Origin of the sequence: Streptomyces sp. SID14515 (assembly GCF_010548505.1) — a bacterium.
GTDB lineage: Bacteria > Actinomycetota > Actinomycetes > Streptomycetales > Streptomycetaceae > Streptomyces > Streptomyces caviscabies.
In genome coordinates, this window is the sequence record NZ_JAAGMH010000145.1 from 1 (window position 1) to 55,988 (window position 55,988).

At 70.3% G+C, this 55,988-nt stretch carries 55 protein-coding genes, 2 tRNA genes, 1 pseudogene and 1 riboswitch (1 of these 59 running past the window's edge); of the genes and pseudogenes, 18 read left to right on the forward strand and 40 right to left on the reverse strand.

The window, feature by feature from the left end; genetic code table 11:
• Nucleotides 1–197: pseudogene (locus tag G3I54_RS36975) on the reverse strand (hypothetical protein); the annotation flags it as partial.
• A 192-nt stretch (nt 198–389) separates the two neighbouring features.
• On the opposite strand from G3I54_RS36975, the gene G3I54_RS36980 reads away from it, so the two are divergent.
• From G3I54_RS36980 to G3I54_RS36990, 3 genes are all read left to right on the forward strand, one after another.
• Nucleotides 390–463 (forward strand) — tRNA-Lys (locus tag G3I54_RS36980).
• A gap of 535 nt (nt 464–998) precedes the next feature.
• Nucleotides 999–2,921, forward strand: a complete 1,923-nt coding sequence (locus G3I54_RS36985; protein WP_164621451.1) for a cellulose synthase catalytic subunit — start codon at nt 999–1,001, stop codon at nt 2,919–2,921.
• Entirely contained in the window at nt 2,918–4,855 is a 1,938-nt protein-coding gene (locus G3I54_RS36990; protein ID WP_164621453.1) for a kelch motif-containing protein, read from the forward strand. Before G3I54_RS36985 ends, G3I54_RS36990 begins: the two co-directional genes overlap by 4 nt.
• A 95-nt stretch (nt 4,856–4,950) precedes the next feature.
• Here G3I54_RS36990 and G3I54_RS36995 read toward each other — a convergent pair whose 3' ends face one another.
• The 14 genes from G3I54_RS36995 to G3I54_RS37060 all read right to left on the reverse strand — a co-directional run bounded on the left by G3I54_RS36995 (nt 4,951) and on the right by G3I54_RS37060 (nt 19,568).
• On the reverse strand, nt 4,951–5,997 hold the full coding sequence (locus tag G3I54_RS36995; RefSeq protein WP_164621455.1) for a glycoside hydrolase family 6 protein: 1,047 nt from the start codon (nt 5,995–5,997) through the stop codon (nt 4,951–4,953).
• Between the two features lie 341 nt (nt 5,998–6,338).
• Nucleotides 6,339–7,055, reverse strand: coding sequence for a class F sortase (locus G3I54_RS37000; RefSeq protein WP_164621457.1), 717 nt, complete (start codon nt 7,053–7,055; stop codon nt 6,339–6,341).
• A 1-nt stretch (nt 7,056) separates the two neighbouring features.
• Nucleotides 7,057–7,623, reverse strand: coding sequence for a hypothetical protein (locus G3I54_RS37005; protein ID WP_164621459.1), 567 nt, complete (start codon nt 7,621–7,623; stop codon nt 7,057–7,059).
• A 133-nt stretch (nt 7,624–7,756) separates the two neighbouring features.
• A complete protein-coding gene (locus G3I54_RS37010; RefSeq protein ID WP_164621462.1) occupies nt 7,757–8,605 on the reverse strand; it encodes an HAD-IIA family hydrolase in 849 nt (282 codons plus the stop codon).
• A 74-nt stretch (nt 8,606–8,679) separates the two neighbouring features.
• Nucleotides 8,680–10,230, reverse strand: a complete 1,551-nt coding sequence (locus G3I54_RS37015) for an alkaline phosphatase family protein (RefSeq protein WP_164621464.1) — start codon at nt 10,228–10,230, stop codon at nt 8,680–8,682.
• A gap of 133 nt (nt 10,231–10,363) precedes the next feature.
• Nucleotides 10,364–11,419, reverse strand: a complete 1,056-nt coding sequence (locus G3I54_RS37020; protein ID WP_164621465.1) for a 2-aminoethylphosphonate ABC transporter substrate-binding protein — start codon at nt 11,417–11,419, stop codon at nt 10,364–10,366.
• 29 nt (nt 11,420–11,448) lie between these two features.
• Nucleotides 11,449–12,246 carry an ABC transporter permease subunit gene (locus G3I54_RS37025; RefSeq protein WP_164621466.1) on the reverse strand — a complete coding sequence of 266 codons (798 nt, stop codon included), beginning with the start codon at nt 12,244–12,246 and terminating at the stop codon, nt 11,449–11,451.
• A complete protein-coding gene (locus tag G3I54_RS37030; RefSeq protein ID WP_164621470.1) occupies nt 12,233–13,138 on the reverse strand; it encodes a 2-aminoethylphosphonate ABC transporter permease subunit in 906 nt (301 codons plus the stop codon). The genes G3I54_RS37025 and G3I54_RS37030 overlap by 14 nt, the downstream gene beginning before the upstream one ends.
• The gene (locus G3I54_RS37035; protein ID WP_164621472.1) at nt 13,135–14,256 is read right to left on the reverse strand and encodes an ABC transporter ATP-binding protein; all 1,122 of its coding nucleotides are present in this window, start codon (nt 14,254–14,256) and stop codon (nt 13,135–13,137) included. Before G3I54_RS37035 ends, G3I54_RS37030 begins: the two co-directional genes overlap by 4 nt.
• Nucleotides 14,253–15,020 carry a phosphonatase-like hydrolase gene (locus G3I54_RS37040; protein ID WP_164621481.1) on the reverse strand — a complete coding sequence of 256 codons (768 nt, stop codon included), beginning with the start codon at nt 15,018–15,020 and terminating at the stop codon, nt 14,253–14,255. The genes G3I54_RS37035 and G3I54_RS37040 overlap by 4 nt, the downstream gene beginning before the upstream one ends.
• A gap of 5 nt (nt 15,021–15,025) precedes the next feature.
• Nucleotides 15,026–16,150, reverse strand: a complete 1,125-nt coding sequence (locus G3I54_RS37045; protein WP_164621483.1) for a TIGR03364 family FAD-dependent oxidoreductase — start codon at nt 16,148–16,150, stop codon at nt 15,026–15,028.
• A gap of 162 nt (nt 16,151–16,312) precedes the next feature.
• Nucleotides 16,313–17,083 (reverse strand): GntR family transcriptional regulator, encoded by a 771-nt coding sequence (locus tag G3I54_RS37050; protein WP_164621485.1) that lies wholly within the window; start codon nt 17,081–17,083, stop codon nt 16,313–16,315.
• 68 nt (nt 17,084–17,151) lie between these two features.
• Nucleotides 17,152–18,282, reverse strand: a complete 1,131-nt coding sequence (locus G3I54_RS37055) for a peptidase (RefSeq protein ID WP_164621487.1) — start codon at nt 18,280–18,282, stop codon at nt 17,152–17,154.
• 170 nt (nt 18,283–18,452) lie between these two features.
• Nucleotides 18,453–19,568, reverse strand: coding sequence for an ROK family transcriptional regulator (locus G3I54_RS37060; RefSeq protein WP_164621489.1), 1,116 nt, complete (start codon nt 19,566–19,568; stop codon nt 18,453–18,455).
• A gap of 73 nt (nt 19,569–19,641) precedes the next feature.
• Here G3I54_RS37060 and G3I54_RS37065 point away from each other — a divergent pair, with 73 nt between their 5' ends.
• Together G3I54_RS37065 and G3I54_RS37070 are read left to right on the forward strand one after the other, a co-directional pair.
• Nucleotides 19,642–20,769, forward strand: coding sequence for a Gfo/Idh/MocA family oxidoreductase (locus G3I54_RS37065; RefSeq protein ID WP_164621491.1), 1,128 nt, complete (start codon nt 19,642–19,644; stop codon nt 20,767–20,769).
• A complete protein-coding gene (locus tag G3I54_RS37070) occupies nt 20,766–21,245 on the forward strand; it encodes a heme-degrading domain-containing protein (RefSeq protein ID WP_164621493.1) in 480 nt (159 codons plus the stop codon). The genes G3I54_RS37065 and G3I54_RS37070 overlap by 4 nt, the downstream gene beginning before the upstream one ends.
• A gap of 155 nt (nt 21,246–21,400) precedes the next feature.
• Here G3I54_RS37070 and G3I54_RS37075 read toward each other — a convergent pair whose 3' ends face one another.
• The 6 genes from G3I54_RS37075 to G3I54_RS37100 form a co-directional block, all read right to left on the reverse strand.
• Complete coding sequence (locus G3I54_RS37075; RefSeq protein ID WP_164621495.1) at nt 21,401–22,261, reverse strand: fumarylacetoacetate hydrolase family protein; 861 nt, start codon at nt 22,259–22,261, stop codon at nt 21,401–21,403.
• Between the two features lie 137 nt (nt 22,262–22,398).
• Nucleotides 22,399–23,169 carry a YidC/Oxa1 family membrane protein insertase gene (locus G3I54_RS37080; RefSeq protein ID WP_164621496.1) on the reverse strand — a complete coding sequence of 257 codons (771 nt, stop codon included), beginning with the start codon at nt 23,167–23,169 and terminating at the stop codon, nt 22,399–22,401.
• A gap of 141 nt (nt 23,170–23,310) precedes the next feature.
• Nucleotides 23,311–23,643, reverse strand: coding sequence for a DUF6412 domain-containing protein (locus G3I54_RS37085; protein WP_030087732.1), 333 nt, complete (start codon nt 23,641–23,643; stop codon nt 23,311–23,313).
• Nucleotides 23,644–23,730: 87 nt separating this feature from the next.
• Nucleotides 23,731–25,227: a sodium:solute symporter family protein gene (locus G3I54_RS37090; RefSeq protein ID WP_164621497.1), complete on the reverse strand. Its 1,497-nt coding sequence runs from the start codon at nt 25,225–25,227 to the stop codon at nt 23,731–23,733.
• Nucleotides 25,224–25,445, reverse strand: coding sequence for a DUF3311 domain-containing protein (locus tag G3I54_RS37095; protein WP_343240514.1), 222 nt, complete (start codon nt 25,443–25,445; stop codon nt 25,224–25,226). Before G3I54_RS37095 ends, G3I54_RS37090 begins: the two co-directional genes overlap by 4 nt.
• Nucleotides 25,446–25,477: 32 nt before the next feature.
• Entirely contained in the window at nt 25,478–26,230 is a 753-nt protein-coding gene (locus G3I54_RS37100) for a class E sortase (RefSeq protein ID WP_343240515.1), read from the reverse strand.
• Between the two features lie 375 nt (nt 26,231–26,605).
• On the opposite strand from G3I54_RS37100, the gene G3I54_RS37105 reads away from it, so the two are divergent.
• Nucleotides 26,606–27,613: an SEC-C domain-containing protein gene (locus G3I54_RS37105; protein WP_164621499.1), complete on the forward strand. Its 1,008-nt coding sequence runs from the start codon at nt 26,606–26,608 to the stop codon at nt 27,611–27,613.
• Between the two features lie 249 nt (nt 27,614–27,862).
• Here the strand turns inward: G3I54_RS37105 and G3I54_RS37110 are convergent, their stop codons facing one another.
• On the reverse strand, nt 27,863–28,564 hold the full coding sequence (locus tag G3I54_RS37110; protein WP_164621500.1) for a HEPN domain-containing protein: 702 nt from the start codon (nt 28,562–28,564) through the stop codon (nt 27,863–27,865).
• Nucleotides 28,565–29,743 carry a DUF262 domain-containing protein gene (locus G3I54_RS37115; protein WP_164621501.1) on the reverse strand — a complete coding sequence of 393 codons (1,179 nt, stop codon included), beginning with the start codon at nt 29,741–29,743 and terminating at the stop codon, nt 28,565–28,567.
• 546 nt (nt 29,744–30,289) lie between these two features.
• Here G3I54_RS37115 and G3I54_RS37120 point away from each other — a divergent pair.
• The gene (locus tag G3I54_RS37120; RefSeq protein WP_164621503.1) at nt 30,290–31,204 is read left to right on the forward strand and encodes an endonuclease/exonuclease/phosphatase family protein; all 915 of its coding nucleotides are present in this window, start codon (nt 30,290–30,292) and stop codon (nt 31,202–31,204) included.
• Between the two features lie 50 nt (nt 31,205–31,254).
• Here G3I54_RS37120 and G3I54_RS37125 read toward each other — a convergent pair whose 3' ends face one another.
• Nucleotides 31,255–31,896: a hypothetical protein gene (locus G3I54_RS37125; protein WP_164621505.1), complete on the reverse strand. Its 642-nt coding sequence runs from the start codon at nt 31,894–31,896 to the stop codon at nt 31,255–31,257.
• A gap of 270 nt (nt 31,897–32,166) precedes the next feature.
• Between G3I54_RS37125 and G3I54_RS37130 the strand changes: the two genes are divergently transcribed.
• Nucleotides 32,167–32,718, forward strand: a complete 552-nt coding sequence (locus G3I54_RS37130) for a hypothetical protein (protein WP_164621507.1) — start codon at nt 32,167–32,169, stop codon at nt 32,716–32,718.
• 145 nt (nt 32,719–32,863) lie between these two features.
• Complete coding sequence (locus G3I54_RS37135; RefSeq protein ID WP_164621509.1) at nt 32,864–33,622, forward strand: excalibur calcium-binding domain-containing protein; 759 nt, start codon at nt 32,864–32,866, stop codon at nt 33,620–33,622.
• A gap of 97 nt (nt 33,623–33,719) precedes the next feature.
• Here G3I54_RS37135 and G3I54_RS37140 read toward each other — a convergent pair whose 3' ends face one another.
• Nucleotides 33,720–34,154, reverse strand: coding sequence for a hypothetical protein (locus G3I54_RS37140; protein ID WP_164621511.1), 435 nt, complete (start codon nt 34,152–34,154; stop codon nt 33,720–33,722).
• Between the two features lie 4 nt (nt 34,155–34,158).
• Nucleotides 34,159–35,052, reverse strand: coding sequence for an alpha/beta hydrolase (locus G3I54_RS37145; RefSeq protein WP_164621588.1), 894 nt, complete (start codon nt 35,050–35,052; stop codon nt 34,159–34,161).
• Nucleotides 35,053–35,243: 191 nt separating this feature from the next.
• On the opposite strand from G3I54_RS37145, the gene G3I54_RS37150 reads away from it, so the two are divergent.
• Nucleotides 35,244–35,552, forward strand: coding sequence for a hypothetical protein (locus tag G3I54_RS37150; protein ID WP_164621513.1), 309 nt, complete (start codon nt 35,244–35,246; stop codon nt 35,550–35,552).
• Nucleotides 35,553–35,761: 209 nt separating this feature from the next.
• Here the strand turns inward: G3I54_RS37150 and G3I54_RS37155 are convergent, their stop codons facing one another.
• Nucleotides 35,762–37,318, reverse strand: a complete 1,557-nt coding sequence (locus G3I54_RS37155; RefSeq protein WP_164621514.1) for a DUF445 domain-containing protein — start codon at nt 37,316–37,318, stop codon at nt 35,762–35,764.
• A 97-nt stretch (nt 37,319–37,415) separates the two neighbouring features.
• On the opposite strand from G3I54_RS37155, the gene G3I54_RS37160 reads away from it, so the two are divergent.
• Nucleotides 37,416–38,663, forward strand: coding sequence for an SGNH/GDSL hydrolase family protein (locus G3I54_RS37160; protein WP_164621516.1), 1,248 nt, complete (start codon nt 37,416–37,418; stop codon nt 38,661–38,663).
• Between the two features lie 81 nt (nt 38,664–38,744).
• Here the strand turns inward: G3I54_RS37160 and G3I54_RS37165 are convergent, their stop codons facing one another.
• The 4 genes from G3I54_RS37165 to G3I54_RS37180 form a co-directional block, all read right to left on the reverse strand.
• On the reverse strand, nt 38,745–39,461 hold the full coding sequence (locus G3I54_RS37165; RefSeq protein ID WP_164621590.1) for a DUF1707 domain-containing protein: 717 nt from the start codon (nt 39,459–39,461) through the stop codon (nt 38,745–38,747).
• A 175-nt stretch (nt 39,462–39,636) separates the two neighbouring features.
• Nucleotides 39,637–40,656, reverse strand: coding sequence for an ATP-binding cassette domain-containing protein (locus G3I54_RS37170; RefSeq protein ID WP_164621525.1), 1,020 nt, complete (start codon nt 40,654–40,656; stop codon nt 39,637–39,639).
• A gap of 17 nt (nt 40,657–40,673) precedes the next feature.
• Nucleotides 40,674–41,561 carry an ABC transporter permease gene (locus G3I54_RS37175; RefSeq protein WP_164621527.1) on the reverse strand — a complete coding sequence of 296 codons (888 nt, stop codon included), beginning with the start codon at nt 41,559–41,561 and terminating at the stop codon, nt 40,674–40,676.
• Nucleotides 41,554–42,354: an ABC-2 family transporter protein gene (locus G3I54_RS37180; RefSeq protein WP_164621529.1), complete on the reverse strand. Its 801-nt coding sequence runs from the start codon at nt 42,352–42,354 to the stop codon at nt 41,554–41,556. The genes G3I54_RS37175 and G3I54_RS37180 overlap by 8 nt, the downstream gene beginning before the upstream one ends.
• 187 nt (nt 42,355–42,541) lie before the next feature.
• On the opposite strand from G3I54_RS37180, the gene G3I54_RS37185 reads away from it, so the two are divergent.
• Complete coding sequence (locus tag G3I54_RS37185; RefSeq protein ID WP_164621531.1) at nt 42,542–44,971, forward strand: transglycosylase domain-containing protein; 2,430 nt, start codon at nt 42,542–42,544, stop codon at nt 44,969–44,971.
• 50 nt (nt 44,972–45,021) lie between these two features.
• Here G3I54_RS37185 and G3I54_RS37190 read toward each other — a convergent pair whose 3' ends face one another.
• The 3 genes from G3I54_RS37190 to G3I54_RS37200 form a co-directional block, all read right to left on the reverse strand.
• Nucleotides 45,022–45,342 (reverse strand): multidrug efflux SMR transporter, encoded by a 321-nt coding sequence (locus G3I54_RS37190; RefSeq protein WP_018488630.1) that lies wholly within the window; start codon nt 45,340–45,342, stop codon nt 45,022–45,024.
• A 36-nt stretch (nt 45,343–45,378) separates the two neighbouring features.
• A riboswitch (guanidine-III (ykkC-III) riboswitch) is annotated at nt 45,379–45,437 on the reverse strand.
• Nucleotides 45,438–45,520: 83 nt separating this feature from the next.
• Nucleotides 45,521–45,895, reverse strand: coding sequence for a co-chaperone GroES (locus tag G3I54_RS37195; RefSeq protein ID WP_343240516.1), 375 nt, complete (start codon nt 45,893–45,895; stop codon nt 45,521–45,523).
• A 67-nt stretch (nt 45,896–45,962) separates the two neighbouring features.
• A complete protein-coding gene (locus G3I54_RS37200) occupies nt 45,963–46,283 on the reverse strand; it encodes a DUF3618 domain-containing protein (protein ID WP_164621533.1) in 321 nt (106 codons plus the stop codon).
• A 142-nt stretch (nt 46,284–46,425) separates the two neighbouring features.
• On the opposite strand from G3I54_RS37200, the gene bcp reads away from it, so the two are divergent.
• The 4 genes from bcp to G3I54_RS37220 all read left to right on the forward strand — a co-directional run bounded on the left by bcp (nt 46,426) and on the right by G3I54_RS37220 (nt 49,857).
• Nucleotides 46,426–46,893 carry a thioredoxin-dependent thiol peroxidase gene (gene bcp, locus G3I54_RS37205; RefSeq protein WP_164621535.1) on the forward strand — a complete coding sequence of 156 codons (468 nt, stop codon included), beginning with the start codon at nt 46,426–46,428 and terminating at the stop codon, nt 46,891–46,893.
• 200 nt (nt 46,894–47,093) lie between these two features.
• On the forward strand, nt 47,094–48,590 hold the full coding sequence (proP, locus tag G3I54_RS37210; protein ID WP_164621537.1) for a glycine betaine/L-proline transporter ProP: 1,497 nt from the start codon (nt 47,094–47,096) through the stop codon (nt 48,588–48,590).
• 125 nt (nt 48,591–48,715) lie between these two features.
• Nucleotides 48,716–49,720, forward strand: a complete 1,005-nt coding sequence (locus tag G3I54_RS37215) for an HNH endonuclease (protein WP_164621539.1) — start codon at nt 48,716–48,718, stop codon at nt 49,718–49,720.
• Nucleotides 49,721–49,773: 53 nt separating this feature from the next.
• Nucleotides 49,774–49,857: transfer RNA gene (locus G3I54_RS37220), tRNA-Leu, on the forward strand.
• A 55-nt stretch (nt 49,858–49,912) separates the two neighbouring features.
• Here G3I54_RS37220 and rdgB read toward each other — a convergent pair.
• The 4 genes from rdgB to G3I54_RS37240 all read right to left on the reverse strand — a co-directional run bounded on the left by rdgB (nt 49,913) and on the right by G3I54_RS37240 (nt 52,234).
• Nucleotides 49,913–50,515, reverse strand: a complete 603-nt coding sequence (gene rdgB, locus G3I54_RS37225; protein ID WP_164621548.1) for an RdgB/HAM1 family non-canonical purine NTP pyrophosphatase — start codon at nt 50,513–50,515, stop codon at nt 49,913–49,915.
• A 72-nt stretch (nt 50,516–50,587) separates the two neighbouring features.
• On the reverse strand, nt 50,588–50,977 hold the full coding sequence (locus G3I54_RS37230) for a hypothetical protein (protein ID WP_164621550.1): 390 nt from the start codon (nt 50,975–50,977) through the stop codon (nt 50,588–50,590).
• Nucleotides 50,978–51,100: 123 nt separating this feature from the next.
• Nucleotides 51,101–51,838, reverse strand: coding sequence for a ribonuclease PH (gene rph / locus G3I54_RS37235; protein WP_003968867.1), 738 nt, complete (start codon nt 51,836–51,838; stop codon nt 51,101–51,103).
• 162 nt (nt 51,839–52,000) lie between these two features.
• Nucleotides 52,001–52,234 carry a PTS glucose/sucrose transporter subunit IIB gene (locus tag G3I54_RS37240; RefSeq protein WP_010062050.1) on the reverse strand — a complete coding sequence of 78 codons (234 nt, stop codon included), beginning with the start codon at nt 52,232–52,234 and terminating at the stop codon, nt 52,001–52,003.
• 219 nt (nt 52,235–52,453) lie between these two features.
• Between G3I54_RS37240 and G3I54_RS37245 the strand changes: the two genes are divergently transcribed.
• Both G3I54_RS37245 and G3I54_RS37250 read left to right on the forward strand, forming a co-directional pair.
• Nucleotides 52,454–53,713, forward strand: a complete 1,260-nt coding sequence (locus tag G3I54_RS37245; RefSeq protein WP_164621552.1) for a PTS transporter subunit EIIC — start codon at nt 52,454–52,456, stop codon at nt 53,711–53,713.
• 262 nt (nt 53,714–53,975) lie between these two features.
• Complete coding sequence (locus G3I54_RS37250; protein ID WP_164621554.1) at nt 53,976–55,241, forward strand: PTS transporter subunit EIIC; 1,266 nt, start codon at nt 53,976–53,978, stop codon at nt 55,239–55,241.
• A 123-nt stretch (nt 55,242–55,364) separates the two neighbouring features.
• Here G3I54_RS37250 and G3I54_RS37255 read toward each other — a convergent pair whose 3' ends face one another.
• Both G3I54_RS37255 and G3I54_RS37260 read right to left on the reverse strand, forming a co-directional pair.
• On the reverse strand, nt 55,365–55,865 hold the full coding sequence (locus G3I54_RS37255) for a GNAT family N-acetyltransferase (protein WP_203687711.1): 501 nt from the start codon (nt 55,863–55,865) through the stop codon (nt 55,365–55,367).
• 43 nt (nt 55,866–55,908) lie between these two features.
• On the reverse strand, nt 55,909–55,988 hold the end of the coding sequence (locus G3I54_RS37260) for an MBL fold metallo-hydrolase (RefSeq protein WP_164621557.1). The gene runs 673 nt beyond the window's last position; only the last 80 of its 753 coding nucleotides appear in the window; the start codon falls outside the window, past its right edge; it ends in the stop codon at nt 55,909–55,911.

The window sequence follows — 55,988 nt, forward strand, 5'->3', positions numbered from 1 at the left end:
GCCGCGCCCGCCGCTCCGCAGGAGAGGACCACCCCGGCGGCCGTCGCCAGCACCAGGGCTCGCCGCGCACCGTGCGCGGCGGGGTGTCCGCCGCGCCGCACAGGCAGCGCCCTCGCGGCGGAGCGCCGCCGCACGGCACACCCCGCGCATCCGCAGTCGATGGCGGGTTCGTACTCCTCGAAGACCGGCACAGTCATGCGATTCCCCTCCGCACTCGTCATTCGTCAAGATCTTTGGGCGCAGCTGCAACGGGCGTCAGTGTTTCAACTCTCCCGACATATCGCATTTTGACGGAACAAAGGAAAAAAACGACTATCTGACGGGGCGTGGCGGCCGGTAAATGGTTCGGAGCACCCCTGGACGTCCGGTAGAGTTCTCCAGGTCAGCAGGCGCCGTTAGCTCAGTTGGTTAGAGCAGCTGACTCTTAATCAGCGGGTCCGGGGTTCGAGTCCCTGACGGCGCACGCACAGTCAAAGCCCTCTCACGTTCAGTGAGGGGGCTTTGATCATTCCCCGTCCGGCATCCGGTGACACCCCACCGGCTCCGCGCGGCCGTGCACGCACAGCTACGGATCGAACCGCACACCGTCACGAGGCAGTGACGGAGGGGATCGCGAGCGCCGGTCTCCACTTCGTCACACCCCCTCCACAAGTGGGGTTCAAATCGTGCGTATGACCGGTAAACAGTCTGTTTCACCCTTGCGATCCCGTTCCGTGTCGGACAATCTGTCTGGGGGCCCGACGGGCGCCAAGGGGGCTGCTGATCCGTACAGTTGGCACAGCAGAGCGTGACGTTCCGGTTGTCCGTGCCGCGGGGTGGGGGTCCCGCTCGGTGGCGGACGCCGAGGGGGCATCATGCAACCGGAAGGCCGCCGATCCATGTCTGTGGGAACGGTGGCTTGCCACCGTGTGCGTGCCCGGTGAAGAACGGGGGCCCACCGCGCACGAAGAGAGAGACCGAGCAGTCACGCACCAGCATGCGTGCGGGGGGATGTACCCATGACGTCGACGCCGCCAGGCGACCGGCAGGAGAACGACGCTTCCCGGACGACACAGCTCCGGATACCGGCGCAGCTGCGGGCCGGCGCGGCGAGGCGGCGTGCCAAGAAGGAGCTGCCGCGCTACGACTACGAGCACTACAGCCGCCTCGCCGGACCGCTGACGCAGCCCCCCGCGGGCAAGCCGTACAAGGTCCAGTACCGCTCGCTCATATCGCAGGAGCCGCACCGGGTGCGCGCGGCGCTCCTGCTCGGCGCGGCTCCCCTCGTCTCGCTCGGTCTCTTCGCCTGGCTGATGCAGCCCAGCCACTGGACGGACCGCGACCCGAACCTGGACAACGACCTCCTGCTGGTCCTCGACATCGTCATGCTGGTCTCGATCGGTCTGATCGAGCTGTTCCGCACGATGAACGTCCTGTCGAACGCGCACGCCACCCTGGTCGCCCGCGACCCGGTCCCGGTGATCCCGGAGTCCGGCACCCGGGTCGCCTTCCTCACCTCCTTCGTTCCCGGCAAGGAACCGCTGGAAATGGTGACGAAGACGCTGGAAGCGGCCGTGAAGATCCGCCACCGCGGTCTGATGCACGTCTGGCTGCTGGACGAGGGCGACGACCCGGCGGTCAAGGAGGTCTGCGCCCGGCTCGGAGTGCACCACTTCTCCCGCAAGGGCGTGGCGCACTGGAACCAGGCCAAGGGCCCGCACCGCGCCAAGACCAAGCACGGCAACTACAACGCCTGGCTGGACGCGCACGGCGGCGACTACGACTTCTTCGCCTCGGTCGACACCGACCACATCCCGATGGCGAACTACCTGGAGCGGATGCTCGGCTACTTCCGCGACCCGGACGTCGGCTTCGTCATCGGCCCGCAGGTCTACGGCAACTACGACACCTTCGTCACCAAGGCCGCCGAGTCGCAGCAGTTCCTCTTCCACGCCCTGATCCAGCGCGCGGGCAACCGCTACGGCTCGCCCATGTTCGTCGGCACCAGCAACGCGGTCCGGATCTCGGCGCTGAAGCAGATCGGCGGTCTGTACGACTCGATCACCGAGGACATGGCCACCGGCTTCGAGATCCACCGCCACCGCAACCCGGCCACCGGCAAGAAGTGGCGCTCGGTGTACACCCCGGACGTGCTGGCCGTCGGCGAGGGCCCGACCGCGTGGACGGACTTCTTCACCCAGCAGCTGCGCTGGTCCCGGGGGACCTACGAGACGATCATCGGGCAGTTCTGGAAGGGCTTCGGGACCATGCCGCCCGGCAAGCTCTTCAACTACACGATGATGATCATCTTCTATCCGATGTCGGCCCTGAACTGGATCCTCGCGGCTCTCAGTTGCGCGCTGTTCCTCGGCATGGGCGCCTCCGGTGTCCAGATCGACCCGACGATCTGGATGATGCTGTACGGCAACGCCTCCGCGCTCCAGATCGGCCTGTACATCTGGAACCGCCGCCACAACGTCTCGCCGCACGAGCCCGAGGGCTCCGGCGGTCTGGCCGGCATGGTGATGTCCGCGCTCTCCGCGCCGATCTACGCCCGCTCGCTGATGGACGCGGTGCTGCGCCGCAAGAGCTCGTTCGTGGTGACCCCGAAGGGCGACTCGTCCAGCCCGGACACCCTGTTCGGCACGTTCCGCATCCATCTGTTCTTCATCGTCGTCTTCGGCGCGTCGATGATCTCCTCGTTCTTCCTGGGCCACAGCCACCCCGCGATGGTCACCTGGGCCACGCTGGCGCTGCTGATCACCGCCGCGCCGATCATCGGCTGGCGGTACACGATCCGCGCCGAGAAGAAGAAACGCCGGTCGGGCGGAGGATCGCACCGCAGCGGCGGACCGGCCCCGGAGCCGAGGCCCCAGCCGCTGCCCGGAGCACCCGGAAACGACCAGACCATGCAGATCTCCCTGGGGGGACGTAAGAAATGAAGTACCGTCCGAGCCGCCGTACCCGCCGCCTGGCGATCAGTACGGCGGTGGTTCTCGCGCTCGCGGGGGCGAACGGGCCGTGGCTGTACCGCTTCAGCACCGAGCGCTATCACGAGTACAAGATCAACCAGCCGGACTACAAGGCGGCCAACGGACACTGGGACTTCCTGGACGTCCCCTCCGAGCACCGGATCAACACGATCCACGCGGCGCTGCTGCACACCGGCAAGGTGCTGCTCGTCGCGGGCTCCGGGAACAACCAGAAGAACTTCGACGCGAAGAGCTTCCGCTCGGTGCTGTGGGACCCGAAGACCAATGTCTTCAAGGACATCCCCACCCCCAAGGACATGTTCTGCGCCGGGCACACCCAGCTGCCCGACGGCAAGCTCCTCATAGCCGGCGGCACCAAGCGGTACGAGAAGCTCCAGGGCGATGTCACCAAGGCCGGCGGCCTGATGATCGTCCACAACGAGAACCCGGACAAGCCGATCACCCTGCCCGCGGGCACCCGGTTCACCGGCAAGGAGAACGGCAAAACGTTCGTCTCCAAGGATCCGGTCCTGGTCGAGAAGGCCACCAAGGTCTTCGACAAGCAGACCGGCGCGTTCCTGCGCAACGACCCCGGGCTAGGCCGGATCTACGTCGAGGCGCAGCAGACCGGCAAGAAGTACGAGACCGGCACCGAGGACAACTACCGGGTGGCGGGCCTGTCCGGCTCGGACACCCGCAACGTCTACGGCATCGCGCAGAAGCTGGCCCTGGACAAGAAGGACTTCCAGGGGATCAAGGAGGCCTTCGAGTTCGATCCGGTCGCGGAGAAGTACATACCCGTCGACCCGATGAACGAGGCCCGCTGGTACCCGACCCTGACGACGCTGGAGGACGGCAAGGTCCTCGCGCTGTCGGGCCTGGACGAGATCGGGCAGATCGTCCCCGGCAAGGACGAGATCTACGACCCGGCGACCAAGGAGTGGGAGTACACCGGCATCGAGCGGAAGTTCCCCACCTATCCGGCGGTCTTCCTCCTCAACGACGGCAAGCTCTTCTACTCCGGCTCCAACGCCGGATACGGTCCGGCGGACGTGGGCCGCGACCCGGGCGTCTGGGATCTGTCGACGAACAAGTTCAAGAAGATCCCCGGGCTCAGCGACCCGGACCAGATGGAGACCTCGGCGACGGTGCGGCTGCCCCCGGCCCAGGACGAGAAGTTCATGGTGATCGGCGGCGGCGGGGTCGGCGAGTCGGAGAAGGCCAGCGAGAAGTCCCGGCTGGTCGACCTCCAGAAGAAGAACCCGAAGTTCACCGACGGGGCCGCGCTCTCCGAGGGCACCCGCTACCCGAGCGCCTCGCTGCTGCCCGACGACTCGCTGCTGGTCACCGGCGGCTCCAGCGACTACCGCGGGCGCGGCGGCTCGGACGTGCTCCAGGCCCGGCTGTACGACGCGAAGAGCGACACGTACAAGAAGGTCGCGGACCCGGCGGTCGGCCGGAACTACCACTCGGGTTCGGTGCTGCTGCCGGACGGCCGGGTGATGATCTTCGGTTCGGACTCGCTCTTCTCCGACAAGGCCAACACCCGGCCCGGCGTCTTCGAGCAGCGCATCGAGATCTACACCCCGCCCTACCTCTACCGGGACTCCCGGCCGGAGCTGACGGCCGGGCCCAAGAAGATCGAGCGCGGCTCCACGGGCCTGTTCACCACGCAGCACGCCTCGAAGATCACCTCGGCGAAGCTGATGCGGCCCTCGGCGGTCACCCATGTCACCGACACCGACCAGCGGACCGTCGCGCTGGAGATGAAGAAGTCGAAGGACGGGATCACCGTCACCGTGCCGGAGAACCGGGCGCTGGTGCCGGCCGGCTGGTACATGCTGTTCGTCACCGACGACCAGGGCACCCCGTCCGAGGGCATGTGGGTGGAGGTGCCCGAGTAGGAGCGCGAGCGTGGGCGCGCGCACCGCGTCCGTACGCGGCGGAGGCCGCACACCGGGAGATCGGGCTCCCGGTGTGCGGCCTCCGGCCGTTGCCGCTACTTCGTGGCGCCGGCCAGGCCCAGGGCGTACTCCGGCCACCAGTCGCCGGCCTTCGGGCCGCCCTTGCAGTCGCCGTCGGACTCGCCGGGGCGCTTGATCCACAGATAGGCGTCGACCAGCTCGTCGCCGGTCCGGGTGGTCGGGGCCTCGCCCAGCGCGCGGCCGGGCGGATTGCACCAGCTCTCGGCGGGGTCGCCGCCGGTGTAGGGGCCGTTGCCGTTGCGGCTGGTGTCGATGACGAAGGGCTTGTCGCCGATCTTCTCCGACAGCTTCTTGCCGAACTCCGTGGAGACGGCCGTCGTCTGGAAGTTGGAGACGTTGAGCGAGAAGCCGTCCGCCTCGGCGATCCCGGCCCGCTGGAGCGGCTGGAACAGCGCGTCGGGCGACTGCCAGCCGGCGTTGCCCGCGTCCAGGTAGACCTTGGTGGCGGGCTGCTGCTTCAGCCGCTGGATCGCGCCCTTGAGGAGGTCGTAGCGCTCCTCGTGGAACTCCTGCGGCGTGCAGCCGTCGACCAGGTGCAGCAGGGCGTCCGGCTCCAGGATCACGGTGGCGCTGCGGTCCCCGATGCCCTTGGCCACGCCGTCCAGCCAGCTGCGGTAGGCGTTGCCGTCGGAGGCGCCGCCCTTGGAGAACTGGCCGCAGTCGCGGTGCGGGATGTTGTAGAGGACCAGCAGGGCGTCCCGGTCGGCCGCGGCGGCGGCCTCGGTGATGCCCCGCACCTGGTTCTCCGGGTTGTCCGGGGTGATCCACTCGCCGACCGGCTGCTGCGCTATCTTCCGGATCAGCGCGGCGTTCTTCTCGTCGCCGTCCTCGGTGTACGCGGAGACCTGACGGGCCGCGTTGCCGTCGGGGTTGACCCAATACGGATCCTTGTCCTTGGGCTGCTGCTCGACGGTCGGCGCGCTCTTCTTCCCGCCGCCGTCCCCGTCGCCGGAGCATCCCGCCAGCAGCAGGGCCGCCCCGAGCGCCGCCGCCGTACCGGTCGTCCGCAGGCCCGCCGCGCGCCTGCGCGTCCGGGACCGGCCGGTGTAACTGCCGTACATCCACTCCCCCTTGGGTGCACTGCCTGCACTGTTTCTCACTGGTTGCACCGATGTGCTGCCGGTCCGATCCATCCTGGCACAGCGGCCGGGCGCCCACGCTCCCACCCGTACAACGGTCACACAGGGGCACCGGTTCCGGACATCCCGTTCGAAAGCCGGTCAACCGTCCGGCGGGGCCCCTACAGTGGCGAGGGATCGGGCCTTCCCGTCGCACCGACCTCCCGTACCGCGCCGGGCGACTCCCGCGGCCGGGCGCACGCGGTCGAGGACCGGCCCGGCCGGCACGCCCCGTGAGAGGCGGCCGGCCGGGCCGGGTTGAACGTGGTGCGGGACGCGGCGGGTCAGCCGGGGCTCCCGTGGGCCACGGCCTGTACGCGCTCCCCGGCGTCCTTCGCGTCCTTCGCGCCGGTGAGGTACGCGGAGACGACCACGTTCGCCGTGTAGGAGCGGGTCTTGTGGTCGTACGTCCCGCCGCAGGTGATCAGCCGCAGCTCGGCCCGGCCGTCCTCTCGGGGCCCGTACGCCTTCTGCGCGTCGAAGCGTTCGCGGGTGACGAGCTGGACGTCGTCCACGGTGAACTCCGCGACGCTGCCGTCGGTGCGGGTGACCTCGATCCGGGCGCCCGGTTTCACCGCGCTGAGCCCGTAGAAGACCGCCGGTTTGGTGTCGGTGTCGACATGGCCGACGAACAGGGCCGCGCCCTTCGCCCCGGGCTGGATGCCGTCGCCGTACCAGCCTGCGGTCTTCGGCATGCCGTACGGGGGCGGGTCGATGGCCCCGTCCCGGTCGAGGCCGCGTGCGATGACGGGGGCCGTGATCCCCACGGAGGGGACCTCGACGCGTTCGGGGGCGGCGCCGGCGAGCGGGTCGTGGGCCGGGGGCAGCTCGGCCCCGAAGGGGCGGCCGACCGCGGCCACGTCGCCGGTGGTGGGCCCCGACAGGCTGCCGAGCCCGCCGCCCGCGTCCTTGCCCCAGAGCCACAGGCCGAGCAGCAGCACGGCCCAGGTCACTCCGGTGAGCAGTCGCCCGTTGCCTGCCGGGCGGTCCTGGGCGCTCATGTCAGCTGCCGGCCGGGTCGCGGCGCCGGCGCGAGCTGCGCAGGGCGACGGCGACGGCCGCGACGGCGGCGAGCACCAGGCCGATCACCGCGTGCCGGGTGCCGGGCCCCTCGGCCTCGGTGGACCGTTCGGCGAGGGTGGCGGTGCCTCCGCCGCCCGCCTTGACGGGGGCGGCGGGCGAGGGGCGGTTGTGGTGGACGACGGTGAGGGTGCCGGTCGCCTTGCCGTCGCTGTCCTCGCACGTCACCCAGACGTCATAGGAGCGGGGTTCGGCGTCGGACCGGATCCGGGCCTCCGCGAAGAGGCCTTTGTCGTCGGCCGGGCGGAAGTGGGCGACCGAGGTGAAGGCGTCGGAGTTGCCCTTGGCCCGGCGGCCCTTGCCGCAGACGTCGACCCACAGTTCCACCTGCCCGCCGGGGGCGGTCGTGGACGGGGTGACCGAGACGGTGCCGGTGCGCCGGTCGTCGTCACCGGCCGGGGCGGCCGGGGATGCCAGCGCGGCGGGCGCGGGCACGGCTATGAGTGCGGCCGCCGCTGCGGCACAGAACGTGATGGGCATGGAACGCATCGTGAACCTCCTACGGGAAGGTTCACGCCTGCGACGGCGGCCCGCATCCGCAGTCCTCCATTCGGGCGACTGCGGATGCGGCTCTCGCAGGTCAGCGCAGGTCAGCGGGTCAGCAGGCCAGCGGGTCAGCAGGTCAGCGGGGGTCCGCCGGGACGGCCTTGGCCGCCTTGTCCTTGTCCGCCTGGTCGGCCTGGTCCGGCAGGTCGATGAGGTCGACCAGGTCGGCGATGGACTCGACGACGTGCGACGGCCCGTACGGGTAGCGGTCGATGTCGGCGACGGCGGTGAGCCCGGTGAGGACCAGGAAGGTCTGCATGCCCGCTTCCAGGCCCGCCAGGACGTCGGTGTCCATCCGGTCGCCGATCATGGCGCTGGTCTCGGAGTGCGCGCCGATGGCGTTGAGCCCGGTCCGCATCATCAGGGGGTTCGGCTTGCCCGCGAAATACGGGTCCTTGCCGGTGGCCTTGGTGATGAGGGCGGCGACCGAACCGGTGGCGGGCAGCGGGCCCTCGGCGGACGGACCGGTCTCGTCGGGGTTGGTGCAGATGAAGCGGGCGCCCGCGTTGATCAGCCGGATCGCCTTGGTGAGCGCCTCGAAGCTGTACGTCCGGGTCTCGCCGAGCACCACGTAGTCCGGGTCGTGGTCGGTGAGGACGTACCCGATGTCGTGCAGGGCGGTGGTGAGGCCGGCCTCGCCGATGACGTACGCCGTGCCGCCGGGGCGCTGGTCGTCCAGGAACTGGGCGGTGGCGAGCGCGGAGGTCCAGATGTTCTCCACGGGCACGTCCAGGCCCATGCGCTTGAGCCTGGCGTGCAGGTCGCGCGCGGTGTAGATGGAGTTGTTGGTGAGGACGAGGAAGGGCAGCCCGGAATCCCGCAGCCGCTTGATGAAGGCGTCCGCACCGGGGATGGGCGTGCCCTCGTGGATGAGGACGCCGTCCATGTCGGTGAGCCAGGAAGTGATGGGCTTGCGGTCTGCCATGTGTCGGGACTCCTGCCGTACGCACTGCGTGCTGGGGGTGCCCGGACCGCGCCGTCCGTGCACCCCCAGCATAATTAGGCGGCGGCGACTGTGACCCCGTCGATCACCCAGTACCAGTTGTTGCTGCCCGTGTAGCGGAACCGGAAGCTCACGTTGGCGGCCCCGGACGGGACGCTCAGGGACAGCGACTGGTGCTGCGAGATCACGTCGGCGGTGTAGCGCTTCACCTCGACGGGCGTTCCGCCGTTCCAGGACGCGAGGATCTGGGCGCTCTGGCTGCCCTCCTGCCGGTAGAGGGTGGTGAAGCCGAGCGTCACGGTGGACCTGCCGCCGACCGCGTACGCCGGAGTGACGAGCGTGGAGTCGTACGGTCCCGAGGACGCCTTGTCGTCCCACTCGTCGGAGTCGGCGACCGCGAAGATCCCGCGCGAGCGGACGTTCAGCTCACGGGACTGGTCGCGCTGGCTGCGGCTCCAGAACTCGTCGGTGGCGAAGGACCAGCCGCGCCACTCGGTGACGCCTCCGGTGCCCATCGCGGAGTTCACTACGGACCAGCCGCTGGGCGCGGTGTGGGTCCAGCCGAGGACGCCCGCCGGGATGCCGGTCTCGTCGACGCGGGCCTTCAGCTGCGGGTACAGCGTCTCGAAGGGGTCGGTGGAGCGCTCCTGGATCGGCTTGCCGTCCAGGCCCCAGGCGGGGTCCGGTGCGATGCCGAGCTGCTTGAAGACGGTGGCGGCGACGTCCACGAGGCGGGTGTCGGCGGGGCGGGCGCCGGCCGCGATGCCGGGGCCCTGGGCGAGGACGAAGGTGCGGCGTTCCTCGATGGCGCTGCCGCCGTGGCCGCCGGAGTCGGTGTGTCCGTGGTCGGTGGTGACGATGACGGTCCAGCGTTCGGTGGCGTACGAGGGGCGGGCCCTGATCGCGGCGAGGAGGCGGCCGAGGTAGCCGTCCTGGACGTCGATGGCCTCGCGGTACTTGGGGCTGGCGGCGCCGGAGTTGTGGCCGACGATGTCGGTCTGGCCGAAGTAGACGAACAGGACGTCCGGGTTCTGGTTCCGGAGGATCGACTCGGTCTCGGCGGCGATGGTGGCGTCGTGGCCGGTGTAGCCGTCGGCGTCGCCGTCGAGGACGAGCTTGGCGTCGGCGCCCGGGGTGACGGTGCCCTGGGCGTCCAGGGGCTTCCAGTCGACGGCGGCGTAGGTGGAGAGCTGGGGGCGGACCTGGGCGAGGCGGGCGAGGAAACCGGGGTACTTCGCGTAGTTCTTCCCGGCGAAGGAGTTCTCCTTGACGCCGTGCTTGTCGGGCCAGACGCCGGTGGAGATCGTCGACCAGCCGGGTCCGGAGGAGGTGGCGGCCATCGGGTTCGTGTACAGCAGCGAGGTGCCGTACGTGCCGTTGGCCATCATCGACTTGAGGTGCGGGGCGTTCGCGGCGGCGATGACGTCGTGGCGCAGCCCGTCCATGCCGACGACGAGCACCTTGTCCTTGCTGGTGCCGTCGGGGAGGGTGGGCGCGGCCGCGGCGGCACGGGCGGCGGTGGCGGTGGCGAGCGGGCCGACGGCGGCGACCGTGGCCGCGGCGGCGGTGGTGGCGAGCACGGAGCGGCGGGACAGGGACCGGGTCACGTGATCCTCCAGGGAGAGGGCGGGGCGAGCGGGACGGGGCGTGAACTTCCTTCTGGACCAGACCCGTTACCTTGGCGAGATATCCGGGCCGGGTCCAGACCTTCGCAGGAATCCGTGGCCGAGAGGTGGCCGGTCAGCTTCCGGTGGCCGACTTCCAGGCGTCGATGTACGAGTCCAGGTTGGTCCCGATGTCCGTCCAGTCGGGCTCGAAGATCTCCACGCCCTCCATCAGCGCGACCAGTTCGACGGCGTTGGCGTCGGTGGCCTCGATGTCCTTGCGCGCGGCGAAGCCCCCGCCGACCGCGCTGACGTCGCGCTGGGCCTGCTCGGAGAGCATGAAGTCGAGCAGCTTCTTGCCGTTCTCGCTGTGCGGGGCCTTCGCGACGAGCCCGGCCGCGTACGGCAGAGCGAAGCTGGTGGGCTTCCCGTCGCCCTTGGCGGGGAACCAGATGCCGAGGTTGGGCATGTCCTTGGACTGGGCGAAGTTCATCTGGACGTCGCCGTTGGCGGCGAGGAGTTCGCCCTTGTCGACCTTGGGGGCGAGCTTGCCGGTGGAGGCGGACGGGCCGACGTTGTTGGTCTGGAGCTTCTTCAGGTACGCCATGGCCGGCTCCTGCCCGCCGAAGTCGTGCATCGCCTTGATGAGGACGGCGGTGCCGTCGCCCGCGACGCCGGGGGTGGAGTACTGGACCTTCTCCTTGTACGAGGGGTCGAGCAGGTCCTCCCAGGTGCGCGGCGGGCTCTTCAGCTCCTTCGTGTTGTGGATGAACCCGAAGTAGTTGTTGACGACGGAGGTCCACTTGCCGTCGGCCGCCCGGTCGGCGCCGTCGACCTGGTCGACGCCCTTCGGCTCGTACGCGGTCAACAGCCCCTTCTTGTCGGCCTGCTGGATGAAGGGCGGCAGGGTGACGAGCACGTCGGCCTGGGTGTTGGACTTCTCGCGGGCGGCGCGCTGCACCATCTCGCCGGAGCCGCCCTCGACGTATTTCACCTTGATGCCGGTCTTCTTCTCGAAGTCCTTGAAGACCTTGTCGTACCAGCCGTCGCCGTTCTCGCCCTTGAGGCCGTCGGCGCTGTAGACGGTGACGGACTTCTCGTCGGACGCGGCGGAGGAGCCGCCGCAGGCGGTGAGGGTGACGGCGGCGAGTACGGCCAGCGGGAGGGCGAGGGTGCGGGCGGGGGTGCGCATGGGATTTCTCCAGAAGGTCATGGTGGGGATCAGCGGTAGGAAGCGCGGGTCCGGATACGGGAGACGGCGGCCAGGACGAGGAGCGTCGTCGTCATCAGGACCACGGCGAGGGCGGCGCCGGTGAAGAGCGAGCCCCGGTCGGTGGCGGCGAAGATCTGCACCGGCAGCGGGGTCCAGTCCGGCGGGTAGAGCATCATCGTGGCGCTCAACTCCCCCATGGACAGGGCGAAACAGAGCCCGACGGCCGAGGTGAGCGAGGGCAGCAGCAGCGGCAGCCGGATCCGCCACAGCACCCGGGCGGGGCTCGCTCCGAGACCGGCGGCGGCCTGTTCGTACATCGGGTCCAGGCGGCGCACGGCGGCGGCGACGGACTGGTAGGCGAAGGCCGTGACAAGCACGGTGTGCGCGAGGATCACGATCCATCGCGTCCCGTTGAGCAGGACCGGCGGTTGGCTGTAGGCCACCAGCACCGCGAGGCCGACGACCACCGAGGGCACGGCGACCGGCAGGATGAACAGGGCGTCCAGGAGCCGCTTCCCTCGCTTACGGAGAGAGGCGGCGGCGAGAGCGGCCCAGCCGCCGAGGACGAGGGCCAGCACGCTCGCGGCGACGGCGGTGACGAGGCTGGTGGTCAGCGCCTGGAGCGAGTCGCCGCTGGTCGCGGCGGCGTAGCGCTCGGCGGTGGGCCCGGAGGGGAAGGCGCCGGACCAGTTGGTGGCCAGGGACGCGGCGAGGATGACGAGCAGCGGCACCGCGAACAGCGGGACGAAGAGGAGCAGGAAGACGGCCCAGGTGGCCCACTTCCCGGCCCGGCTATGCACCAGCACGACGGCTCACCACCCGGTAGAGGCCGTAAAGACCCACGGAGATCGCGATGTTGACGACGGCGACGACACAGGCGGCCGGGTAGTCCGACTCCAGGATCGCCTTGCTGTAGACGAGCATCGGCAGCGTCGTGACGCCCTTCGCCCCGGTGAACAGGACGATCCCGAACTCGTTGAGGCACATCACCAGCACGAGGCTGCCGCCCGCCGCGAGCGCCGGGAGCGCCTCGGGCAGGATCACCTGCCGGATGATCCGCACGGGTCCGGCGCCGAGCGAGGAGGCGACCTCCAGCTGTCCGGTGTCGAGTTGGGAGAAGGCGGCGAGCAGCGGGCGCATCACGAACGGCGTGAAGTAGGTGATCTCGGCGAGCAGGACGCCCCAGGGGGTGGTCAGGAAGTGGAAGGGCCCGTCGGCCGCGCCGGTGACGTCGGTCCAGAGCCCGTTGGCCATCCCGACCGAGCCGTAGATGAACAGCAGGGCCAGGGTGATGAGGAAGGACGGGAAGGAGAGGAAGACGTCGACGAACCGGGCGACCGCCTTCCCGCCGGGGAACGGGACGAACGCGATGACCAGCGCGAGGACGAACCCGAGGACGAGACAGCCCACGGTCGAGCCGACGGCGAGCCACACGGTGGTGGTGAGCGCGTCGCGGAAGACAGCGGAGGCGAAGACGTCGGCGTACGGGTCGAGCGAGACGCCGCCCTCGTCGGGGGTGAAGGACTGCTGGACGACGAGGGCCAGCGGATAGAGGAACGCGAGCGCGAGGACGGCGACGGGCGGCAGCGCCCAGACCCAGGTGGGGAGCGAGCGGGACCGGGCAGGGGCGGGGTCGGACTCGAACTCGAACTCGGACTCGGTGGTGGCGGAGACGGAGGTGGAGGCGGTGAGGGTCATGGGCCGACTCCGGCGGTTCCGGCCGGCAGCAGCACCGCGTCCTCGGCGGCGAAGTGCAGGGTGACGGGGTCGCCGAGGGCCGGGGGCTCGCGCAGTTCGCGGAGGTCGGCCATGACGCGGTGACCGTCGACGTCGGCGTGGACGCGATGGGTGGAGCCGCGCCACTGGACCTCGGTGACGCTGCCGGTGAGCGCGTTGGGCCCGTCGCCGAGGCCGACCAGGTGCGGCCGGACGCAGAGGGTGGCGGTGGAACCGGGTGCGGCGGCGTCGGTGGGGACGGTGAGCGGGTGGCGGGCGAACGCGACGGCTCCTTCACCGGCGACCGTGACCGGGAGCAGGTTGGCGTTGCCGACGAACGAGGCGGTGAACTCCGTACGGGGGCGGCGGTAGAGCTCCTGCGGGGTGCCGCAGTCCTGGAGCCGGGCGCGGTCCATGACGGCGATCCGGTCGGCGAGGGTGAGGGCCTCGACCTGGTCGTGGGTGACGTACAGGATCGAGACGTCCGGCAACTCGCGGTGCAGCCGGGCCAGTTCGGCGAGCATGCCGGAGCGGAGCCGGGCGTCGAGGGCGGAGAGCGGTTCGTCCAGGAGCAGGACGCCGGGGCGGATGGCCAGCGCGCGGGCGATGGCGACGCGCTGTTGCTGGCCGCCGGAGAGTTCGCGCGGGTGGCGCTCCGCGTACGCGGCCATGCCGACGAGTTCGAGGGCCTCGGTGACCCGGGCGGGGATCTCGGCCTTCGGGGTGCGGTGGGCCTTGAGCCCGAAGGCCACGTTGTCCTTGACCTTGAGGTGCGGGAAGAGGGCGTAGCTCTGGACGACCATGCCGATGCCGCGTCGGTGCGGGGGCAGGGCGGTGACGTCCCGGCCGCCGAGGAACACCCGCCCGGACGCGGGCCGGACGAACCCGGCGACGGCGCGCAGGGCGGTGGTCTTGCCCGAGCCGGAGGGCCCGAGGAGGGCCATCACCTCGCCGGGTTCGACGGTGAGGTCGAGCCGGTCGAGGACGACGTTCCCGCCGTAGGCGACGGTGACGCCGTCGAAGCGGATGCCGCTGGGGGCGGCGGGCGCGGACCGGTCCGGGCCGGGTGCGGCGGACGCGGTGGGGGCCGGGGCGCTCATGCCTCGGCCCGCGCGATGAGGTCGGGGAGCTCGGCGACGGACCCGAGGACGTGGGTCGCGCCGTGCCGGGTCAGCTGGTCCCTCGCGTGGGCGCCGGTGAGGACCCCGGCGACGATCCCGGCGCCGGACCGTACGCCGCCGAGCATGTCGTACGAGGTGTCGCCGGCCACCACGGTCCGGCGGACGTCGGCCACGGCCCCGGTGCGCAGGAAGGCGGCCAGCACCATGTCCGGGAAGGGCCGGCCCCGGCCGCCCGCGTCGGCGGGGCAGAGGGTGAGCGGGACGAGGTCCTGCCAGCCGAGGGCGGCGAGGATGGCGTCCTGGGTGGTGCGGGCGAAGCCGGTGGTCAGGACGACGGTGCGGCCCTCGGCGGTGAGCCGTTCGACGGCCTCGCGGGCGCCGGGGATCGGGGCGATGCGGCCGCCGTCGACGAGGTCTCCGTACGCCTCCTCGAAGGCGGTGTTGGCGCGCTGGGCCTTCTCCTCCTCGCCGAAGAGGTGCCGGAAGACGGAGATCTTCGACTCGCCCATGGTGGCGCGTACGTAGGCGAGTTGGCGGGCGTGCTCGTCGGATCCGGGCCGTACGCCGAGGCGTTGGGCGGCGGCGGAGAAGGCCTGCTCGACGAGGCCGCCGTCGGCGACGGTGGTGCCGGCCATGTCGAGGACGACGAGGTCGTAGGGGTCGCGCGTGACGTCGGTCGGGGAAGTCGCGTCGGTCAGGGAAGTCGTGTCGGCCGGGGAAGTCATGTCGGTCGGGGAAGTCATGTTGTTCACCAGCCCAGTTGGTCGGCGGTCGTTTCGGCGATGGCGGGCGAGCACGTCATGCCGCGCCCGCCGGGCCCGGTGACGAGCCAGACCCCGTCGCGCACCTGCTGCCGGTGGACGACGCGTGAGGTGTCGGTGCACTGGGCGTAGACGCCCGCCCAGCGGTGGCGGACCCGCGGCAGCGGGCGGCCGAGGAAGGCCTCGACGACCCGGGTGAGGTGCTCGTAGGGCTCCTCGACGGTGTCGAAGGCGAAGGGGTGCTCGTACTCGTGGGTGTCGCCGATGGTCAGCCCGCCGTCGCGGCGCTGCACCATGAGGAGTTGCATGCGGTGCTCGGCGGCGACCGGGTCCTGGGGCTGTCCTGCGTCGAGGGCGTCGAGCGCCTCGCCCCGGTAGGCGGGGTAGTAGCGGAAGCTGTCGGCGTCGGCGACGGAGGTGGTGAGCGGCTCGCCGAGCGGGTCGGTCTGCATCATCTGGAGGCGGACGCGGCGCACCGGCAGCTCGGGCCCGGCGAGTTCACGGACGAGGCCGCCGAGCCAGGCGCCGGTCGCGAGGATCACGGCGTCGCCGGTGTGGACGTCGCCGTGGTCGTCGCGCACCGAGGCGGTCCCGACGACCTCCCGCACTTCGCGGCCGCCGAGGTAGGTGTACCGGCCGGAGGCCAGCAGCTCCTCCTTCAGGGCGAGTTGGGCGGTGCGGGGTTCGACCGCCGCGTCCCGCTCGCACCACAGCGCCGCGGTGAACGCCCCGCGCAGGGCCGGGTTGATCGCCCGGGCCTCGTCGGCGGTGAGCAGCTTGTAACCGCGCGCCGCCGCGTCGGGCCGGGCGACGGCCGCCTCGGCGACGGCGACCTCGCGCGCGGTACGCAGCGGGGTCAGCGAGCCGCAGGCCCGGAAGCCGAGCCCGGGCACCCGCTCCCCGATGGACTCCCACAACTCACGTGCGCGCAGGGCGGTTTCGAGCTCCTCGCCACCGGCCCGCCCGCTGATCCATATCTGTCCGAAATTGCGGAGCGATGCCCCTCGCGCCTCGCTCTCGCGCTCGATCTGTACGACCTCGTGGCCGCGGCTGACTGCGTGCCAGGCGTGCATGGTTCCCACCACGCCGGCTCCTACGACGATGACTCTCACGACGGCCACGCTCCTCGGGACGGGTGTCCCGCACACGTCCGGTCGCCGACGGGACGGTGAACGACCCCGCAAGTTTGGCCCAGACCCGTTACGTTTCCGTTACCGAAGGCCTGCCGTCAACGGCGTCGCCCGGTGAGCCGTGGTGCGGACCCTGCCGGCCCCTCAGTCCCGCCCCTCGCCCCGCAGATGGGCGGAGAAGGAGAAGCGGTCGCCCCGGAACAGGGTCCGCACACGCTCCAGCGGACGGCCGCCGGTGTCCCGGGAGAGCCGGTGGATCAGGAGCATCGGCAGGGCGGGCGGAGTCCCGATGAGCAGGGCCTCGCGGGGGGTCGCGAGCACGGTCTCGATCCGCTCGTCGGCGTCGCCGAAGACGATCCCGAGGCCGTCGCGGAGGTAGGCGTAGAAGGAGGAGTCCGGGTCGAACCGCGTGTCCAGGTCCGGGACGCGGGCGACGCCGACGTACGTGCTCTCCAGCCCGACGCGCTCGTCGTCGGCGAGCAGCACCCGCTCCAGGTGCCAGACCGGCTCGCCCCGCTCGACCGCGATCTCGGCGGCGAGCGCCTCGGGGCAGGGGAAACGGTCCAGGCCGATGAGGTGGCGGCCGGGCCGCCTGCCCTGGCGGCGGACGCCTTCGGTGTAACTGGCCAGCGAGAGCGGCTGCTCCAGCTTGGGCCCGGCGACGACGGTGCCGCGCCCCTGCCGGCGCAGCCGCCCTTCGAGGAGGAGTTCGCGCAGGGCCTGGCGGACGGTCTCGCGCGAGACCTCGTGCCGCTGGGCGAGCTCCCGCTCGGTGGGCAGGAGCCCGCCCTCGCCCAACTCGTCCAGCAGCACCGCGATACGGGCCTTGACCGCGTAGTACTTCGGGATGCGGCCGTGCTCGGGGATGCCGGAGCGGATCGGTGCGCCAGGTGCCTGGTCGTTCGGGTAGTCCACGGCCCGATCGTCGCAGACGCGGGTGAACGGGCCGGTACGGGTACGGCCCCGGCCGGTGGTGCGGTCTCTCAGCCGGTGGCGCGGCGGGCCCGGCGGGCGTACCGCAGCAGGGCGGTCCCGCCGAGCAGCAGCGCCCCGGCGGCGGCCCCGGTCCAGGGCAGCGACACCGGTCCGGTGCGGGCGAGTTCGGGCAGCGGTCGCCCCAGGCCGTCGCGGGCCGGGAGCCCGGGGCTCTCCTCGCCACCGTCGCCCTCGGTTCCGGGGCGGGTCGGCGGGCGGGGGCCGGAGTCGCGGTCCGGGGACGGGTCCCGGCCCGTACCGGGGTCCGTACGGGAGCCGTCGGGATCGCCGGGCCGTTCCGTACGGGTGCCGGTCCCCGGGCCGGAGCGCTCCGGGTCGGGACGCTCGGACCTGGAATCCTCCGGCCGGGGGGCTTCCGGCTGCGGGCGCTCGGGGCGGGTGCCTTCCGGTTCGCGGATGCCGCCCGTGGCGCCGTCGACGATCACGAAGGGGTACTCCTCCGACTCCCCTACCCATTCGCCGTCCTCGCGCCCGCCGCCCTTGGCCTTGTCCTGGTGGCGGCGGTGGACGACGGCGGCGTGGGCGGTGACCGGGCCGGGGGCGGTGTCGGAGGTGAAGGCCATCCGGACGCGTACGGAGACGGTCTTTCCGGCGGGCACGGTGAACCCGAGGAACGCCTCGCCGGCGCCGTTCGATGCCCCCTTCTCGCCCTTCTCGCCCTCCTCGCCGCCGAAGACGCCGATCTGCTCGTCGCGGTCGGTGCTCTCCCAGGTGACCCGGTGTTCGGTCCCGGGGCGGCCGGGCTCGGAGAACTCCAGCTGGATCTGGTCCGAGGCCAGCCTGCGGTCGCGGTCGGCGAGGACGAGGACCGGGTGCAGGGCCCGGCAGGAGGTGTCGGTGGTGTTGGTGAGGTCGAGGAACCAGGTGCCGTAACCGCCGCCGGAGGCGTATCGGTCCGGGGCGTCCTGGATGCGGGTCTCGATGGGGAACTCCTTGGCGTCCGGGTCGCCGCAGCCGGGCTGCTCATCGGCGGCTAAGGAGGCGGCGGCGGGCGCGGCCGGCAGGGCGGCGGCCTGCGGGCCGCCCAGGAGCGCGGCGGGGACCGTGATCCCGGCGGCCAGCCCGAGGGCGGCGAGCGCACGGGCATCACGCAGCCGTGCGCTGGAGGTGGGGGGCATGAGGGGTCACCCTTCACTGCTCGCGGACGACCGGGGCGGGGGCCTCCGGTGGTGGCCTCCGACGCCATCACGCGCGCGCGGAATCAGAGTGTCGACATGCCGACTTGATTCATAGGATCACCCGACTGCACCCCGCTTCGGTCAGGCGGGCGGGCCGCAGGCCGGCCCGGTCATCCCCGCTCCCCCACCCGCCCGAACACCGGCGCGAGCACGAGCTGCGCCGCGCCCTCCGCGACCGGCCGGTCACCGCCCCCGGCGACCGTGACGGTGACCCCCGCGCCCGCCCCGCCCCGGGCGGCCCGCTCCTCGATCACGGCCCGGACGCCCCGTACGTACGCGTCCTCGTCGGCGGCCACCGTCCGGCCGCCCAGGACCACCCGGCCGATGTCGAGCAGGCCGACCAGGTTCGCCGCGCCCGCGCCCAGGACCCGGGCCGCCTCCGCCCGGTCGCCGCGCGCCTCGGCGGCCAGGCACAGCGCCTCGATGCAACCGCGTCCGCCGCATCCGCAGAGCGGGCCGTCCAGTTGGAGTGTCTGGTGGCCGAACTCGCCCGCGCCCGTCCTCGCCCCCCGGTGCACCTCGCCGCCGAGGACCAGGCCCGCGCCGAGCCCCGTACCGAGGTGAAGGTAGGCGAAGTCCGCGCGCGGCTCGTCGAACGACAGGGCCAGGGCGAGGGCGGCGGCGTTGGTGTCCTTGTCCAGGACCACCGGCAGCCCGGTCCGTTCGGCCAGGGCGGCGCGCAGCGGGTAGCCGTCCCACTGCGGGAAGCCGGTGACCCGGTGCAGGACTCCGTCCCGGTGGTCCAGCGGGCCGGGTACGGCGACGCCGAGGCCCAGCACCGGCTTGTGCGGTTCGGCCGCGCACAGGTCCCGTACGGCGTCGGCCGCGTCCGCGAGGACCCGGTCCGCCGGAGCGCCGAGGTCCAGGGGCGCGCGGGTGACCGCGACCGGCCGGCCCGCGAGGTCGACCAGGACGGCGGTGAGCCCGTCGCGGTCCAGGTGCAGCCCGACGGCGAACTGCGCGTCGGGGACGAGCCGCAGCACGGTGCGCGGCTTGCCGCCGGTGGAGGGGCGCAGGCCCGCGCCGACGGCCAGACCGTCCTCGCGCAGCCGGGCGGTGATCTTGCTGACGGCCTGCGGGGTGAGGCCGGTGCCCTCGGCGAGCTCCAGCCGGCTGATGCCCTCCGCCCCGGCCGCCCGCAGCAGGTCCAGCACCAGCGCGGCGTTGTGGTGGCGCAGCGCCGGGAGGTTCACCCCCGCCGGGGTCTTCGTCCTGCTCCTGTTCACGGCTCACTCCTGTTCACCGTCCCATTGTGCCGGTCGCTTGCACTTTGGCAACAGCGTTGCTTAAGTGGAATGCATGACCCCCAACGCCTCCAACGCCACCGGCGCCCCGCTCCGCGTCGCCCTCGTCGGCTACGGCCTGGCCGGCTCCGTCTTCCACGCCCCGCTGATCTCCGCGACCGAGGGCCTGGTCCTCGACACGGTCGTCACGTCGAACGAGGAGCGCCGGGCCGAGGCCCGCGCCGCGTTCGGCGACGTCCGCTTCGCCGCCTCGCCGGACGAGCTGTGGGAGCGCGCCGACGAGCTGGACCTCGTCGTGATCGCCACCCCGAACAAGACCCACGTCCCGCTGGCGACGGCCGCGCTGAAGGCCGGGCTGCCGGTGGTCGTGGACAAGCCGGTCGCCGGGACCGCCGCCGAGGCGCGCGAGCTGGCCGCTCTCGCCGAGGAGCGCGGGCTGCTGCTCTCGGTCTTCCAGAACCGCCGCTGGGACAGCGACTTCCGCACCCTGGCCGCGCTGATCGCCGACGGCGAGCTGGGCGAGGTGCAGCGCTTCGAGTCCCGGTTCGAGCGCTGGCGGCCGCAGCCGAAGGGCGGCTGGCGCGAGTCGGGCGACCCGGAGGAGATCGGCGGTCTGCTGTACGACCTGGGCAGCCATGTCGTCGACCAGGCGCTGACGCTGTTCGGCCCGGCGGTCCAGGTGTACGCCGAGTCCGACGTACGCCGTCCCGGCGCGGCGGCGGACGACGACACGTTCATCGCGATCACCCATGCCAACGGGGTCCGCTCGCACCTGTACGTCAGCGCCACCACGGCCCAGCTCGGCCCGCGCTTCCGGGTGCTCGGCTCGACGGCGGGCTATGTGAAGTACGGCCTGGACCCGCAGGAGGCGGCCCTGCGCGAGGGGCTGCGCCCGGTGGCCGGCGTGCCGTGGGGCGAGGAGGCGGAGGAGCTGTGGGGCCGCATCGGTTCCGGCGAGTCCCCGCTGACCGGCGGCGGCGCCCCGGTCCGTACGCTGCCCGGCGACTACCCCGCGTACTACGCCGCCGTCGCCGCCGCCGTGCGCGGCACCGGCGACAACCCGGTCACCGCGCTCCAGGCGGCCGCCGCGCTGGACGTGCTGGAGGCCGCCCGCCGCTCGGCCCGCGAGGGCGTCTCGGTCACCCTTCTCCCGCACCACGACGAAGAGGAGCGGCGCGCATGAGCACCACCTCCCCCACCATCTCCGAGCTGATCGCCCAGGAGCGCCGGCTCACACTCCCGCACTTCGGTTACGACGACGCGTTCGCGCTCGGCAGCCTGCTGGTCACACTGGCCCGGGAGCGGCACGCCCCGGTCGCGATCGACATCCGGCGCGGTGCGCAGCAGCTGTTCCACGCGGCGCTGCCGGGTTCGAGCGCGGACAACGACGCGTGGATCGACCGCAAGCGCAAGGTCGTCGAGCGGTACGGCGAGAGCTCGTATCTGGTCGGCACCCGGTTCCGGGCGAAGGGCACCACGTTCGAGGAGTCCTCGCGCCTGGACCCGGACACGTACGCGGCGCACGGCGGTTCGTTCCCGATCGCGGTGGAGGGCGCGGGCGTGATCGGCACGGTCACGGTGTCCGGGCTGCCGCAGGCGGAGGACCACGCGATGGTGGTCGAGGCGCTGGAGCGGTTCACGGCGACGCGGGGGGCGTGAGGGGCGCGTACGTACGTACGGGGGCGGGGCCGGGGCCGGGGCCGAAGGCGGGACCGGGTGCCGAAGGCGGGGCCGGGTGCCGAAGGCGGGGCCGGGTACCGAAGGCCGGGCCGGGGGTGCGGTCGCAGCGCCGCCCCCGGTCCGCGCGCTCCGGCTTACGCCCCCTTCAGCTCCTGCCGCTGCCGGCCGAGCCCCTCCACCTCCAGCTCCACCACGTCGCCCGCCCTCAGGTACGGCTTAGGCTCGGGCTGCCCCATCGCGACCCCGGCAGGCGTACCGGTGTTGATCACGTCGCCCGGGTAGAGCGTCATGAAGTGGCTGAGGTAGCGGACGACCTCGCCGACCGGAAAGATCTGCTCGGCCGTGGTGCCGTTCTGCTTCAGCTCGCCGTTGACCCAGAGCCGCAGCGGCAGGGCCTGCGGGTCGGGCACCTCGTCGGCGGTGACCAGCCAGGGGCCCAGCGGGTTGAACGTCTCGCAGTTCTTGCCCTTGTCCCAGGTGCCGCCGCGCTCGATCTGGAACTCGCGCTCGGAGACGTCGTGCGCGGTGGCGTACCCGGCGACGTGCGCGAGGCCCTCCTCGGCCGTCTCCAGATAGCGGGCGGTGCGCCCGATGACGACGGCGAGCTCGACCTCCCAGTCGGTCTTCCGGCTGCCGCGCGGCACCAGGACCGTGTCGTCGGGCCCGACGACGGTGTCGGGGGCCTTGAAGAACAGGATGGGTTCCGCCGGGATCTCCGCACCCGTCTCGGCGGCGTGGTCGTGGTAGTTCAGCCCGATGCACACGATCTTGCCGATGCGGCCCAGCGGCGGGCCGATCCGCAGCCCGGTCGCGTCCAGGGCGGGCAGCACACCGGGCGCCTCGGCGGCCGCCCGTACCCGGGCGAGCGCGGAGGCGTCGGCGAGCAGCCCGCCGTCGATGTCGGGGACGATCCCCGACAGATCACGCAGAGTCCCGTCGCGGTCGAGAAGTGCGGGGCGCTCGGCGCCCGCCGTACCGACTCGAAGCAGCTTCAACGGTCCAACTCCTCTTGGTCGAGGTGGGGCCCTCCGGCGGGGTGCGGGCCGACGGAGGACTTGGCCGATCGTCCAAGAGATGCGATCACTCCGCAAGACCTCGTTCACACACTGGACCGGCGCAACGGACGGCCCGACTACGCCGCCGTGGCCATGGCGCCGCCGCCGACCGGCATGTCGCGGTAGAGCCAGGCCCGCTCGACGGCGGTCCAGGTGGTCGTGGTGACGACGTACAGGGCGGCGGCCAGCGGCACGACGGCGACGGTGATCAGGGTGAAGAAGGACATCAGCGGCATCAGCTTCGTCATCGCGCCCATGCCGGGCACCGCCTGTCCGTCGGGGCCCGCGGCGGGGGTCATCGGGTTGGCGGCCATCTGCCGCTTGGTGCGTCCGTAGTTGAAGGTGGCGACGGCGGCGACGATCACGAAGAGGCCCAGGTAGACCAGCCCCTGCCCGCCGAACATCCCGCCGTGCGCGAGCGCGTCGTGCCAGCGCCCGCCGAGCGGTGCGCCGAGCAGATCGTGGCTGAGCAGCGCGTTGGGCTCGCCGCCGATCGAGCTGCTGGAGAACAGGTGGTAGAGCAGGAAGAACGCGGGCATCTGGAGCAGGCTCGGCAGGCAGCCGGAGAGCGGCGACACCTTCTCGGCGGCGTGCAGCTCCATGATCGCCTTCTGCATCCGCTCGGGGTTCTTGCCGTGCTTCTTGCGGAGTTCGGCGATCTGCGGCTGGAGCCGGCCACGGGCCTTCTGCCCGCGTGCGGCGGCCCGCGACAGGGGGTGGACGGCGAGCCGGACGAGCGCGGTGAACAGGATGATCGCGGCGGCGGTGGACGCGGTCTGGAAGAGCGGTTCGAGCAGATCGGCGATGGAGCCGACCAGGTTCGCGAAAGCGGACATGAAGGCGGACATGGGTGAGCCCTCCGGGGGTCTCGTCGTGCCGGGGGTACCTGCGCGGAAGGCGGACAGGTACGGGGTGATCACTCGGCAGGACGACCGGCGCGGGGGCGCACCGCACGTACGACACGTACGAAAGGCGGTGGCGAAGGTGCGCTACGCGGCGGCCGTCAGGAGGGCGTGCCCGGGTGCTCGGGGCCTGGTGCGGCCCCGGGCGTCGGGGTCGCGTTGCGGAAGGAACGCGGTGCGCTGCTCCCGGTCCCTGATGGCCGTACGGACCCGGGTGCGGGGCACCGGGGGCGCGCAGCGGGCGCTGATGACGGAGCAGGCGAGGAGCGCGGAACCGGCGGCCGCGGTGGCGGCGAGCGCGACGGCGGCGGAGAGGCTGCCGCCCTCGGCGAGGAGGACCTCGGTGAGGAAGAGGACGAGGAGTCCGGCGGGCCGGAGCAGCCGGGCGAAGGCGCGGCGCAGGGCGTTGGCGTCCCGCACGATGCGCACCTCCTGACCCTCGTAAGACTCGTTCCCGCCGTACGAGAACGCGTACGGCACTCCATTCGTTATACACGATGATCGGTTTCACACCGGGTCGGCGGCGTACTCGTCCCGGTCGTCGGCCAGCACCTCGGCGTCGGGCCGCGGGTCCACGTCCCGGCCCCCGGCGAAGGTGACGGCGAGCGCGACGGCCAGATTGACGGCGAGGGCGACGAGCCCGGCGTTCACGCCCCACACCGGATCGTTCCCGCTGAAGACGAGGACACAGACCACCGCGACGCCCACGATCAGCCCGCTGAACGCGCCCCGGAAGGTGAGCCGCCGCCAGACCAGGGCGAGCAGCACCATCGGCAGCAGCTGCGCCATCCCCTCGTACGAGATGAGGGAGAGGCGTACGAGGGTGTTGGGCGCGGTGTACGTGAGGAGCAGCGCCAGCGAGCCCGCGACGACCACGACGACCTGGGCGGCGGACTTCTGCCGGTCGGCGTGGGCGAGGCGCGGCAGGAGCGACAGCACGCTGCGCCCCCACATCGTCCCGATGACCAGCATGAAGACGGCCATGGGCACGATGGAGGAGAGCGCCGCTGCGACCCCGATGACACCGACCGCCCAGGCGGGCAGCGCGTCGACGACCAGCTTGAACAGCGCGAGGTTCGACTCCGCGCCGGCCAGCCCCGGCACCACGAACAGGGCGGCGAGACCGAGCAGCATCGGGACGAAGAGCAGGACGTTGTAGGCGGGCAGGTACATGGCGTTGCGGCGCAGCGCGTCGGCGTTCCGGGCGCCGAGGTATCCGGCGACGGTGGTCGGGAAGATGACGACGGTCAGCGAGTTCAGGAACGTGGTGCTGATGAACCACACCTCCCCGAACCCGCTGCCGCCGTGTCCGGGAAAGGTCAGCCAGTCGCTCTTCTCCGTGACGAGCCGGTCGAGGAAGGGCCCGTATCCGTCGAAGTAGTGCAGCGGGACGTACAGCGCGAGGAATCCGAGCGTGGCGATGACCAGGACGTCCTTCAGCACGGACACCCAGGCGCTGCCGCGCAGTCCGCTGACCACGACGAAGCCGGTGGTGACGGCGAAGGCGACGAAGTAGGCCCAGTTCAGGCTGACGGCCCCGTAGGAGATGACGGAGAGCACGACACCCATGCCGGTGATCTGGAGCTGGATGTACGGCAGCAGGAACACGGTGGCCAGCACCGCGACCACAGCGCCGAGCCAGGGCCGGCCGAAGCGGTGGGCGACCATGTCGGTGATCCCGACGAGGCCGTGCCGGCGGGCGTAACTCCAGAGCATGGGCCCGACGACGTACCCGATCGCGTAACCGCAGGACATGTACGCGACGACGTACAGAACGGGCGCCCCGTAGTTGTAGCCCCAGCCCGCGGCCCCCAGATAGCTGAAGCTGGTGTAGCCCTCGCCCGCCATCAGCACCCAGATGAAGACGGGCCCCAGGCTCCGCCCGCCCACGGACCACTCGGAGAGCCCGCCGCCCTTGCCGCGCCCGCGCAGTGCGAGGAGGCCGAGGGCGACGGTGGCGACCATGAAGACGCCGAAGACGGAGGTGGCGACGGCAGCGTTCACGCGCGACCACCTCGCCGCCGGTCCCGAAGGTCCCCTCTTCTGGTGAGCCACACGGCGACGGGCGTCAGAAGGGTCGCCCCGAGGAGCCACACGAAGAGGAAGGGCACGCCGAACACCAGCGGGGTCACGCGGTTCACGAGGTGCAGCGCACCGAGATACAGGACATAGGGGACGAGCAGCCACAACAGATGGGGACGCCGTCTGATCACTCCAAGCACCCAGGGACCCTACGCCCGTCGCCCGCTGTTCCTCACCGCGGGCGCATCGCGGTGAGCTGCCCCCAGACGACGAGCCGGTAGCGGGAGCTGAACTCGGGGGTGCAGGTGGTCAGGGTGAGGTAGTAGCCGGGCTCGCTGTAGCCGACGGAGGTGGTGATGTTGCTGCGCGGCACCGGCGCGATGACCCCGCTGTCGGACGGGGCGGTCCGCGCGAGGCGTTTGCCGACGGTGTACGTGTAGACGGCGTCCCGGGTCTCGACGGTGATCCGGTCGCCGCTCCGCAGCCGGTCGATGCGCCGGAAAGGCTCGCCATGGGTGTTGCGGTGCCCGGCGAGCGCGAAGTTCCCGGCCTGCCCGGCCTGCGCGGTGCGCTCGTAGTGCCCGACGTACCCCCGGTCGAGCACCCCGCCTTTGCTGGTCCCCTCGGCGACGGGCGCGGTGAGCCCGATCCGGGGGATGCGCAGGACGGCGTACGCCTGGTCCCAGCGGGGGGCGGTACGGGAAGGAGCGGCCGGGGCGTCGCCCGCGGCCTCGCCCCCACGGCCGGAACCCGCAGGACGAGACTCCCCGTCCAGCGCGTCCTCACCACCACCCGGATCGGGTTCGGACTCGGACTCGGACTCGGACTCGGCGGCGAATTCGGGGTCGGGCCCGTCCCACTCCCGCTGCAGGCTCTGGACGGTACGCCCGGCGTCGGCGCGCGCCTCGCGGTTGGTCCACCAGAGCTGATGGGCGACGAGGAGGAGCAGCACGACACCGAGGGTCACGACGAGCTCGGCGGACACCCAGAGCCCCCGGGCGAGAACCCGCGGACCACCCCCACGACCGCGCACACCCGACAGCACCCCACGCCCTCCCCCAGCTCCCCGCCTCCGCATCGACGTCACCCTCCCGCACGGTAAGGACACGGAACGCACGGCCGCGCACCGCAAGGCCCGGGGCGCACAGCCGCGCACCGTAAGGCTCGCAAGGCACGCCGCGCACCGTCGAGACTCGGGGCGCACGGCCGCGCACCGTAAAGAACTCGGAACGCACGCCGCGCACCGTCGAGACTCGGGGCGCACGGTAAGGGCAAACCTCACAACTCTCCAGACTTCTCCCGTTTCTCATCTCCCGACCTCTCCTCCCCGCCGTCGCCGTCCGGCAGTACCGTGTGGTCCATGCGCCCCGACACGCCTGCCGACCACACCACCGAAGCCGAGCGTCTGCTCCGCACCGCGGCGCAGTACCCCGAGGACCACGAACCGCTGATCCTCCAGGCCGCGGCCCACCTGGAACTCGCGGGCGACCGCGCCCGCGCGAGCACGCTCTACGACGATCTGCTCGGGGCCCCCGAGTCCAGCGTCGACAACCCGCACCTGATCAAGGCCCTGAAAGCGGCCAACCTCTGGGAGTACGGCCACGAGGCCGAGGCCCGGGCGATCATCGACGGCATCCGTACGGCCGGCCCGCTGGACGCGGCGCCGTGGCAGGTGGCCGCGGAGACGCTGGAGGCACACGACGAGCTGGAGTCGGCGCACGACTTCTTCTCGACCGCGCTGACCCTGCTGCTGGCCCCCGGCGAGGAGGTCCCGTACGCGACGCAGTCCCTGCTGACCGGCCGCCACCGGGTGCGCAGGCTGATGGGCCTGGACCACGACGCCTGGGACGAGCTGGCCGGCGCGCTGCACACGGCCGCGGTCCCGCTGGACGAACTGCACGACCCCAAGCGCCTGTGGTCGCTGGGCTCCTCGGACCCGGTCGAGCTGAAGGCCGAGATCGCCCGCCTCCGCGCGGAGCTGGGCACCTACCGCACGGCCCTCTCCCGCCCGTTCCCGGTCGCCGTCCTGCACTGGCCCGAGAACGAACTACGCGAACTTCTCACGGCATACCCGGAGTTGACCGAGGAGTACGTGGACCGCGCGACCCACCTGTCCCGCCTGGAGGCGTCCCTCCGCGACCTCCACGCGACGGGCACCCCGAACCTGGGCATCGTCACGGGCACGGTCCCGTCGTACGAGGCGTTCGCCGCCTCGGAAGCCGCCTCCCCGTCCGACCCGGGCCTCCTCCCCCAGTACGCCACCACCCTCGCCGCCCGCGGCCGCGCCACCCCCTGGCCCCCGTCCCGCACGGCCGCCTGCTGGTGCGGGTCGGGGGAGGCTTATGGGGGGTGCCACGGGGGCGGATGAGGCCTGCTGCTTCCCCCTGGTAGAGGTCGCCGACCGCAGCTTCGCGGATGGCGGCCTCTACTACTCGTCTAGATAGCTGCCGTTCGACCGCCACCATGCTTGAAACCATTACCTATGGGTTCGACAAGATGGCACATCACCAGCAAACGCAAACCAGAAGCAGCTCGCCTCGCCTATCTCATTTGATGAAACCGCCGCACACCCGGACTCACGCCGAATACCAAAGTCAGGCGCACCAGCATCAGATGATTAAATAGTGGACCGAAGTCTCGATTGCACCAGTCGGTCGAGTTCAGGGAGAAGCTTAAGAACGGCATCGACTGCAGCGACTTCATCCGACGGTGACGGAAGACGCCTGATCTTCGATGCCCCAGCCGGAGAGATCTTGCGCTCATATCTTCGCCAAATCTCACGCCTACTGAGGTGGGCAGCATCGCCTCGCTCATTTCCGAGGCTTTTTAGAGACTCCAGCAAATCGGCATTCAAATCGGAGGAATCAACGCCAATCCACCCCATCAATCTACGAATATCCGTCGGCTTGATTCCATTATTCTTCGTTACAATCGAGGTCTCAATCCACCTTATCGCCTCCTCCAATTTCGAGGCGGCGTAAGTTGCAATCAAGCGAGAATCAGCGAAGCTCGATTCGGCCGCCGACTGCCCCTCAATGAAACACTTAGATCGATAATGCGCCAGCGCAGACCCGGCAGGGAGCGTCAGCTTTCCATTCTTATTCTTGAATATTTCATGACTGCTCAGGAGTGCACTCAGGACGGTGTCCTCGAAGTGTCTCTCTATCTCCGCATGCATAAGAACCCTATAAGCCAACGCCCTATCATATTCCTCATCTGCAGGCGGTGCGCCCCATGAATCAGAAGGCCCCAAGAGATTCTCTCTGAGCACCCTCTCCCTTTCCTTTAGGCGTTTGAGTCGGCGGGTTATGCTGGCCAACTATCCCACCATCTTCGCGAGCACGTCACTCTGTCCCGTTACACTCTCCAGCATCTCTGCCCAAAGCCTGAAACGACCTTGGACGGCATCTTGCGACTTCGTAGTCGAAGTAATGTAATGCGAAAATTCCCTGTCGACCGAAAGCTCCTCAACTGCCTCCTTGAGCTGCGGTTTCCTGCTGAAACACGCCTGCCTTAGACTCTCGTCCTTTAGGGAAGCCGTGACCACGTCAAACAACGGGGAGTTGAATCTCGGCAGGTATTTTTCACCCGTGTAGCGAAAGAACGTAGTAGAACCGAAGATATCAAACGCCGCATCGATCGCAATATTTAGACTTCTTCCCATCTCCTCATAAAGAGGGCGCGCGTGTGCCCAACTTTTTCCAGCCCACTTCGCCTCCTCATCCAAGAACTTTCGAAGGTCACCTTGGTAGCTGGCATAGCTTCGCGAGAAGGCGAAGTGCCGCAAGGCTGTTTCCGCATCACGCATCCTGAAATCTGGCTGCTTAATCCTTCGCGCTCGCCTTAGAGGTTCAGAGGTGGCTGAGAATTCGTCAAGCCACAGCATGAAATCATTCATGTGAAGTGCCCTGCGAAGCTCATGCGAAGAAAGACTCACACTGTTCTGGTTCAGTCGATGAAAGATCGCGTGCAACGCTCTCTCATCCGAGTACCCCTGAACCACAACGGTTCGAATGGGCTGAACCAAAAGACTTTCCCAGTGATCACTCAGCCTGTCATCTTCGAGGACTTTCTTCAAAGTCTTCCCCTGAAGACCGGGGAGAATTTCCAGCTTAGGAAATTTTAGCTTATTCCCCTCCTTCTGAAGATCAGCCGCAAATTTCAGTGCAAGCAGACGCTGCTTCCCATCCAGTACTACGAACTTGCTGCGCGCCTCTTTTTTTGCAGCGAGAACCAGCTGCGGAACAGGGATCCCTACCATCAAGGACTCCAAAAACCTCCACGTCTTCGCCTTATTCCATACAGGATTTCGCTGATACGTAGGTGAAACGTCGATGGCACCACGCTCCATTCGTTCAATCACCGTGGTAACCGACCAGTCCACCGTATAAGTGGTGATGTTCTTGAATACCGTCTCGTCAGAACCAAGATCCTCTTCAGAATCTTCGTCAATCTCGTCCTCGATATCAAGATCTGAGTAGATATCTTCTGAAGTCATTCGCTCTCTTCTCTTCCTTGCATTGGGGGTAATTTCCAGTGAACTCTGTTAGGTAATCGAAATGGTCCTGCTTCTCGCAGTAGGTCGACAGGAGGAAGCCTACGAGGACGAGCGGGATCAAGCCAAGTGGATGTTGCAGAACGTGCATTGCTCAGCGTCAGATACCAGGGCAATCCACTCACGTTTCGAGAAACCCGGTCGCCGCCTTGGTTCGGAAGGAGACGCGGCATACCCCTCTCATGCATCCGTGCGGCCTTGTCGGGACACCGCTGCGCAAACCGTCCCCTCACCTTCGGAGGCTGAGCTTTCAGATCACGTGCGACGAGCCAGTCCTCAGATTGCAGCAGCGGACCCCGGAAGGCCACACCTCCTACCGCATGGAACTTAGCCTGCCTGGCCGATCGTCCTGTGGTGCAGGGCAGATTCGGATGAGCGTTACGGCGGTACGAGCGGATGGCGACGTGGAGGCAGTAGCGAAGTCGGCCACCAGTCAGCAGGGGGGTGAGAGTGCTAGTGCCAGGCCTGAGATTTAGGCGACAGGAACGCGTGCTCGCCGGGATCACGACAACCCTGGCCGGGGTGTTGGCGTTCCATCGGGGCGTGCCCAACCGGCCCGGGCGGATCGGCAGTCTGCTGGAGTCCTTTCTGCCCTGGCTCGGCGTCCTCGTTGTCGTGCTGTTGGTCGTCGCCCTCGTGCGGCGGTCCGGCGTCGCCCTTGTGGCCCTGCTGCTGCCGGTGGGTGTGTGGGTGCATCTCTTCGGGGGACTGTTCCTGCCCGCCGCGGCAGACGACGGGCCGGGGCTCGTCGTCGTACAGCACAACGTCAGTGATGAGAACCGCGAGCCGGCGGCGACCGCCCGTGCCCTGGTCGCGGCCGGGGCCGATCTCATCGCGCTGGAGGAGTTGGTTGTTCCGCAGCTGGCGGTGTACGAGAAGGTTCTCGCCGCCGACTATCCGCATCACGTCGTACGCGGCACCGTCGGGCTCTGGTCCAAGTACCCGCTCAGCGGCGAGCAGTTGGTCGACATCAAGCCGCCGAGCATCGAGGAGGGGTGGAGCCGCGGTGTGCGGGCCGTGGTCCGTTCTCCGTACGGGGACGTCGCCGCGTACGTCGCACATCTGCCCTCCGTCCGGGTCGGCGCGGGCGGGCTCGCGTCCGGGCGAAGGGACGAGAGCGCCGCGCTGCTGGGGCGCGCCATTGCGGCCGACAGCGTCAAGACCGTCATTCTGCTCGGGGATCTCAACGGGGCTGTGGAGGACCGGGGGTTGAGCCCTCTCACCTCACGGTTGAACGTCGCCGAGCGCGGGTTCGCCTTCAGTTTTCCCGCTGCCCTTCCGCTGGCCCGGATCGACCAGGTCATGGCCCGCTCCGCCGCCGTCGGCCACATCCGGACCCTGCCCGCCACCGGCAGCGACCATCTTCCCGTCGTCGCCCGCGTCACCCTGCCTGACCAGCGGTGACGCGTCCGCCGCCCCGCTCGTGGTTCGGCTTCCGCGTACACCGGGGTCGGCTACAGGTCCTTGAGCCAGGCGTGTCCCGGGTGTACGCGGGCCAGCAGCTCGGCCAGGGTCTCGCGCTGCGACCGGGTCAGGTGCGGGACGGTCGTCTCGAAGTCTCTGCGGTCCTTCTCGCGGGCGTGCTTGGCCTTGAACAGGAGTACCAGTTCGGGCGCCAGATACGGGATGCCGTCGTGATCGTGCTGGATGATCTCGCTGTACGGGAGCCGGATCCGCTCGTCGCGTCGGCAGATCCAGGTGTCGCCCTCGTGCGGTTCCCGGAACACGTCGAGCAGGTAGTTGCCGGTGGCCGGATCGCGGAGCCACGTCTGATGTACGGCGACCAGCGCCTCCGGCGTGGCGTCCGCCCAGATCCGGCCGCTGCCCGCCGCGTCGAAGACGTACCCGGGAAAGCGGCGGCGGACCTCGGGAAAACTCGCGTACGGAATCCCGATCTCGATGTCCCCGTGCGTACGCGTCTGCCTGCCGCGGAACAGGTCCAGCGCCCAGCCTGCGGCCACGTACCAGGGTGTGTCGAGCCCTGCCAGCCGCTGCGCGACCTCGCTCGGGGTCCAGCAGGACGACCACCTCGCGTCCAGGGCCTCGATCTCGTCGGGTGACAGCTCGACGCCACCGCTGGGTAGTTGCTCGCTCACCGCAGGAATCTATCAGCGGGTCCGATGACTTGGGCTTGGTGGATGGGTGGGGGGAGAGACCGGCAGACAGCGGGCAGCGGGCAGCGGGCAGCAGGTCATGGAGTGGCTTGCGTGCTCGTCGGGATGACCGGTGTCACCCAGGGCGACGACCTGGCGGTTGTGGAAGAGGTCGTCCTCCTGTGGGGCGCTCGGCTGGACTGTGTGCGGTGGTTGGCGTTCGACGGCGTCGGACTGGTTGCCTCTCGCGCCCGCTCAGTAGCATCACCCTCCATGACTGCTCTGGTCGTCACCATCGCCCTGGCCTTCGTCGGGTACGTCGCGGCCTACCTGAACGGATTGCGGCTGGCCCAGCGTCAGGAGCGGCTCGCGCGCGTGAATCGGCAACTCAGCGACTTCTACGGTCCGTTGTTCGCCATCACCGAGGCCAACAGCCGCGCCTTCGAAGCCTTCGCCCAGCGCAATGTCCGGCCCGACGGACGTTCTCCCTTCGACCACGAAGAACCGCCCACCGAGGAGGAACTCGCCGAGTGGCGGCTGTGGGTCACCACTGTCTTCCTGCCGAACATCCGGACCATGCGCGATCTCGTGGTCACCCACGCCGACCTGCTGCGCGAATCGGAGATGCCTCCGCTTCTGCTCAAGTTGTGCGCACACGTGTCCGGTTACGAGATCACGGCGGCCCGGTGGGCGGAGGGACGGTACGACCAGCACCTGTCCGTCGTGTCGTTCCCGAGCCAGGACCTCGCCGCCTACGCCCGGACCGGGTTCACCGCCCTGAAGAAGGCGCAGGCTCAGCTGCTGGGGCAGCGGTACACCGGGTGAGGTCGCGCCGCCGACCACTCCTGCACGCTTTGTACACGCTCTCATCACAATTCCGCTTCGCTTCCCGCATGCCCCTGATGTGCGCCCGGACGCGCTGCGAGCATCGACTGCTCCACCGCACAGCGTTCGGCCTTGGGGGCAACACATGCAGACGAGGAAGCAGTCACGGCGGCCGAGGCGCGGGATCCTCCGGATACGGACAGCGGCCGGAGCGGGCGCGCTCGCGCTGATCCTCACGGGGTGCGGAAGCGACGACGGCAGTGCGGACGGCCTGGGCGGGCAGGGCGCCGCCGAGGTCGCCGCGTCGGGCAGTTCGTCTGCCCCCGTGAAGCGGGCGCTGGCCCTCATGGACGACGACGAGCAGAGCGTCGACGCGGGCGACAGCCTGGACGTGGACGTCCTCGACAATGACTCCGTCACCCTGGAGAGCGGGGCCGGAGCGGCGCTGCTCGACGCCTACGACGCCGCCGAACTGTCCCTGGACATCGACACCGCGCCCGGCCATGGTTCCGCCTCGGTGTCCGGGACCACGGTCACGTACACCGCCAGGGACGGGTACGCCGGTGAGGACGAGCTGACGTACCGGGTTCTCGTGAAGGGAACCAAGGTCCCCGCCGCCACTGCCGTCGTCCGCATCACCGTCACCGCGCCCGCCCCCGAGCCGACTCCGACCCCGGCCTCGGCCTCGGCCTCGGGTACGGGATCGGCTTCGGGTACGGAATCGACCTCGGGTACGGATTCGGACTCCGGTTCAGGTTCGGGCTCCGGTTCGGGCGGTGGGGGCAGTACCTCCTACGCGAACTGCACCGCCGTACGGAACGCGGGAGCCGCACCCATCCGGGCCGGTGACCCCGGCTACGGGCGGCACCTCGACCGCGACGGGGACGGCGTCGGCTGCGAGTGAGCCTCGCGCGGCTTCCGGGCTCCTTCGGTCGCTTCCGGGCGCCTCCGGTCGCTCCCGGGTGCCTCCGAGCCGTTCACGCCAGCTTCTTCCGACCCGCTCATCGCGTTCTCAGCTCGCGGCTTCCGGCTCGGTTCCTCGCGATGTTCCGACTCTTCCTGCCGCTTCCCGACTCGGCGAGCAGGGCGAGTACCGCCGACGACGTCGCCCCCTCGGCGAGGACGCGCTGCATCCAGGCCGAGACCTTCAGCAGCTCGGCCGACGTCGGCACGTGACCATCCTTGATGGACAGGAAGAACAGCCAGTCCTGCACGCGGCGTCGAATGAAGTCGCGATTCCCCTCCGCCTTGAGCCTGTCGATCTCCGGCAGCAACCCGGCCGACCACTGGTCGCGGTTCCGTGCGGAAGCGGTGGCCGAGACGACGCGTCGGTACGCGGACGAGCGCACGTGCTCGTCCGCGACGGCCTCGTCGATGTCCACGTCGAGGACGCCGGCACCGGTCAGCAACTCGGCCACGTCGGAACGCAAGGTCATGGCTTCACCCTTCGGCGCGGGGTTCGTCCGACGATGCGCACGCCGTTGATGCGCACGCCGTTCCTGCCGGGTCGGGGCCGGCCCGGACCTGCGCCAGAAAGGCTGCCATCTCCTCGTACACCGCAGCCGTGTCGTCCAGGTGGGCGTCGTGGCCCGCGTCCGGGATCACGGCGATCCGCGTCGCGGGGTGCCGGGCCCGCATCCGGTCCGCCTCGTCCGGCTTCATCGCGCCGTTCTCGCCCCGTACCACCAGCACCGGGCAACGCACCCGGTCCCAGGCGTCCCAGTAGTGCCGTCGCGCGTTCTCCCGGACGGTGGCCACCATCACGTCCCGGTCCACGCGGGGGTGCAGTCCGCCGGGGCCGGGCGCGAGCCCCGCCGCCCAGGCCCGGCCCGCAGGGCCGCCGCCGAAGAACGCCTCGGCCGCCGCCACGTCCGGGAACGGCACCGGCCAGGAGTCCAGCCAGCGCCCGATCTGCTCCGGCAGCTCCGGGCTCGGGCCCGCCGGGCCCGCCTCGATCAGGATCAGCGCACGGCACACCTCCGGGTGCGCCGCCGCCGTCAGCAGTGCGGTGAGGCCGCCCATCGACTGGCCGACCAGCACCGTGTCCGGCCCGGCCAGACCGAACCGGTGCGCGACGGCGAGGACATCGCGTACGTGCGCCGCCCGCGTCACGTCACCGGGGCGGCGGGTGCTCGCCCCGCTGCCCCGGGCGTCGAAGGCGACCACCCGGTGCGTGGCCGCGAACCGGGCCGCCAGCGCCTCCCACTCGCCGCAATGGCCCGCCAGGCCGTGCAGCAGGAGCAGGGGCGGGCCCTCGCCGCCGTGGTCGGTGCAGAAGAGGCGTACGGGCCCGGGCCCGCCCGGCTCTCCGCCTTCCTCGACCGTCACCGTGATCGTGCTCGTACCTGTGCCTGTACCCGTGCTCGTGACTGCTCCCACCCCGAAACCCCGTCCGTCCGCCCGTCCGCCCGTCACTTCCCCGTACGCCGTCCCGCTCGGCGGCACCGTCGCCCTGAACGCTAGCCTCGGGCGGAGGAGCCAACCACGGATATACCGACGGCTTACAGGAAGCGATGGTGGCGGCGATGGCGAACGTACCGGCAGCGGCAGTGGCGGCGAGCGGGCTCATCGGAGGCTACGGCGTCGCCCGGTGGACCAAGAAGCGACCGCTCGGCGGCGTCGCGCTCGCCGCCGCCGGGTCCATCGCCGCGTACGAGTGGAACCGCCAGGCCGGGCCCCGTACCGCCGCCGGACTGACCGTCGTCTACGTCGCCGCCTTCGCCGGATCACACCCGCTCGCCAAAAAGGTCGGCGCATGGCCCGCCGTCTTCGCGGTCGCGGGCGGCGTGGCCGCCGCGTCCTGGGCCGTCACCCGGCGGGTCGCGCGCGCCTGAAGCGTTCTCCCGGGCCCGGCCCCAGAGCGCACCGACCAGCCAGACCCGAGCCGGCATTCGCGGGGCGGAAAGAAGCACAAAGAAGCCGGCAGGGCTCTGAACGCCCGCCGCTCCGCGCCCGTACTACCGGGCAACTCCCCCGCGTAAGCCGGGTGCGTACCCGTACACGACAGGACGGGTACGCACCCGGAACCCGCAGGGCTCAGGGCTCAGCCGCCCAGCGCGTGCGACACCGTGTAGATCGCCAGGCCCGCCAGCGCGCCGACCACCGTGCCGTTGATCCGGATGAACTGGAGGTCGCGGCCGATGTGCGCCTCGATCTTCTTCGAGGTCTGGTCCGCGTCCCAGCCCGCGACCGTCTCGCTGATCAGCGAGGTGATCTCCGCGCGGTACGTCGTCACCACGTACACCGCCGCGTCCTCCAGCCAGCCGTCCACCTTGCCCTGGAGCCGTCCGTCGCTCGCCAGCTTGGCGCCCAGCGACATCAGCGAGGCGCGGGCCCGCAGCCGCAGTTCGCTGCGCTCGTCCTCCGCCGCCGAGAGGATCATCGTGCGGACGGAGGACCAGGCCGAGGCGATGACGTCCTGGACCTCGCCGCGGCCCAGGATCTCCGACTTCAGCCGCTCCACGCGGGCCCGGGTGTCGGCGTCGCTCTGGAGGTCGGCCGCGAAGTCGGTCAGGAACGTGTCGATGGAGCCGCGCGCCGGGTGCTCCGGCATGTCCCGCATCTCCGTGACGAACCGCAGCAGTTCCTTGTAGACGCGCTCCCCCACCCGCTTGTCCACGAACCGCGGGGTCCAGCCGGGGGCCCCGCCCTGGACCGCGTTCATCACCGAGTCGCCGTGCTCCACCAGCCAGTCGTGCGCCCGTACGCAGACGAGGTCGACGACCTTGCGGTGGCCGCCGTCCGTGACGACCTTCTCCAGCATCTTGCCGAGGCCCGGGCCGACCTCCGCCGCGTCCGCGCGCCGGGTGATGGCCTCGCCGACCACCGCCTGCACATCGGAATCCCGAAGGACCGTCAGCGCACCGCGCAGGGCGGTCGCCAGCTCGGCGGTGACCCGGTCCGCGTGGGCCGGCTCCGCGAGCCACACACCGAGCCTCCGACCGACCCCCAGAGCGTGAATTCGGTCACGAATGACGTCTCCGGAGAGAAAGTTCTCGCCAACGAAGGAACCGAGGGACTGTCCTAGCTGATCCTTCTTGGTGGGGATGATGGCCGTGTGCGGAATGGGCAGGCCGAGCGGGCGCCGGAAGAGCGCCGTCACGGCGAACCAGTCCGCCAGCGCGCCCACCATCCCCGCCTCGGCAGCCGCCGCAACGTAGCCCGGCCAGCCCCCCACGCCTGAGTTCTTCGCCCAGGTGGCCAGGACGTAGACGATCGCGACGAGCAGAAGGAGGCCGGTGGCCGTGAGTTTCATGCGCCGTACGCCGCGCTGTTTCTCCTCGTCGGCGGCGGTGTACGCGAACGAGGCCAGGGGACCCGCTCCGCGCGGCGGCGCCCCGGAGCCCTCAGAGCCCCCGGTGCCTCCGGAGCCCCCGGCGCCCCCGCTGCCCCCGGTGCCTCCGGAGCCCCCGGCGCCCCCGCTGCCTCCGGTGCCTCCGGTGCTCCCGGCGCTCCCGGAATCCCGCACCGCGACCGGCCCTTGCCCCTGCGACTGCTCCGACTCCTGCACCGCGTCCTCGCCCTGCTCCTGCTCGCCGGATCCGGTCCGTTCCATCCGCTCCACCCGTCCGCGTACGTCTCGCCCCCGTGACGTACGCATTGTCCCTACCTCCCCTACTCCCGGGCCGCACGTCGAGTTCCCGACGGCCTGTCGCATCATGGGACCAGCACGATCATCACAAGGAGAAACACCGCACATGCCCAGGCGCCAGGGGTATGCCCTGCTCATCGCCCTAGTGGCGGGCACCGCCGTGCTCGCCGCCGCCGTCGCCTTCGGTACGACGCTGCTCTCCGGTCCCCGGTCGACACCGCTCCCGCCCGCCGAGACCCAGGCGGCGGCCCGTAACCCGGTCGACCCCGCCGCCTCGGGCGGCAGCTGGGTCGCCACCTGGACCGCCGCGCCCGTCCGCGGCGAACCGGGCACCGAGGGCGGGCTCCCCGGGCGCACCATCCGTAACGTCGTGCACACCAGCATCGGCGGGAACGTCGCCCGCATCACCCTGTCGAACCTCTTCGGCACGGCCCCCCTGGTCATCGACCAGGCCACCGTCAACACCCGGCCGGTGACCTTCAAGGGCGCCGCCGCCGTCACCGTCGCCGCGGGCGGACGGGTCATCAGCGACCCGGTCGTGGTGCCCGTGGCCCCCGACTCCGACCTCCAGGTCAGCTTCCGCACCCCGCAGGCGGGCGGGCCGGTCACCTACCACCCCAACACCCATCAGACCTCGTATCTGATCGACGAACGCGGCACCTGGAGCACCAGCCACTGGCGCTATCTGACCGCCGTGGACGTCCGCAGCGAGCGGGCGCGCGGCGCGGTCGTCGCCCTCGGGGACTCCCTGACCGCGGGCAGCGGCTCCACCACCGACGCCAACGCCCGCTGGCCCGACGTCCTCGCCGACCGGCTGGGCGGCCGGTACGGGGTCGCCAACGCGGGCATCGCGGGCAACCGGGTCGTGGGCATCGGCCGCGGCACCGGGGGCCAGGCGGGCACCGACCGGCTCGACCGCGACGTGCTGTCGGTCGCCGGAGCCCGGACGGTCGTCGTGGCGCTCGGCATCAACGACGTACAGCAGTCACCGCAGGAGGCCGACCCCCGGCGCATCGTGGACAGCCTGCGCGCCCTCACCGACCGGGCGCACGCCCGCGGACTCACGGTCGTCGGCGCGACGCTGACCCCGTTCGAGGGCTTCGCCACCTGGACGCCGCAGCGCGAGGCCGTGCGCCGGGCGGTCAACGAGCAGATCCGGGCGGGCGCGGTCTTCGACGCGTACGTGGACTTCGACGCGGCGGTGCGCGACCCCGCCGCGCCGACCCGGATCCTCACCTCGTACGACTCCGGCGACCATCTGCACCTCAACGACGACGGGTACCGCGCGCTCGGCGACCACGTGGACCTGAAGCTCCTGGACCGGGCCCGTGCGCCCCGGTCCGACGCGCTGTGAGCCGCTGAGGAGACGTCCGTACGGGCAGGGCGGGCCGGTCGGGCGGGTGGCCGGTCGGGCCGCCCGAGGCGGGTTTGGCGCTCAGAGTTCCTTGCGGCCGCCGCCACCGCCCGCGCCGCCGTCCGGGCCCTCAAGACCGCGTCGGCGGCGCGCCTCCAGTTCCGCTTCCTCCGCGGCCTTCAGGCGGCGGCGCTCCGCCTTCGTCCGCTTGCGCTCGACGCCGACGCCGCCCATCAGGGCGAAGCCGGTGATCCGCACATGCGGGGAGTCGGGGGCGATCTCGCCGTCCTCGTTGGAGCCCTCGCCGAAGCCGCCCATGATGCCGATGCCTCTGACTTCGACGTTCAGCTCCGGCGGTGCGGTCACATGGAGGCCGCCCATGATCGTGAAGCAGCGGATGACGACCTCGCGGTCCTCGAAGTTCGCCTCGCGCAGATCGATCTCGCCGCCGCCCCACATCGCGAACGCGGTGAACTTCCGGGCCACCGTCCAGCGGCCCTTCCGGTTGAACCCGCCCCAGAAGGCGAACGCCCCCTTCGAGGTGGCGTTGCCGCCGATCCGCGCGGGCCAGTTCGCCGCGGAACCCCGCAGCGGGGCGGGCGCGGACGAGCCCACCGGGGCGACCGCCGATCCGGGTGCCGGAAGGTCCTGGACGAGCGGTTCCAACTCCCCGTGCGTACGGGCCTTGTAGGCCGTTTCGAGGCGCTGGTCGAACTCGTCCATATCCAGTCGGCCCTCGGCCACGGCCTCGCGCAGCAGTTCCGCGATCCGCTCACGCTCGGCGTCGGAGGCGCGCATTTCCGGACGTTCACTTGTCATACCGCGCAGCCTATTGAACGGACCCGTTCCCGGCACAGACCCGCAGGCCCACGACGTACGCGCGCCGCCCCGGAAGACAGCCGGAAGACAACCGGAATAGACAACCGGAAAAGGCAACCAGGAAGGCCCCGGCGGCCCTCCGGGAGGGCGCCCGTCACGGCGCGGACGCGTACATCCTCGCGATCACGGCCTCGATGTCCGGCTCCCGCACCGACAGGTCGACCAGCGGGTACTCCGCGGCGATCCGCGCCACCAGCGGGGCCGCCGACACGGCGGCGGGGAACGCCAGCCACTGGCGCGGGCCCTCCACCTTGACCGCCCGCACGGCCGGTCCGCCTTCCGCGCCCTGCGGCTCCAGCACGATCGGGGGGAGTTCGCTCTCCAGGTCCACCACGAGCATGCGCTCGCTCTCCCCCACCTCGTGGAGGCCCGCCAGCGAACCGTCGTACATCAGCCGGCCGTGGTCGATCACCATCACCCGGCTGCACAACTGCTCGATGTCGGTGAGGTCGTGCGTCGTGAGCAGGACCGTCGTCCCGCGCTCGGCGTTCAACTCCTTGAGGAACTGCCGCACTTTGGCCTTGGAGATCACATCCAGGCCGATCGTCGGCTCGTCCAGGTACAGCACCTCCGGATCGTGCAGCAGCGCCGCCGCGATGTCGCCGCGCATCCGCTGGCCGAGCGAGAGCTGCCGTACGGGTACGTCCAACAGCTCGCCCAGGTCGAGGAGTTCGACGCAGCGGTCCAGGTTCTCCCGGTAACGCCGGTCGGGGATGCGGTACATGCGGTGCATCAGCCGGTACGAATCGCGCAGCGGCAGGTCCCACCAGAGGGTCGTCCGCTGGCCGAAGACCACACCGATGCGGTGCGCCAGGCGCGTACGTTCGCGGGAGGGGTCGATGCCCGCGACGCGCAGCCGGCCGCCGCTCGGGGTGAGGATGCCCGTCAGCATCTTGATCGTGGTCGACTTTCCGGCCCCGTTCGGGCCGATGTAGCCGACCATCTCGCCGCGCGCGACCTGGAAGCTGATCCCGTCCACGGCCCGGACCTCGTGCCGTTCCCTGCGCACCAGGCCGGCCTTCCGGCGGACCTGGAAGACCTTCTCGACGCCGTCGAGCGTGATGAAGCCGTCGTCCGCCATGCCCGTGCTCTCCCGCGTAGTCCCGTCCGACATGGTCGGCTCCTGATTCCTCAACTTCCCGTGCTCCGGTACGCCCGCAGCCCCGCCCGCCACGCGAGGCCCGCCAGCACCCAGCAGACCGCCGCCACCAGCGGCGGCAGGAACGCCACCCACCGCGGCAGGTCGACCGGGTAGTCCCGGCCGAGCACGTACAGCGCGGGCAGCCAGCTGACGAAGGCCAGCGGCACCACGAACGTCACCCCGCGCACGAGGTCCTTCGCGAAGATCGTGGGCGGGTACTGGAGCAGCGTCGTCCCGCCGTACGTGAAGGAGTTCTGCACCTCCGAGGCGTCCTGCGCGACGAACTGGAACGCCGCCCCCGCGACGAAGATCGCCCCGAAGATCGCCGCCCCGCTCACCACCATCATCGGCAGCATCAGCACCTTCACCGGCGTCCACGCGATGTCCAGCGAGACGAGCGCGTAGCCGAGCACCAGCAGCCCCTGCGTGATCCGCCCCAGCCGGCGCAGCGCGAACCGGTCCGCCGCCACCTGCGCCAGCACCGGCACCGGCCGCACCAGCAGGGTGTCGAGCGTCCCGTCGCGCACCCGGCGGCCCACCCGGTCCATCGAGCCCAGCAGCAGATCGCACAGCCCGAACGCGGTGGCCGACACCCCGTACAGCAGGGCGATCTCCGGCAGCGTGTAGCCGCCCAGCGCGTCGACGTGCGTGAACATCAGCAGGATCGTCACGAAGTCGAAGGCCGTCACCGCGAAGTCCCCGAACGCCGTCATGGCGAACGAGGCCCGGTACGCCATCGTCGAGCGCACCCACATCGCCATGATCAGCCCGTACGCGCGCACGCCCTCCAGCAGCCGGGGGCGCTCCTCGAACGCGAAACCGCCCGGTTCCGGGTCGCCCTGTTCCCCGCCGGTCCGCACCGCCACCGTGTCAGCCACCCTGCACCACCACCCTCCTGGTCGCCGCGGTCTGCAGCAGACGGCCCGCCAGCAGCAGCGCCACCGCCCAGCCGCCCTGGAACGCGTACACCTCCACCAGCCCCCACCCCGTGTGCTTGCCGAGGAACACATCGGCCGGGACCTGGAGCAGCGAGGACCACGGCAGCGCCCGCGCCACCTCGCCGAGCAGCCCGGGGAACAGGTTCAGCGGCAGCAGCATCCCGGAGAAGAACAGCCCGGCCAGCGACACGATCCGCATCGCGCCCGCCCCGTCCATCAGCCAGAACGCCGACAGCGCGACCACATAGCGCACCGCGAAACTGACCACCACGCCCAGGAACACCGAGACGAAGAACGCCGGCCAGGTCCACAGCGAGCCGGGAAGCGCCAGATCGAAGGCGAGCGCCCCCAGGAACATCGGCGCGACACCGCGCCCCAGCAGATGGAACGCCGCCCGGCCCAGGTCGCCCGCCAGCCACCACAGCTGGAGGTCGATCGGGCGGTACAGGTCGACGGCGACGTCTCCCGTGCGGATCCGCTCCACCAGCTCGTCCTCGAAGCCGCCGCCCATCATGGCGCAGGCCATCAACAGGGCCTGGCCGAGCCAGACGTACGTCAGCGCCTCGGCGGTGTCGTACCCGCCGAGCTGAGGACGTGCGTCCCACAGGGCGATATAGGTGTACGCCACGATGAAACCGAAGACCGTGTTGGTGAACACGCCCGCGGCCGTGGCCGTCCGGTACGTGGCGTAGCGCCGGAACGCACCCCCCGCCACCACCGCATAGAGCCGCACGCCGTCCCCTCTCCCCCGCCGCCACCGGCTCCCGGCACCAAAGCGCACGAGCCTAGTGCACGGGTGACGGCCTCCGCGAACGTATTAAGAGACGACCGGAGGAGGGAACGAGCCGGGGTGAACCGAGGGTTTCCCGGCTAAACGGGCACTATGGGAGAACTGACCACGCCCGAGGAGCCCCACGGACATGAGCGACGCGCCACAGCACTGGGCCCCCCGCGACCCCTCGGACGCGGCGGCCGCATCCGGCGGCGACCGGGGCGAGCCGCCCGGGACGAACGGAAAGGGTGCGAAGAGCGGGAAGAACGGGAAGAAGCAGCGGCCCCGGCGCACCGGCTGGCGGCGTGCCGTCCCCACCTGGCGGATGGTCCTCGGCACCGTGCTGGGCCTGGGCCTCCTCCTCGCCGGCGGGATCTTCGCCGGATACCAGCTCGTCGACATCCCGGCCGCCAACGCCTCGGCCACCGCCCAGTCCAACGTCTACCTCTACAACGACGGCAGCGTCATCGCCCGTGACGGCGACGTGAACCGGGAGAAGGTCAAGCTCTCCCAGGTCCCCATGACCGTCCAGCACGCGGTACTGGCCGCCGAGGACCGGGACTTCTACTCCGACGGCCGCGCCGTCGACGTGAAGGCGATGGTCCGGGCCGGCTGGAACACCGTGACCGGCAAGGGCAAGCAGGGCGGCTCGACGATCACCCAGCAGTACGTGAAGAACTACTACCTCGGCCAGGAACGGACCGTCCTGCGCAAGGCCAAGGAGGCCATCATCGCGGTCAAGCTCAACCGCGAGGTGACCAAGGACCAGATCTTCGAGGGCTACCTCAACACCAGCTACTTCGGGCGCAACGCGTACGGCGTCCAGGCCGCCGCCCAGGCCTACTACGGCAAGAACGTCGAGGACCTCAGCACCGCCGAAGGCGCGTACCTCGCCTCCCTCCTCAACGCGCCCAGCGCCTACGACGTCGTCGCCCACCCCGACAACAAGCCCGCGGCCCAGCGCCGCTGGAACTACGTCCTGGACGGCATGGTCAAGGAGGACTGGCTCCCTGCCGCCGAACGGGCGACAACGCGCTTCCCCACCCCCGGCGAGGCCAAACCGTCCACCGGGCTCTCCGGCCAGCGCGGCTACATCGTGCAGGCCGTCGAGGACTATCTGGACCGGCGCGGCATCCTCGACGAGAAGACCCTCGCCACCGGCGGCTACCGCATCACCACCACTCTCGACAAGGCCAAGCAGGACGCCTTCGTCAAGGCCGTCGATACCAACGTGATGTCCAAGACCAGCACCGGCCGCAAGGCCGACCGCAACGTCCGGGTCGGCGGCGCCTCGATCGTCCCCGACACCGGCGCGGTCGTCGCCCTGTACGGCGGCATCGACTACACGAAGCAGTACGTCAGCAACGCGACCCGGCGCGACTACCAGGTCGGATCCGTCTTCAAACCGTTCGTCCTCACCTCCGCCGTCGTCAACGACTCCACCACCCAGGACGGCCGCCCCATCACGCCCAACACCGTCTACGACGGCACCAACAAGCGCGCGGTCGTCGGCCCGCAGGGCGCCACCGACTACGCCCCCGCCAACGAGGACGACGTCGACCACGGCGACATCACCGTGCGCACCGCCACCGACGAGTCCGTCAACTCCGTCTACGCGCAGATGGCCCAGGACGTCGGCCCCGGCAAGGTCCGGGACACCGCGATCGCCCTCGGCATCCCCGCCGACACCCCCGACCTCACCGCCTCCCCCTCCATCGCGCTCGGCCCCGCCAACGCCAGCGTCCTGGACATGACCGAGGCGTACGCCACCCTCGCCGACCACGGCCGGCACGGCCCGTACGTCCTCGTCGAGAAGATCACCAAGGACGGCGCCGAGGTCGAACTGCCCGAGCGCGCCACCGACCAGGCCGTCAGCCGCGAGGCCGCCGACACCACCACCGCCGTACTGCGCAGCGTCGTGGAGGGCGGCACCGGCACCGCGGCCCAGGCGGTCGGCCGCCCCGCCGTGGGCAAGACCGGCACGGCGGAGGAGGACCGGGCCGCCTGGTTCGCCGGGTACACCCCGGACCTCGCGACCGTCGTCGCCGTGATGGGCCAGAACCCGGACACCGGCGCCCAGACCTCGCTGTACGGAGCACTCGGCCTGCCCCGCATCAACGGCGGCGGCGCACCCGCCGAGACCTGGGCCGCCTATACGGAAGCGGCGCTGCGCTCCTCCCCGGCCCAGGAGTTCGACCTGGAGACGATGCCGGGCTCCGACGAGGAGGACGAACCCCTGCTCGAAGAGAACCCCGACGGAAGCGCGGAGCCGTCCGCCGCGTCGGACCCCACGACCCCCTCCACCGCCCCGTCCGGCGCCACGCCGAGCAGCCCGACCGTCAGCTCCGCGCCCCCCGCCGGTGCGGACACCGGCGGGACGGGCGGGAACGACGGAGCCACCGGAGGCAACGCCTCCGGTGGCTCGGGGGAAACAGGGAACGCCGAAGGCGGCGGCAGCACCGGCGGTGACGGCGGTGGGAACGGCGGAGGCGGGGACAGCGGCGGCGGCAACGGCGGCACGGGCGGCTTCATCGAAGGCGCCCGCGGCCCGGACTTCCCGGCCGGCCGACCGGTGTGACCGGTGCGACCGGTGTGACCGGCCCCGCCTCAACCGCCCCGAAGTCGCCCTCAGTGCCCAGAGGTCGCCTTCAGGCCGACCACGGCCACCAGCAGCAGACAGACGAAGAAGATCCGGGCGGCGGTCACCGGCTCGTTCAGCACGACCATGCCCAGGATCGCCGCACCGGCCGCGCCGATACCGACCCACACGCCGTACGCCGTACCGATCGGCAGCGTCTTCGCCGCATGCGACAGCAGCACCATGCTCGCCACGATCCCGAGGCCGGTGAACACGCTCGGCCACAGCCGCGTGAACCCCTCGGTGTACTTCATCCCGATCGACCAGCCCACTTCGAGCAGACCGGCGATGATCAACAGAACCCACGCCATGACAGGCACCTCCGACGAAACCACGCGAACAGAACGGGTGCGTCGTCTTTGCCAACCCGGTACGGCGCGTCTCGTCGGGGTGGTCCCACCGTAGCAAAAAACAGGGAAAGGGCCTGGTGACACCGGTCACCAGGCCCTGAACAGCGCGGGTCCTACAGATCCCTGAACAGCGCGGGTCCTACAGATACAGCCCGGTCGAATCCACCGAACCCTCGAACCGGTCGGCGGCCACCGCGTGCAGATCGCGCTCCCGCATCAGGACGTACGCCACGCCCCGCACCTCGACCTCGGCACGGTCCTCGGGGTCGTACAGCACCCGGTCGCCGGGCTCCACCGTCCGTACGTTCTGCCCGATCGCCACGACGACGGCCCAGGCGAGCCGCCGGCCCACCGCGGCCGTCGCCGGGATCAGGATGCCGCCGCCGGAGCGCCGCTCACCCTCGGACGCGTCGTTCCGCACCAGCACCCGGTCGTGCAGCATCCGGATGGGCAGCTTGTCGTCGTGGGCGGAGCCGGTGGCACCGCGGTGGCCCTCGTGGGTGTTCTCGCTCACGCCCGCAACCTACCTGGCGCGCCCGGCGCCGTACGCCTCCGGGTTCCGGTCACGCGCGACGTTCCGGTCACGCGCGACGGCGGCGCTTGGACACGGTGAGCAGCCCCACCACGCCGACCACCAGCAGCGCCGCGGGAATCACCCGCTCCAGCCGCGGCGAACCGTCCTCCGCGACGAACTGGGCCTTCACCTCCGAGACCGAGCGGTTCACCGCGACGAAGGCACGGCCGGCCGTCCGGTCCACGGACTGGGCCGCCTTCGCCTTGGCGTCTCCGATGATCGTCTTCGGGTGTACCCGCACCCCGATCTCGTCGAGCACCACAGCGAGCTGCTTGCGCCTGCTGATGATGTCCGCCTCGATCTGCGCAGGGGTCCTGGCATCCGACACTGCGCCGCCTCCGTGGTCGTCGTCCGGTAAACCTTCGTCTGGGCCTTCGTCGACAGTCTGTCAGCTCGAACCTCCGCACACCCGACGGCACCCCTATTACCCTCGGTCCCGTCCGACCCGTGCACCACCCGAGGAGAACCACATGAGCGAGCGACTGAAGCCCGGCGACACCGCTCCCGCCTTCACCCTTCCCGACGCCGACGGCAACGAGGTGTCGCTCGCGGACCACAAGGGCCGCAAGGTCATCGTGTACTTCTACCCGGCCGCGCTTACCCCCGGATGCACCAAGCAGGCCTGCGATTTCACGGACAACCTCGACCTCCTGGCGAGCGCCGGGTACGACGTCATCGGCGTCTCGCCCGACAAGCCGGAGAAGCTCGCGAAGTTCCGCGACACGGAGAACCTCAAGGTCACCCTGGTGGGCGACCCGGCCAAGGAAACTTTGGAGGCGTACGGCGCCTTCGGCGAGAAGAAGCTCTACGGCAAAGTGGTGACGGGCGTGATCCGGTCGACCGTCGTCGTCGACGAGGACGGCAAGGTCGAGCACGCGTTCTACAACGTGAAGGCGACCGGCCACGTCGCGAAGATCATCAGGGATCTGGGCATCTGACGCCCGCCCGGCCCGGGGTTCCGGCCCCGGGCCACCCCTCGCACGATTCCGGCAATAGGGGCGATTCCGAGCGGCATCCGGCCGGAGAACGTGTTCAGATCATGTGAGGGAGATCGCATCGGCCCACGAAGTCGGTTTGCGACCGCCATGACTGCGCAGAAGCCTTTCCTGGATACACACTCCGAGGAAAGGACCCGGCCATGGCGGCCCCCGACCCCCACCAGGCGGCCGACCCCGCAGCGGTCAAGCGCCACCCCACGCTCTTCCGGGCCATCCGGAAGAGGCGGAATCCTCGGCTGCGCCGGACGGACATCACGGTCACGGACGATGCCGCGGTCAAGCGGGCCGTGAAGGCGGCCTCGCTGGGCAACGCCATGGAGTGGTTCGACTTCGGCATCTACTCCTATCTGGCCGTCACGATCGGACATGTGTTCTTCCCGTCCGGGAACGACACCACCCAGCTCCTCTCCTCCTTCGCGACCTTCGCGGTGGCCTTCCTCGTACGGCCGCTCGGCGGCATGTTCTTCGGCCCGATGGGCGACAAGGTCGGCCGCAAGAAGGTCCTCGCGCTGACGATGATCCTGATGGCGGTCGGCACGTTCGCGATCGGCCTGATCCCCTCGCACGACACGATCGGCGTATGGGCCGCGGTCCTGCTGATCTTCTTCCGGATGCTCCAGGGCTTCTCGACGGGCGGTGAGTACGGCGGCGCGTCCACGTTCATCGCCGAGTACGCCCCAGACAAGCGGCGCGGCTTCTTCGGCAGCTTCCTGGAGTTCGGCACGCTGGCGGGCTACGTCGGCGCGGCGGGCCTCGTCACGGCCCTGTACGCCCTGCTGAACGACGCGCAGATGGAGGCCTGGGGGTGGAGGATCCCGTTCCTCGTCGCGGGGCCGCTGGGTCTGGTCGGCCTCTACCTGCGACTGCGCCTGGACGAGACGCCGGCCTTCCAGAAGCTGGAGGGCGGCACGGCGCACGCGAGCGAGGCGGCGGACGGCGTCGAGTCCACGGCCAAGGGCGACCTGGCGAAGATCTTCCGGCAGTACTGGCCGACGCTGATCCTCTGCATCTGCCTGGTCGGCGCGTACAACATCACCGACTACATGCTGCTGTCGTACATGCCGACGTACCTCTCCGACGAGCTCGGCTACAGCGAGACCCACGGTCTGCTGATCCTGCTGGCGGTGATGGTGTTCCTGATGCTGATCATCAGCCAGGTCGGCAAGCTCTCCGACCGCTTCGGCCGCAAACCGCTGCTGATGACCGGGATGCTGGGCTTCCTCTTCCTCTCCCTCCCCGCGTTCCTCCTCATCCGGGTGGACGGCATCTTCCCGATCACGGTCGGCATGCTGCTGCTGGGCCTCTCCCTGGTCTGCATGCTCGGCACGATGTCGGCGGCGCTGCCGGCCCTGTTCCCGACGAACGTCCGCTACGGGTCCCTGTCGGTCGGCTACAACCTCTCCGCGTCGATCTTCGGCGGCACGACCCCGCTGGTGATCACCGCCCTGATCAGCTGGACCGGCTCCAATCTGATGCCCGCGTACTACGCGATGGCGGCGGCCCTGGTCGGCGTGATCGCGGTCGCCTGCATGAAGGAGACCGCCCAACAGCCACTGATCGGCTCCCCGCCGTCGGTCGAGACGGACGAGGAGGCGGCGGAACTGGTGCAGGCACAGGCGCCCGACCCGAAGTTCTGACCCGTTCCGCCTTTTCCACCGTTCCCACCTTGCGTACCCCCTCTGGATTCCGGACGTGACCATCCGATAAGCGGTTCGTTACTTCGTACGAGGCTGCGAACGTGCGGCCGGAGACGGAGGGGGACATGGGGAGGAGCCCGTACACACGGGAGCGGCTGGCGGAGGCCGTAGCCGCATCGACGACCTGGACCGACCTGATGCACCGACTGGGGCTGCCGGAGAACGGCGGCAGACGACGCACGCTCCAGCGGAAGGCTGCGGAGTACGGGCTGGACACCTCGCATTTCAAGCAGCGCGGCCCGTGGAAGAAGTACCCGGACTCGGCGATCGCAGCAGCGGTGAAATGCTCCACCTCGCTACGCGAGGTCGTCAACAAACTCGGTGTTCCGCCTGCCAGCGGCACCCTCTCCCACATCGGCCGCCGTATCGCCGCCGCCGGAATCGATGTCAGCCACTTTCCGGGGCTGAACCGCCCACAGACTGATCTCCCCTTCACCACCGATGAGTTACGGGCGGCAGCAGCATCGGCCGAGAGCATCCGGGGCACAGCGCGCAGCCTGGGGATACCCGACGACGGCCGGTCACGCTCGGCGCTGGCGAGCCTGCTGCGGAGGCGTGGCGTCGACACTTCACACTTTCGCAACGCGCGCCTGGCGATACCGGAGGACGCCCTGCGGCATGTGGTTCCCCCGAGCACCAGCTACGCGGACGTCATGCGGGCGCTCGGCCTCGAAGTCAATGACACCAATCATCGCCGTGTGCGACGCAAGATTGTTCAGCTGAAACTCGACACCGGCCACTTCATTCGACGCTCCTGGGCGACGCAGCAGGTGCCCGAGCCTCGCGCGGTCGCGCCGACCACCCTCATCGTCAAACCTCCCGGCTCATCCCGCACCAACCGCACACGGCTTCACCGCGCCCTGCAGGAGGTCGGTATTCCATACCGCTGTGTGTCCTGCGGCAACCCGGGCGAATGGCTGGGGCAGTCGTTCACGCTCCAGATCGATCACATCAACGGTGACTGGCTGGACAACCGGGCAGAAAACCTGCGCTACTTGTGCCCGAATTGCCACGCGCTGACAGACACGTGGTGCCGTAACCGACGGCCGAGGAGTCGGACGCGAACCTGATTCGTATGCGCGTACCGTCCCGGACGCCGTCCCGGCTAGCATGGTTGTCGGATGCGGCCGTGTCGGAATTGGCATACGAGCGGCGCTTAGAACGCCGTGGGAGAGATCCCGTGTGGGTTCGAGTCCCACCGGCCGCACCGAGAACGGCCTGCGCATCGAAACACTGATGCGCAGGCCGTTTTTCTGTCCGCCCTACCCCACCAGCTCCCGCACCACCGGCACCAACGCCCGGAACGCCTTCCCCCGGTGGCTGATCGCGTTCTTCTCCGCCGGTGTCAGCTCCGCGCAGGTCCGGGTCTCGCCCTCCGGCTGGAGGATCGGGTCGTAGCCGAAGCCGTGGCTGCCCGAAGGGGTGTGGCGCAGGGCGCCGTTCAGGCGGCCCTCGACCACGCGTTCCGTGCCGTCGGGGAGGGCCAGGGCGGCGGCGCAGGCGAAGTAGGCGCCGCGGTGTTCGTCCGCGATGTCGCCCAGCTGGGCCAGGAGCAGGTCCAGGTTGGCCTTGTCGTCGCCGTGGGTGCCGGACCAGCGGGCCGAGAAGATGCCGGGGGCGCCGCCGAGGACGTCCACGCAGAGGCCGGAGTCGTCGGCGATCGCCGGGAGGCCGGTGGCGCGGGCCAGGGCGTGGGCCTTGAGGAGCGCGTTCTCGGCGAAGGTGACGCCGGTTTCCTTGACGTCGGGGATGTCGGGGTACGCGTCCGCGCCGACGAGGTCGAGGTCGAGTCCCGCGTCGGCGAGGATGGCGTGGAGTTCGGTGATTTTCCCGGCGTTGCGGGTGGCGAGGATCAGGCGCTTCATGGGGCGATTATCGCCGTAGGGGGTGACGGGCGGCGGGCCGGTCGCGCCTCCGGCCCGCCCCTCGCCCGCGTGCTACGGGCTGCAGACCTTGCCGATCTCCGTCGCCGCGTCCGTCACCGGGGTGATGTCGGGGGTGGCGTCGCCGCGCTCGATGGACTGGCGGACGTCGGTGACGCCCGCCTGGAGGTCGTCGACGGCCTTGGAGAGGTCGGCGTTGTCCGTGGTGTCGTCGAGCTTCTTCAGCTCGCGGTCGATGTCGTCCAGGGACTCGGAGGCCTGGGTGATGTCCTCGGAGGCGCTGGAGACCGCCTGCTGGAGGTTGCCGACGCTGGTGGCGATGGCGTCGGCGGTGCGGACGCAGTCGAGCGCCTTGTCGAGGCCGGCGCAGCCCACGGCCGTGGTCAGCGTCAGCAGGGTGGCGGCGGTGGCGAGTGCGAGGCGTTGGTGGCGGCGCGAAGCCATGGTGCGGTCCCTCCCCGGGGGTCGATACGTGGACGGACGCACGGTTCGACCCGTGCGCCCGTATCCGTAACGACGCTCTGTGGTGCGTATTTGGTTGCTTCTTTACCCGGGGAGGGCGAGTCGCTACGCGTTCTGCGTGGTTGCGAGTGCGTCACGCTGGAGTGCGGCGAGGTCGACGCAGCCCGCGGTGGCGAGGTCGAGGAGTGCGCCGAGCTCCTTGCGGTCGAAGGGCGCGCCCTCGGCGGTGCCCTGGACCTCGACGAAGCGGCCGTCGCCGGTGCAGACGACGTTCATGTCGGTCTCGGCGCGGACGTCCTCCTCGTAGCAGAGGTCGAGGAGCGGGGTGCCGTCGACGATGCCGACGCTGATGGCGGCGACGGTGTCGGTGAGCGGCTTGCGGCCGGCCTTGACGATCTTCTTGCCCTGGGCCCAGGCGACGGCGTCGGCGAGGGCGACGTAGGCGCCGGTGATGGCGGCGGTACGGGTGCCGCCGTCGGCCTGGAGGACGTCGCAGTCCAGGACGATCGTGTTCTCGCCGAGGGCCTTGTAGTCGATGACCGCGCGCAGGGAACGGCCGATCAGGCGGCTGATCTCGTGCGTGCGTCCGCCGATCTTGCCGCGTACGGCTTCGCGGTCGCCTCGGGTGTTGGTGGAGCGGGGCAGCATGGAGTACTCGGCGGTGACCCAGCCTTCACCGCTGCCCTTGCGCCAGCGCGGGACGCCTTCGGTGACGGAGGCGGTGCAGAAGACTTTGGTGTCGCCGAAGGAGATGAGGACTGAGCCCTCGGCGTGCTTGCTCCAGCCGCGTTCGATGGTGACGGGGCGGAGCTGTTCGGGGGTGCGGCCGTCGATGCGAGACATGGGCCCGACTTTATCCGCTGGCGGGGGTGGCTCCGTTCGGGTGCGGTGGGCGGCCGTCCGGGGGACGTTCGGCGCCGGGCCCTTGTCCGGGTACGGCGCAGGCCCCGCACCGGGTCGGGTGCGGGGCCTGCGCGGGCGTGGGGCCGGCGTGAGGTCAGCCGGTCACATCATGTCTTCGATGTCGGCGGCGATGGGGTCCGCGTCGGTGCCGATGACGACCTGGATCGCGGTGCCCATCTTGACGACGCCGTGCGCGCCGGCGGCCTTGAGGGCGGCTTCGTCGACCTTGCTGGGGTCGTGGACCTCGGTGCGGAGGCGGGTGATGCAGCCTTCGATCTCGTCGATGTTGTCGATACCGCCGAGCCCGGCGACGATCTTCTCAGCCTTGGTGGCCATGTCCTTCTCCCTGTTTCACGCGCAGACGGCCGCCCGCTGCGGGTCCGTTTCGTCACGGTAACGCACGGTTGGCCCAACTTCGCGGGCGGGTAACCGGACGATCCCGAAAGATGACGATCACCGGCGCCCTGCCTTCGGGACGGACCCCGGACCGTGACGCAACTGGTCTACACCAGTTTGCAACGCCCGCCAAACGTGAAGTGTTCCGGGAGGACGCCCATGAGTTCGAGCGCCGCTGCGGTACCGCAGCAAAAATGGTGGAACGGACCGGTCCAGGGCCTGCAGAAGGTCGGGCGGAGCCTTCAGCTCCCGGTGGCCGTCCTCCCGGCGGCAGGCCTGCTCGTCAGCCTCGGCAACCTGTTCGGCTCCTATCTGCACGGCTCCTTCTGGGAGAAGACCGCCTCGGTCCTCCTCAACGGCGGCGGCGCGATCCTCGACGGCAAACTCGGCCTGCCGCTGCTCTTCTGCATCGGCGTGGCCATCGGCTTCGCGAAGAAGGCGGACGGCTCCACCGCTCTGGCGGCCGTGGTGGGCTTCCTCGTCTACCGCGGAGTGCTGACCGCCTTCCCCATGGACGGGACGGTCACGGACGAGCTGCCCAACGGTGAGCCGCAGAACCCGGGCGTCCTCGGCGGCATCCTCATCGGCCTGCTGACCGCGGTGGTCTGGCAGCGTTTCCACCGGACCAAGCTGGTGGACTGGCTGGGCTTCTTCAACGGACGGCGTCTGGTGCCGATCCTGATGGCCTTCCTCTGCGTGATCCTCGGCGTGCTGTTCGGGCTGCTGTGGCAGCCGGTGGGCGACGGGCTGACCTGGTTCTCGGAGCGGCTGATCAACCTCGGCTCGTGGGGCGCGGCGATCTTCGGCTTCGCGAACCGGCTGCTGATCCCGGTCGGCATGCACCAGTTCCTGAACACGTTCTTCTGGTTCCAGGCGGGCGAGTTCGTCGGGTCGGACGGCCAGACCGTGCAGGGCGACATCTCCCGGTTCTTCGCCGAGGACCCGACGGCCGGCCAGTTCACCTCGGGCTTCTTCCCGATCATGATGTTCGGCCTGCCGGCCGCGGCCCTGGCCATCACCCACACCGCGCGGCCCGAGCGCCGCAAGGAAGTGGCGGGCCTGATGGTGTCGGTGGCGCTGACCTCGTTCGTCACGGGTGTGACCGAGCCCATCGAGTTCTCGTTCATGTTCGTCGCGCCGCTGCTGTACGGCGTGCACGCGGTGCTCACCGGAGCCTCCATGGGCATCACCTGGCTGCTGGGGGTGCATGCCGGGTTCAGCTTCTCGGCCGGGTTGATCGACTACATCGTCAACTGGCATCTGGATACGAAACCCTGGCTGATCCTCCCGATCGGCGCGTGCTTCGCGGTGATCTACTACGTGGTCTTCCGCTTCGCGATCACCGCGTTCAACCTCAAGACACCGGGGCGCGAACCGGAGGAGGTCGAGAAGGAGATCGAGAAGGATTTGACGAAGTAGCAGCACACCGGGGCTTTGCCCCGGCCCCCGCAAGGCCCTCGGACCACCCGGTCCGGGGGCCTTCGGCATGTCACCGAACGTATCCCGTCTGCTACTGCGAATGAGATAGGGAATTGAAGGTTCCTTATCTAACCCTCACCGTGCTAAAACTGGTCTACACCACTGAGTGGTCCAGACCACGGCGCTCTGCCGCAGGGTCTGTCGAGTCGCCGCCTCCCCGCATCAACGACCTGGGCGGCACCGTGTCCCATGGAGGAAGTTGATGACCACGGCTGAGACCGCACCCGCGGCCGAGAAGAAGAAGGGCGCCGGCGCGATGGCCGTCATGCAGCGTATCGGCCGCAGCCTCATGCTGCCGGTCGCCGTGCTGCCGGCCGCCGCGCTCCTGGTCCGCCTCGGCGACAAAGACATGCTGGGCCGCGAGTCGTTCCCGACCTTCATCACGAAGCTCGCCGGTTACATGGCCGCAGGTGGTGGCGCGCTCCTCGACAACATGGCGCTGCTGTTCGCCGTCGGTATCGCCATCGGCTTCGCAAAGAAGTCGGACGGCTCAACCGCCCTCGCGGCCGTCACCGGCTACCTGGTCTTCAAGAACGTGCTGGCCACGTTCACGGACCCGAACCTGGACAAGATAGCCAAGGTCGTCGACGGCAAGATCGTCATGACTGAGGCACCGGTGGACGCCAAGGTCCTCGGCGGTGTCGTGATGGGTATCGTCGTCGCGCTGCTGTACCAGAAGTTCTACCGGACCAAGCTGCCCGACTGGGCCGGCTTCTTCAGCGGCCGGCGCCTGGTCCCGATCCTCTCGGCCCTCGCCGGTCTGGTCATCGGCATCGTCTTCGGTCTGATCTGGCCGGTCCTCGGCGCCGGTCTGCACAACTTCGGTGAGTGGCTCGTCGGCTCCGGCGCCGTCGGCGCGGGCATCTTCGGTGTCGCCAACCGTGCGCTGATCCCGGTCGGCATGCACCACCTGCTGAACTCCTTCCCGTGGTTCCAGGCGGGCGAGTACAACGGCAAGAACGGCGACATCGCCCGCTTCCTGGAGGGCGACCCCACCGCCGGACAGTTCATGACCGGCTTCTTCCCGATCATGATGTTCGCCCTCCCGGCGGCCTGCCTCGCGATCGTCCACTGTGCCCGCCCGGAGCGCCGCAAGGTCGTCGGCGGCATGATGTTCTCCCTCGCGCTGACCTCGTTCGTCACCGGTGTGACCGAGCCGATCGAGTTCACGTTCATGTTCATCGCCCCGGTGCTGTACGCGATCCACGCGGTGCTGACCGGTGTGTCGATGGCCCTGACCTGGGCGCTCGGCATGAAGGACGGCTTCGGCTTCTCGGCCGGTCTGGTCGACTTCCTGCTGAACCTCGGTATCGCGTCGAAGCCCTGGCTGCTGGTCCTGGTCGGCCTCTGCTTCGCGGTGATCTACTACGTGATCTTCCGCTTCGCGATCACCAAGTTCAACCTCCCGACCCCGGGCCGGGAGTCGGACGAGGAGCTCGCCGAGCTGCAGAAGGCCGAGGCGAAGTAGCCTCCGCCTCTACCCGTACGTACACCTCACCCGTACGTACATACGCCGGAGCCCCCGCTCCCCGAGGATGTCTCTCGGGGGCGGGGGCTCCGGTGTGCGGCAGCCGCCTGTCGTACGGTCGCGTCAGCCCTGCCGTACGGGCACGTCCAGCCGGTAGATCTGGCGGGAGCCGCCCTCCGGGCCCGGGCCGGTCGGCTCGCCGGGGCGGAAGCCGAGCCTCTCGTAGAAGACGCGGGCCCCGCTCGTCACGGCCCCGGGGTGGTCGGGGCCGAAGGTGACCACCTCGACGGTGCCGGGCCCGGTGACGTACCGGCGCATCGCTTCCGCCATCAGCAGGCGGCCCACGCCCGCGCCCCGGGTGCGCTCGGAGGTGACGAGCCAGTGCACGTGGTACGTGGGCGGCTCGGCGCCGAACAGCAGACCGCCGACCGGGCCGGGCGCGTCGGCGGGCTCGGTGGACTCCATGGACTCGGCGACCAGGGCCGCCCCGTCACGGATGTGGGCGTTCACCGCCCGGTGGAAGCCCGGCTCCTCGACCATCGGCCCGAACCAGTGCTCGACCTGGGACGCCAGGGTCAGGAAGCCGTCGAGATCGCCCTCCCGGGCGGGTCTGATCGTGATCATCCCGGGAGTCTCGCAGAGCGGGCCGCGGTCCGGCGGCCGGCTCTCAGATCTCGTACACCGCGCCCGGAGCCGCCAGCTCCACCGGGCCCGGGTAGACCGCGCGGGCGTCGGCGACGTTGCGGT

Coding starts and splice junctions, on each gene's coding strand:
- G3I54_RS37170 (WP_164621525.1), bottom strand. CDS start 40,656: ATGTCGGACGGGACTACGCGGGAGAGCACGGGCATGGCGGACGACGGC.
- G3I54_RS37150 (WP_164621513.1), top strand. CDS start 35,244: ATGGCGAACGTACCGGCAGCGGCAGTGGCGGCGAGCGGGCTCATCGGA.
- G3I54_RS37010 (WP_164621462.1), bottom strand. CDS start 8,605: ATGGCAGACCGCAAGCCCATCACTTCCTGGCTCACCGACATGGACGGC.
- rdgB (WP_164621548.1), bottom strand. CDS start 50,515: ATGAAGCGCCTGATCCTCGCCACCCGCAACGCCGGGAAAATCACCGAA.
- G3I54_RS37130 (WP_164621507.1), top strand. CDS start 32,167: ATGACTGCTCTGGTCGTCACCATCGCCCTGGCCTTCGTCGGGTACGTC.
- G3I54_RS37000 (WP_164621457.1), bottom strand. CDS start 7,055: ATGAGCGCCCAGGACCGCCCGGCAGGCAACGGGCGACTGCTCACCGGA.
- G3I54_RS37215 (WP_164621539.1), top strand. CDS start 48,716: ATGGGGAGGAGCCCGTACACACGGGAGCGGCTGGCGGAGGCCGTAGCC.
- rph (WP_003968867.1), bottom strand. CDS start 51,838: ATGTCTCGCATCGACGGCCGCACCCCCGAACAGCTCCGCCCCGTCACC.
- G3I54_RS37065 (WP_164621491.1), top strand. CDS start 19,642: ATGACCCCCAACGCCTCCAACGCCACCGGCGCCCCGCTCCGCGTCGCC.
- G3I54_RS37165 (WP_164621590.1), bottom strand. CDS start 39,461: ATGCGCGCCTCCGACGCCGAGCGTGAGCGGATCGCGGAACTGCTGCGC.
- G3I54_RS37005 (WP_164621459.1), bottom strand. CDS start 7,623: ATGCGTTCCATGCCCATCACGTTCTGTGCCGCAGCGGCGGCCGCACTC.
- G3I54_RS37240 (WP_010062050.1), bottom strand. CDS start 52,234: ATGGCCACCAAGGCTGAGAAGATCGTCGCCGGGCTCGGCGGTATCGAC.
- G3I54_RS37250 (WP_164621554.1), top strand. CDS start 53,976: ATGACCACGGCTGAGACCGCACCCGCGGCCGAGAAGAAGAAGGGCGCC.
- G3I54_RS36990 (WP_164621453.1), top strand. CDS start 2,918: ATGAAGTACCGTCCGAGCCGCCGTACCCGCCGCCTGGCGATCAGTACG.
- bcp (WP_164621535.1), top strand. CDS start 46,426: ATGAGCGAGCGACTGAAGCCCGGCGACACCGCTCCCGCCTTCACCCTT.
- G3I54_RS37135 (WP_164621509.1), top strand. CDS start 32,864: ATGCAGACGAGGAAGCAGTCACGGCGGCCGAGGCGCGGGATCCTCCGG.
- G3I54_RS37020 (WP_164621465.1), bottom strand. CDS start 11,419: ATGCGCACCCCCGCCCGCACCCTCGCCCTCCCGCTGGCCGTACTCGCC.
- G3I54_RS37155 (WP_164621514.1), bottom strand. CDS start 37,318: ATGCGTACGTCACGGGGGCGAGACGTACGCGGACGGGTGGAGCGGATG.
- G3I54_RS37140 (WP_164621511.1), bottom strand. CDS start 34,154: ATGACCTTGCGTTCCGACGTGGCCGAGTTGCTGACCGGTGCCGGCGTC.
- G3I54_RS37105 (WP_164621499.1), top strand. CDS start 26,606: ATGCGCCCCGACACGCCTGCCGACCACACCACCGAAGCCGAGCGTCTG.
- proP (WP_164621537.1), top strand. CDS start 47,094: ATGGCGGCCCCCGACCCCCACCAGGCGGCCGACCCCGCAGCGGTCAAG.
- G3I54_RS37190 (WP_018488630.1), bottom strand. CDS start 45,342: ATGGCGTGGGTTCTGTTGATCATCGCCGGTCTGCTCGAAGTGGGCTGG.
- G3I54_RS37070 (WP_164621493.1), top strand. CDS start 20,766: ATGAGCACCACCTCCCCCACCATCTCCGAGCTGATCGCCCAGGAGCGC.
- G3I54_RS37115 (WP_164621501.1), bottom strand. CDS start 29,743: ATGACTTCAGAAGATATCTACTCAGATCTTGATATCGAGGACGAGATT.
- G3I54_RS37035 (WP_164621472.1), bottom strand. CDS start 14,256: ATGAGCGCCCCGGCCCCCACCGCGTCCGCCGCACCCGGCCCGGACCGG.
- G3I54_RS37230 (WP_164621550.1), bottom strand. CDS start 50,977: ATGGCTTCGCGCCGCCACCAACGCCTCGCACTCGCCACCGCCGCCACC.
- G3I54_RS37040 (WP_164621481.1), bottom strand. CDS start 15,020: ATGACTTCCCCGACCGACATGACTTCCCCGGCCGACACGACTTCCCTG.
- G3I54_RS37245 (WP_164621552.1), top strand. CDS start 52,454: ATGAGTTCGAGCGCCGCTGCGGTACCGCAGCAAAAATGGTGGAACGGA.
- G3I54_RS36985 (WP_164621451.1), top strand. CDS start 999: ATGACGTCGACGCCGCCAGGCGACCGGCAGGAGAACGACGCTTCCCGG.
- G3I54_RS37030 (WP_164621470.1), bottom strand. CDS start 13,138: ATGACCCTCACCGCCTCCACCTCCGTCTCCGCCACCACCGAGTCCGAG.
- G3I54_RS37160 (WP_164621516.1), top strand. CDS start 37,416: ATGCCCAGGCGCCAGGGGTATGCCCTGCTCATCGCCCTAGTGGCGGGC.
- G3I54_RS37255 (WP_203687711.1), bottom strand. CDS start 55,865: ATGATCACGATCAGACCCGCCCGGGAGGGCGATCTCGACGGCTTCCTG.
- G3I54_RS37055 (WP_164621487.1), bottom strand. CDS start 18,282: ATGCCCCCCACCTCCAGCGCACGGCTGCGTGATGCCCGTGCGCTCGCC.
- G3I54_RS37185 (WP_164621531.1), top strand. CDS start 42,542: ATGAGCGACGCGCCACAGCACTGGGCCCCCCGCGACCCCTCGGACGCG.
- G3I54_RS36995 (WP_164621455.1), bottom strand. CDS start 5,997: ATGTACGGCAGTTACACCGGCCGGTCCCGGACGCGCAGGCGCGCGGCG.
- G3I54_RS37080 (WP_164621496.1), bottom strand. CDS start 23,169: ATGTCCGCCTTCATGTCCGCTTTCGCGAACCTGGTCGGCTCCATCGCC.